The following is a 55,818-nucleotide window of genomic DNA, read 5'->3' on the forward strand; positions in this document are numbered from 1 at the left end:
CGCCGGCCGAACGCCTCCATGTCGTTGGTGCCGCGGGCCTCGGCGAACGCGGCCAGGAACAGGATCGCCAGCGTCGTGACCTTGATGCCGCCCGCGGTCGAGGCCGAGCCTCCGCCGATGAACATCAGCATGTCGGTGACGAGCAGGCTGGAGCCGTTCAGATCGGGGATGGTGATCGTCGAGAAGCCGCCCGACCGGGTCATCGTCGAGAGGAAGAACGACTGGAAGACCGTGTCGCCCGCGTCGAGCACCCCGAAGGTCTTCGGATTGTCGAACTCGAGCACGATGTAGAGCGCCGCCCCGGCGACCAGCAGGATCACCGAGGTGACGAGCGTGAGCTTGACGTGCACCGACCACTTGCGCGGGCGGCGCCAGCCCCGCGAGAAGGCGTAGATGACGGGGAAGCCGATCGAGCCGAGGAAGACGCCGATCATGAGGATCCCGAGGAACCAGTAGTCGTCCTCGAAGGGGGTGAGGCCCGCGGCGTTCGGCGCGAAGCCGGTGTTCGTGAACGCCATCGCCGAGTAGTAGAAGGAGTGCCACACCGCCTCGCCGATCGGGATGCCGTCGATCAGCATCCGCGGGAACAGCAGGAGCGCGACGACGACCTCGATCACGGCGGCGCTGACGGCCACGGTCGTGAGCAGCCCGCCGATCTCGCCGAGCCGCACGGCCTGGCCCTCGGCGACGGGGCCGGAGTGGATCCGCAGCGGATTGGAGTCGCTCGCGACCATGAGCTTCGCGCGGAGGCCCAGCCGGCGCGACACCGCGAGCCCCATGATCGAGGCGAGGGTCAGCACGCCGAGAGCGCCGATGTTCACGCCGATGAAGATGATCGAGTGCCCGAACGCCGACCAGTGGGTGGCCATGTCGACGGTCGCGAGACCGGTGACGCAGATCACCGACATCGCGGTGAAGAAGGCGTCGTGCAGAGGAGTGACGGTGCCGGTCGTGCTCGACACGGGCAGCGAGAACAGCAGCGTGAAGACGAGGATGAGCGCCGAGAAGATCAGGATCGCGAAGCGCGAGGGCGAGCGGCCGGCGAAGTCGTCGATCAGGTCGCGCGCCCGCTCGAAGCCCGACCAGGGCGAGACGGGCGAGACGCCCACGGGGCTGCGGAACTGCTGCCGAACCACCACGGCGATCCTCCACTCGATCGCCGCCATGCTACCGGGCGCGCCCGGTCGCGCCGGGCATGCGCGGCTCGGCATACGCGCAGGCGCCGCCCTGGTCGGCGGGGAGCGGCGCTGGCTACCCTGGGCGCATGGCTGACATCTTCGCGGTGATCGCGGACGGCACGCGCCGCGACATCCTCTCGATCCTGCTGGAGCAGCGGGCGGAGGGGGCGGCCGCCGGCGGAGGCATCAGTGTCTCGCGGATCGTCGCGCGGCTCGAGCTCAGCCAGCCGACGGTCTCCAAGCACCTCAAGGTCCTCCGTGAGGCGGGGCTGGTGAGCGTCCGCGAGAGCGGTCAGCACCGCTACTACGCCCTGCAGTACGCGCCGCTCGAAGAGGTGGAGGACTGGCTCCTCCCGTTCCTCGCCGCCGACGACGAGGAGCCCGGACTGCTCGACGCGCCGACCGCCGCGAGGGCCGAGTCGCTCGGGCGGGCGCTCGCCGACCGGACGCACCAGGTCAGCACGGTGGTGCAGGACATCCAGCGCGGCGTCAGTGAGGGGGCCACGAAGGTGGCGGAGGCGCTGCGCATCCGCAAGTGAGGGAGCGTCCGCCCCGGTGCCCCGCGTCGTGTAAGCTCGCGGGAGCCAGTTTTTCGTAAGCGGCCGTCCGTCGGGCGGTCGGCCCCCTGAACGTTGTGAGGTCTTCGTGGGTTCTGTCATCAAGAAGCGTCGCAAGCGTATGGCGAAGAAGAAGCACCGCAAGCTGCTTCGCAAGACTCGTCACCAGCGTCGCAACAAGAAGTAGGCACGCGCCTCTTCCCACTCGAGCGTCCGCCCCGTCACGGGGTAGGGCGCTCGTCTGCGTTAAGGCCTCCGATCCGCGCGGGGGATCCGAACGTGCGCCCCGCGCCCGCCTCCGGCCGCCTCGGCGCTCCCTCTACACTGGCCCGATGGCGGACGTGCAGCTGACTCTCGTGGGGAAGCCGGGCTGCCATCTCTGCGACGACGCCCGCACCGTGATCGACGGGGTCCTCGCCGGCCTCGAGGGCGAACCGGCGGCGCCGGTGGTCGTGCTGTCGGAGCTGTCGATCCTCGACGACCCCGAGCTGCACGAGCAGTACGTCGAGGAGATCCCCGTCCTCCTGATCGACGGGCGCGTCCACACCTACTGGCGGGTCGACCCGGACCGCCTCCGCCGAGCCCTCCTGGAGCACGCATGACCATCCGGCACGTCGTCGCCTGGAAGCTGAACGCCGTCGATCCGGTGCAGCGCTCCGAGCACACCGAGCAGATCTCGGACGCCCTGCGCAGCCTCCTGCCGATCATCCCCGAGATCGAGTCGATGACCATCGGCAAGAACGCGATGTTCCCGAAGGACAACTTCGACATGGTGCTGGTCGCCGACTACGCGGACGCCGACGCGCTGAACGCCTACGTCGAGCACCCCGATCACCGGAGGGTCGCCGGCTTCATCCGGCCGCTCGTGCGCGAGCGCGCCTGCGTCGACTTCGAGGTCTGAGTTCTCGGCACGGCCTCCGGCCGTCGCGCACTCCGGTACGGGGTGCGGCCGTCACGTGCGTGCTGCGGTGCTCGGCCGTGATCCGAATGTTGTAGAGCCCCCTCGCATGGGGGACTGGATTTCCTTCGACCTCTGGTTGAACCCGCATAGTCTCTTCAGGGGGAGGACCGCTCCCCGTCTCCGGGGTGCACGCCGCACCCCGACGGGGGAGGAACATCCATGTCACGTCAGCGTCGCCGTACCGGGGCCTCCGCCGTCGCCCTCGCGGTCCTCGTCGCCACTCTCGCGCTGCCCGCCGCGGCGCAGGCCACCGAGATCGTGCCGACCGACCCGGCGACGTCCGTCGTGACCGAGCCCGAGGTGCCCTCGATCCCGGAGGCGCCGGCCGAGCCGGAGGTGCCGCCGCTCCCCGAGGTGCCCGCCGAGCCGACGACCGAGCCCGTGCCGGAGGTGCCCGGGGTTCCCGAGGCACCGGCGCCCGAGCCGGAGCCCGAGGTGCCCGGCGTTCCCGAGGTGCCCTCGCAGCCCGAGCAGCCCAGCGAGCCGAGCGAGCCCCAGCAGCCGTCCCAGCCTCAGCAGCCGTCCCAGCCGCAGCAGCCCTCCCAGCCGCAGCAGCCGAGTCAGCCTCAGCAGCCCGTGCAGACGGCTCGGCCCTCCAGCGGGACGGGCGGCGGCACCACGGGCGGCAACGGCGGATCGACCGGCGGCACCTCGACCACCGAGGCGGGCTCCGCACCGCCCCGCGCCTCGGCCCCCGGGCGCACCCTCCTCTCGACCTCCTCCGCCGACCCGGCCGCGGCCCCCGCGCCGGCTGCCGAGGGGCAGCCCGCCGCCGAGGCGAGCACCCCCGCCGTCTCCGTCTACCTGACGCGCGACGCCGGCGTCGACCCCGGCGCGCTCACCGTCGACCTCGCGCGCTTCTACGGGGTGGGCGTCGCCTACGCCGGCTTCCAGCGCGAGGAGGTCGCCACCGCCGTACTCCGCGCCCCCGCCGGCACCGAGACGGCGCTCACCGTCGCCCGCGAGGACGGCGCGGCCTTCAGCACCGGCTCGGCCACCGTGCCGACGGCGGCGCTCGCCGCGATCGGCAGCTACACGGTGACGACGACGGGCGACCGCGGCTCGAGCGCGACGACCACGTTCGCGCTGGTGTCCTCCTCCGGCCCCGGCGTGCTCGTCGAGCCGCGCCAGCTCAGCGGTGAGCAGGCGGAGGCCCCCCGCGGCGCCGTCTGGGGCTTCGGCCCGGTCGAGAGCGTCACCGTCGCCGCCTTCACCACGGCGGGCAAGCGGGCCGACCTCACCGCCGGCGACCTCGCGGTGCGGGTGGACGCCCTCGGCTGGTCCGACCTCGCGCTCGGCGACTCCGTCGTGGAGGACCCCACCGCCGAGCTCTACTGCATCGTCGCGGTCGGCTCGGTCTCGGGCCGCACGGCCGCCGTGACCGTCGCGTACCCCGAGGGGTCCTCGGCGGCGGAGGTCCCGGAGGCGTCGCAGGTCTGCGGCATCGCCATCACCGCTGCCAAGACCGGCCTGACGTCGGTGCCCAGCACGGAGGGGACCGGCGGCCTCTCGGCGGGCGTCGGCCTCACCATCGGTGCGGGAGTGCTCGTCGCCGCCCTCGTCGCCGGCCTCGTGACCGCCGTCGTGCTGCGCCGACGCCGCGAGAACGACGACCTCCTCATCGGCGGCCCGCTGCCGCACCCGACGGAGGAGTAGGGCGCCACCGCCCTCGCCTGAGGGCCGCGCCGCAGTCCTCGACTCCTGACGGTGGTGACCCGCCGTCAGGGCAGCGCCGTGAAGCGCAGCAGCAGGGTGCGGGCCTCGGGGCGCAGCTGGAAGTCGGGCCAGACGTCGGGCCCGCAGGCGCGCGAGCCGAGGCCGTGCTGGGCCGCGTCGATCGTGAGGACCGAGCGGGACGACTCCGGGAGCTCGTGCGGATGCGCGGCGGCGGTCAGCTCGTGTGCGGTGTGCCGGGCGAGCGTGAAGCCGGGGAGCCGGCCGTGCAGGTCGGCGGCGGCCTCGATCCGCAGGCGCGGCGAGCCCGCCTCGTGCAGGACCAGCTCGCGCAGCGCGCTCCGGTGCCCGTTCTCCTGCGGGCGCGCATAGGTCGTCGCCAGCTCGTCGATGCCGGACGAGAACCGGCCGACCCGCGCGGCGCGGAGGCTGTCGGGGTAGGACTCGCGGGGCCCTGTGCCGAACCACTCCGCGGCGTCGACGGACGCCGGGAGGTCCAGGCGGATCCCGAGGCGGGGCCAGACCGACCCCCAGCCGCGCGTGGGTGCGAGATCGACGCGCAGCACGACCGCGTCGCCGTCGGTGCTCCAGCGCTCCTCGACGAGCAGCGCCGCATCGAGGTCGGCGGCCGACCAGCGCGTGCGGCGGCGGACACCGTCGGAGGTGTCGAGCTCCTCGACGCGGCCGACCAGCCGGTCCAGGCCCGCGCGCCGCCACTGGTCGGCGGACGAGGGCGCGACGGTGCCGCGTCCGTCGCCGGCCCACGGGTCCTCGTCGACGTAGCCCGGGAATCCGGAGCCCTCGTCGTTGTCGGTCGGTGCGCGCCACAGCTCGGCGCGCGGTCCGTCGACCGCGAGACCGGCGAGCGACGCGAGCCGCCCGTGCCGGAACACAGCGGGGCCGAGCGCGCCGGAGTCGCCGAGCGCACCTCCGCGCCGCGACCGCGCCCACGCGGGGGTCACCGCGGGAGCGGAGATCCGGCGCTGGCCGGTGGAGAGCACGTGGCCCTCCTCGGCCCAGGCGGTCGGAGCCGCGAGCACGACGTCGACCGTGAGCCACACCTCGCCGTCGGACGGCGACTCGAACGGAGGCAGCGCGAGCCGAGCGGAGTCGCCCGGCGCGATCGCCGGGGCCTCGAGGGTCCCCTCCGCGCTCACGCGCCCGTCGAGCTCGACCCGCCAGGCGAAGCGCAGGTCGGCGGTGGAGGCGGTGTGCCGGCGGTTCTCGACGAGCACGGCGTCCTCGCCGACGCTGACGCGCACGGGCGAGACGATCTGCTTCCACTCGAAGAGCCCCGGGCTCGGCGTGCCGTCCGAGAGCACCATGCCGTCCATCACGAAGTTGCCGTCGTGCACGACCTCGCCGAAGTCGCCGCCGTACGCGTAGTACTCCACCCCGTCGGCGGTGCGGGCGCGCAGACCGTGGTCGCGCCACTCCCAGACGAAGCCGCCGTGCAGGCGCGGGTAGCGGTCGACGAGGTCCTCGTACTGGTCGATCGCCCCGGGCCCGTTGCCCATCGCGTGGACGTACTCGCAGAGCAGGAACGGCTTGGTGCGCTGGCGCGCCGACTCGCCGGCGGTGCAGCCGAGGAGGATCGAGCGCGAGTCGTCGCGTCCGATCCGCTCGGTCTCGGGGATCGAGGAGTACATCCGCGAGTACAGGTCGGTGTAGGCGCCGGTGTAGTCGCCCTCGTAGTGCACGGGGCGCTCGGGGTCGCGTCCGTGCACCCAGGCGGCCATCGCGGCGAGGTTGGCGCCGGTCCCGGCCTCGTTGCCGAGCGACCAGATCACGATGCTCGGGTGGTTCTTGTCGCGCTCGAGCGTGCGCTCGATCCGGTCGAGGTACGCCTCGCGCCAGGCGGGGTCGTCGCTCGGGTTGCCGGCCCAGCCGTAGCGCTCGAAGCCGTGGGTCTCGAGGTCGCACTCGAGGATCACCCAGAAGCCGAGCTCGTCGGCGAGGTCCAGCAGGCGCGGGTGCGGCGGGTAGTGGCTGGTGCGGATCGCGTTGACGTTGAAGCGCTTCATCATCGCGAGGTCGGCGCGGGCGAAGTCCTCGTCGAACGCGCGGCCGCGGTCGGGATGGGTCTCGTGCCGGTTCACGCCGTGGAGGACGACGCGCTCGCCGTTCACCAGGAAGCGGTCGCCGCGGATCTCGACCGTCCGGAAGCCCAGACGCAGCGACACCGTCTCGCCCGCGGAGGCGAGCTCGGCGTCGTACAGGCGCGGCACCTCCGCCGACCACGGCTCGACGGCGGGCACGTCGATCGGAGCGACCTCGTCGGCCGAGGCCCAGACGGCCTCGATGTCCAGCTCGGGGACGCGCAGCGTGACGGGGAACGCCTCCGCCTCGACCCTGACCTCGGTCTCGAGGCGACCCGCGCCGCCGGCGTAGGAGGCGCGGACCCAGGCGTCCTCGATCCCGCCGACGGGGCGCGCGAGCAGGTGCACCGAGCGGAAGATCCCCGGCAGCCACCACTGGTCCTGATCCTCGACGTAGCTCGACGCCGACCACTGGTGCACCCGCACGACCACGAGGTTCTCGCCCGGCCGCACCGCCGCGGTGACGTCGAACTCCTGCGCGAGGCGGCTGCCGGAGCCGATGCCGATCTCGACGCCGTTGACCCACACCCGGTAGCGCGACTCGACCCCGTCGAAGCGCAGCACGACGGCGGCCGCGTCGCTCCACGACTCCGGCACCTCGATCGTGCGCCGGTAGTCGCCGGTCGGGTTCTCGTCCGGCACGAAGGGCGGCTCCGTCGGGAAGGGGAACTGCACGTTCGTGTAGGCCGGCCGGCCGTAGCGGCCGTCGCCCTCGAGGACCCAGTGGGCGGGGACCCTCATCAGGTCCCAGCCGGAGTCGTCGAAGGACTCGCCCCCGACGTCGTCCACTCCCTCGCCGTCGGGCAGGACACCGAGGCCCCCGAGCGTCCCCGGAGCGGCGGGGAGCAGGCGGAAGCGCCACTCCCCGTCGAGCGAGAGCGCCGGGGCATCGCTGTGCAGCCACGAGCGGGCGGGCCGGCGGAGGCCGGAACCCGGACCGGTGTCGGTGAGGTAGTGGGCGGTCGTCGGGGGAGTCGTCACTTCACGGAGCCTTCCGTCAGGCCGCCGCGCCAGAAGCGCTGCAGCACGATCATGGCGATGGCGAGCGGGATGATCGACAGCAGCACGCCGCCGGTCGTCAGCTCGTAGAACTCGGGCAGGCGATCGACCTGACTGAGCCAGTTGTTGAGGCCGAGCGTGATGGGGAACAGGTTCGTGTCCGAGAGCATCACGAGCGGCAGGAAGTAGTTGTTCCAGATCCCGACGAGCTGGAAGAGGAACACGGTCACCAGTGCCGGGGTCAGGATGCGCAGCCCCAGCGTGTGGAAGATCCGCAGCTCGCCCGCACCGTCGATCCGCGCCGCCTCGATGATCGCCGTGTCGACCGTCGCCTGCGCGTAGATGCGGCAGAGGAAGAGGCCGAACGGCGAGACCAGCGAGGGGATCAGCACGCTCCAGTAGGTGTTCGCGATCCCCATCTGGCTGAAGAGGAGGAACAGGGGGAGCGCCGTCGCGGTGCCCGGGACCAGGACGCCCGCGAGGATCGTGCCGAAGACGAGCTTGCTCCCCTTGAACTCGTACTTCGCCAGCGCGTAGCCGCCCGCGGCCGCGAGGTACGTCGCGAGCAGCGCGCCGACTCCGGCGTAGAGCACCGAGTTGAGGAACCAGCGGACGAAGATCCCGCCGTCGTAGGTCAGCACCTGGCGGAGGTTGTCCCACAGCGCGAAGGTCGGCGCGAACCAGAAGCCGTAGGTGGCGAAGAGGTCCTCGGTGGTCTTGGTCGCCGCGACGACCACCCAGTAGACGGGGACGAGGAAGTAGACGGCGACGACGACGAGGATCGCGGTGACGATGATCGTCGAGGCCCGGTTGCGGCCGGCCGACCGGTCGGGGCCGCGGCCGGGCTTCACCGGGCGGTCGGCGGTGACCACTCCGGTCGTCGTCGTGGGCTGCTCGGTGCGCTCGACCGTGCTCATGAGGACTTCCTGTTCGAGATCGAGAGGAACGTGAACGAGAGGATGAACGCGACCAGCGCGATCAGGACGGCCTGGGCGGCGGCGACGTTGTAGTCGTTGTAGGCGAAGGCGGTCGTGTAGGCGCTGAGGTTCGGCGTGTACTGGCTGTCGATCGCGGGAGCGACGGTCTTGAGCACCTGCGCCTCGGCGAACAGCTGCAGCGTCCCGATGATCGAGAAGATCGTCGTCAGCACCAGGGCGGGCCGGATGAGCGGCAGCTGGATGCTGCGCGCGACGCGCCAGGTGGAGGCTCCGTCGACCTTCGCGGCCTCGTAGAGCTCGACCGGGATCGCCTTCAGCTGAGCGACGATGATCAGCATGTTGTAGCCGGTGTAGCTCCAGAGCGAGATGTTCGCGATCGACCAGAGCACCGAGTTCGCGCCGAGGAAGTCGGGCTCGAGGCCGACCACGTTCGCGGCGTCGATGATCGGGCTGAGCCCGGGGACGTAGAGGAACGACCAGAGGATCGTGGCGATCACTCCGGGGACCCCGTAGGGCAGGAAGTAGGCCGCGCGGAAGAAGCCGGGCATCCGGGCCGACGCCGATTCGAGCATCAGCGCGAGCACCGTGCAGAGCGCGATCATCACCGGCACCTGGACGATGCCGAAGAGGAACATCCGCCCGATGGAGGCGATGAAGTTGCCGTCGGCGAGGGCCTGCGCGTAGTTGTCGAAGCCCGCGAACCCGCTCGTGACTCCGGCCTCGCCGAAGAGGCCCGAGCGGGTCACCTTCGTGAAGCTGGAGCCGATGGCGACGACGATCGGGATGATGAAGGTGAGGACGAACAGCGCCAGGAAGGGCGCCAGGAGGATCCACGGGGCGCGGCCGACGGCGCGACTGCGCTTCGTCGGTCCGCCCGAGGTGGCCGCGACGGCGGCGGCGGCGGGGGACGTCGTGGTCGTCATGCCGATGCCTTCCTGATGCTGAGGCCCTTGTTCTCGAAGACCGTGATGATCTGGTCCTCGGCCTGGGCGACGGCGTCGACGAGCGAGAGCCCCGACGCCTTCTTGCGGAAGCCGTCGCTGAGGATGTTGAACGACTGCTGCGTCACCGGCCACCACGACCAGTCGGGGTTCTGCTCCTCGGAGGCCGGTACGAGGACGTCCTCGTAGTAGTTCTCGCCGCTGAAGAACTCGCTCGGCTGCTGCCGGGTGGTGCCGATCTCGCCGACGGCGGGCGACCAGCCGATACCGCTGTTGGCGATCATCGCGTCGATCCCCTCCTGGGAGGTGGTCATCCAGACCGCGAACTCGAGGGCCTCCTGCGGGTGCTGGCTGCTCGCGAAGACCGCCGCCGTCGAGCCGCCGAGGAAGCTCGAGCCGTAGCCCGTGTCCCCCCAGGTGGGCATCGGCGCCACCCGCCACTTGCCGCTCCCTCCGCTCACGCCCTGGATGAGGGCGTCGCCCCAGCTGCCCGTGGTGCAGGAGGCGATGCCCCCGCTGGCGGCCGCCGCGAACCACGCGGGGGAGTAGGCGCCGTAGCCGGTCTGCACGAGGTCCTGGTCGATGGCGATGTCGAAGAACTGCGCGACCCGCGTCGTCGCGTCGTCGGTCATGTCGATGACCCAGCCGTCCTCCTCCGCCCGCAGCCACTGCGCACCGGCCTGCGTCGCGAAGGCGGCGAAGACGGAGGCGTCGGCGAGCGGGAAGCAGTCGATGTAGGAGTCGACGCCGCGCAGCTCGGTCGCGACCGCGGCCCACTCGTCCCAGGTCGCGGGGGCCGCCGCGCCGACCCTGTCGAGGATCTCGGGCTGGTAGAAGAACGCCATGGGGCCGCTGTCCTGCGGGATCCCGTAGACGCCTCCGGTGTAGCTGACCTGTCCCCAGAGGGTGGGGTCGTAGCGGTCGGCGTACTGCTCGGCGCCGTAGCGGTTGAGGTCGACGAGCCCGTTGACGAGCATGAACTCGGGGAGCGAGCGCATCTCGACCTGGCCGATGTCGGGCCCGCCGCCGGCCGCGAGAGCCGAGTAGAGCTTCTGGTAGCCGCCCGCGTTGCCGCCGGGGATCCAGACCGCGTCGACCTGCACGTTCGGGTTCGAGGCGTTCCAGACGTCGCAGACCTTCTGCAGGTCCTTGAGCCAGGCCCAGTACTGGAGGCGGATCGGCCCGGTGGCCGCCGGGATGGCCGCGCCGCTGTTGACCGAGACGGTGCCGGGGGTGGCGCAGGCGGTGAGCCCGCCGAGTGCCGCGGTGCCGAGTCCGGCGGCGATGAGCTGTCTGCGTGTGAACGGTGTCACTGTCCCTCACTTCATCGTGGTGGAAGTCCGGGCCTCGTTGCCGCGGATGCTCGGGACGCTATCACAATGTCGAGTAGGTGCTCGAAATTCGATCCGCATCCCCTCGTTCCCGGGGGCCGAGCGCGCGCTACGCTGAGCGATCCGACCAGGCACGAGGAGCAGTGATGACGGAGGCGGTCCCCACCCGCAGTGCGCGCCGCGGCCCCTACGCCAAGTCGGCCGAGCGCCGGCGCAGCATCATCGAGGCGGCGCACGCGGTCTTCGCGGCGCGCGGCTACGCCCGCGGCTCGCTGCAGGACGTCGCCGACCGCGTCGGGCTCAGCCAGACCAGCCTGCTGCACTACTTCCCGACCAAGAACGAGCTGCTGCTCGCCGTGCTGCAGCACCGCGACCTGATCACGGGCGACGGCTCGTCGCCGCCGGATCCCGAGGAGGGTCTCGTCGCCGGCATCCTGCGCCAGACCCGCTACAACGAGACGGCGCCCGGGGTCATCGAGCTGTACGCCGTGCTGTGCGGCGAGTCGACGACCGACGAGCATCCGGGGCGCGACTTCTTCGCCCAGCGCTTCCTGCGCCTGCGCAGCGAGTACACCGGCGAGCTCCGGCTGCTTCGCGACGCCGGCCGGCTCCGCGAGGGCGCGGACCCCGAGCGGGTCGCGGCGTCGATCATCGCGCTGTGGGACGGCATCCAGCTGCAGTGGCTGCTCGACCACGACGCGGTCGACATGGTGGCGTGCCTGGCCGACTACCTCGACCTGGTGATCCTGCCCGCGCCCTAGGCTCGGCGCATGACCACCACCCTGCAGGACTCCAGCTGGATCTGGCTCGCACTCGCGATCGTCACCGCCGGCCTCGCCGAGCAGAAGGGCCGCTCGCGCTGGCGCTGGTTCGTCATCGCGCTGTTCCTGGGCCCGCTCGCGACCGCGCTCGTCGTGATGTGGCCGAGACCGCAGGCCGGAGTGGTGACCGACATCCGCTGGAACTTCGCCGTCGGCGCGGGGCTCGCCGCGCTGGCGCTGGTGCTCTTCGCCGCGGCGTCGGGCCTCTGGCTCCTCCTGATCCCGGCCGTCGTCCTCGCATCCGTCACCGGCGTACTGACGTGGTTGAGCCGGCGGGTGCCGTTCGAGAGCCTCCCGCGCTGACGCGAGGGAACCCCGGACCGTCGAGGGAGCCGCCAGGTGCTGGCGGTCTCGATGGTCCGGGGTTCCCTCGGTGCGGCGGCTAGGGCAGGAGGCGCGTCGGACCGCGGAACAGGTAGGTGACCTCGCGGAGGTTGGCCTGCTGCAGCATCAGCATGACGACGCGGGACAGGCCCATGCCGAAGCCTCCGTGCGGCGGGACGCCGTAGCGGAAGAAGTCGAGGTAGAAGCCGAGCTCCTCGGGGTCGAGGCCCTTGTCGCGCGCCTGCTCGGTGAGCACGTCGATGCGGTGCTCGCGCTGGGCGCCGGTCGAGATCTCGACTCCGTTGTAGATGAGGTCGTAGCTGTTGGTGATCGTCCCGTCGCCCTCGCGGCGCATGTGGTAGAACGGCCGGATGCTGGAGGCGTAGTCGGTCAGGAACACGAAGTCGTGGCCGAACTCCTCCTTCACGTACGCCGCGATGCGGCGCTCGCCCTCGGGGTCCATGTCGTCGTCGGCGCGGGGCACCTCGTAGCCGCGCTCCGCGACGATGCGCTTGGCCTCGGCCAGCGGGATGCGCGGGAACGGCGTGGTCGGCACGGTGAGGTCGATGTCGAAGAGCGCCTTCACCTCGGCGCCGTGCTTGGCGACCACGGCGGTGAGACCGGCGACCATCAGCTGCTCGTGCAGCTCCATGACGTCCTCGTGGGAGTCGATCCACGAGACCTCGGAGTCGACGCTGGTGAACTCGGTCGCGTGCCGCGAGGTGAAGCTCGGGTCGGCGCGGAAGGCCGGCCCGACCTCGAAGACCTTGCCGAAGCCGGCGGGCTGGGCCATCTGCTTGAAGAACTGGGGGCTCTGCGCGAGGTAGGCCTTGGTCTCGAAGTACTCGACCTCGAAGAGCTCGGCGCGCGACTCCGAGGCGCTCGCCATCAGCTTCGGGGTGTGGATCTCGATGAAGTCGTTCTCGATCCAGTAGGTGCGCAGGGCGTGCTCGAACGTGGTCTGCACGCGGGCGATCAGGTTCTGCTCGGGGCGGCGCAGGTCGAGGAAGCGCCAGTCCATGCGCTTGTCGATGCCGGAGTCGGCGGCGATGGGCGCCTCCGGGATCGACTCGGACACGATCCCGAGCGTCTCGAGCTTGACCTCGATGCCGCCGAGCTTCACGCGCTCGTCGTGCTTGAGCGCGCCGGTCACGGTGATGAAGGAGCCCTGCGCGAGACCGGAGATCGCCTCGGTGATCGCGAGCTTCGCGGCGGAGGCCTCGTCGCCCTCGACGGCCTCGCGGACCGCGGGGTTCACGAGCTGCACGGCGCCCGACTCGTCGCGGAGGACGACGAACTGCACCTTCTTCTGATCGCGCACCGTCTCGACCCAGCCGGAGACGCGCACCGGCCCGTCTTCGAGGGCGGCGAGCTTCTTGACGGTGGTTCGGGGGAGGCGGGTCGCGTCGGTCACGGTAGGGGAGTCTACTCGCGAGGGGTCGGCGGGCGTTCGGCTCGAATGAGGAGGACTCGACCGTCTCCGAGCCGGAACCGTGTTCCGTCGCTTCCGGGCCGTGGCTTCTGCGCTTGGCTCAGCAGGAAGTCGAGGCAGGGTCGAGACCCTCTACTCGATCTGTCTTGCCGCTCGTGTTCGGCAGTGGTGTCCTGCAGCGCAGACTCTCCCTCTTCGCAGGATCGGTGACTGTCGCCGAGGTCGTCGGCGTAGATGCGGGGATGTGCCGTCCAAGCGGCTGAGACTGCCGGTTCCCGGGTGATGAAAGAACTGGTCTGCTTCGAGGGCGCCTCAGGGTAGGAGAAGCGCTGATGCGTCCCGGAGTGGCGGAGAGGCGACCGAGTCGACGATCGATACTCGGTTCGGACTCGCGAGACGGGAGAACGCGTATCGGCTTGCCGTGCCTCGGTAGGACTATGTCATCCGCTTAGCGACATGACATAGCGCTCCTGCGCCGATAGCCTTCGGGGCAAGGTCGGGCATAGGGTCACGGCGAGGTTGGAGACCGTGTAGTGCCTACAAGATATGCTCCGGTGCCGAGCCGTTATGCCGCACGACCTCCAGTGCGGTCAGCGGCAGCACGATCCCTTGCCCTGTCAGTGGCTATTGCTCTTCTCGTGCTCATCGGTGTGAGCAGCTTTCCCCTCTCTGCGAGCGCCGCCGACGGAAACATCCGTACGCCATTCGAATCGGGCGGACCGGTCTACGTCTATCAAGGCTATTCCTCCGGCAGCCACACCGGCACTTCTCAGTTCGGCCTCGATCTCACCAGTGATTCGAGCTCGACCTCGACCTCGGGTCGGACAGTGGTGGCTCCCGAGGGTGGGACCATCGCCTATTGGCAGGCGGCCTATGGAAACCTCTGCGTGAACGTCGCCGGCGGGCGCAGCTATACGCTGACGCATATCAACGCGTCGGTCACCCGCGGCGCAATCACCGCCGGCCAATCAGTAGGAACTGTCGGCGCTGCAGGAACAGTGAACAACAACAACGTCGCTCACCTGCACTTCGAGTACTGGTCTGCACCTGGTTGCTATGACAACGGCAGCCCACTGACCTTCGAGACGGCGAACGGCCTGAGGATCTGCGGCGCTCAGAACATGCCGGCCTCAGGGCCGGTCAGCAACGGCACCTGGGGCCGCACCGCTTTCACGGCCAATGACTGCAGTGACCCCGGCAGTGCACAGCCCTTCGGGTCCCTGGACAGCGTGCAATCAGTGCACGGCGGGGTGGTGGTGACGGGTTGGGCGATCGACCCCGATACGAACGATCCGATCGATGTGCATGTCTATGCGAACGGTGCGTACCAGAGCTCGGCCCGCGCGGATCTGGACCGCCCCGATGTCGATGCCGCGCACCACCGCGGACCTCGGCACGGCTACTCCGTCTTCATCGGCGGTGATGCAGCCGCGAGTGGACCGATCACGGTGTACGGAATCAACGCCGGCGGTGGCAACAACCCGGCTCTCGGCACCCTCAGTGCTCCCGCATCGGCGACACCCTTCGGCTCGCTGGATTCAGTGACCGGTGTCGACGGCACCGTCAGGCTCACCGGCTGGGCGCTCGACCCCGACACCCAGGAGCCCATCGACGTCCACATCTATCGTGGCTCGACCGGGCTCGAAGCGGTGCACGCGGACCTCACTCGCGACGACGTCGGTGCGGCCCACGGCGACGGGCCGAATCATGGATTCGACATCACAGTGCCTCAGGGGAGCGGAGGGGACACGTACATCGTGTACGCGATCACCTTCGGAGCAGGCCCCAACCCGGAGATCGGACGTTCAACCGCGCCTCCGAGCCTTGTCCGGGCTCCGAGACTCAGCGGCGAAGCGATCGCCGGTTCCACTCTTTCGGTGGACGGCGGCGAATGGGATGTCGCGGACCTCACCCTGACTTACACCTGGTTCCGAGACTCGACCCCTATTCCCGGTGCTACCGCAGCCGAGTACGCAGTCACATCGAGCGATGTCGGCGCGACCCTCCATGCAGTCGTCTCGGCGAAGCGGGCCGGATACGCCGACGCTTCCGCACGAACGAGCGCTACTGATCCTGTGGTCTCGACGGGGACCTCCCTGAGCGTCACGCGGATCGCTGGTGTAGACCGCCAGGACACTGCTGCGAGAATCTCCCGCGCGACGTTCCCGACCAACGTGCCCGTTGTCTACATCGCCACCGGCGGGAACTTCCCCGATGCGCTGAGCGCGGCCCCGGCCGCCGCGAAGCAGGACGGTCCGTTGCTCCTCGTCGACCGCGACTCCATGAGCCGGGCAGTGAAGGACGAGCTCACTCGTCTCAAGCCCGGGAAGATCGTCGTCGTCGGCTCCGGCCTGAGTGTCAGTGACACGCTCCTCTCGGAGCTGCGGGACTACGCAGGTTCAGGTGGCATCGAGCGCATCGGCGGAGTCGATCGGTATGACACCGCGGACAAGATCGTCACCTACGCGTTCTCCTCCGGTTCGAGTCGGGCGTGGGTCGCGACCGGGGAGAAGTTTCCTGATGCGCTGAGCGCGAGTGCTGCCGCGGGCTCTGTCGATGCGCCTGTGCTGCTCGTCAACGGTGGACTCTCTGCCGTGACCACTCAGACGCGCCAGCTGGTGACCGAACTCGGTGTGACCTCCCTCACGATTGCGGGAAGCGCCCTCTCTATCAGTGAAGGCATCAAGGAGTCTCTGCCGGCGGCGTCCACGCGTATCGGCGGCACCGACCGCTATGACACGTCCGAGAAGCTCAACAAGGCGGCCTTCACCGCAGCTGACACGGTCTACTTCGCTACCGGGGAGAACTTCCCCGACGCGCTCGCCGGCGCTACCGCCGCCGGCTACACCGGCAGCCCCCTCTTCGCCGTCCACCCCGACTGCGTCCCGCAGGAGGTCCTCGACGACATCACCGACCTCGGTGCTTCGGAAGTCATCCTTCTCGGTGGCTCGGGAACCCTTTCCGACAACGTCGCACGACTCGTCGCCTGCTAGCCATCGCGAGGCCTTCGCGCCGCGTGCCTGAGGCGCGCCTCAGGCTGGGGCAGTCCCTCCGTCGAGCCGGACGAACGTCCGCATCGAACCGGTGCCCTGCCTGCTTCGTCCACGCTCCCCGACATGTCCACTCGATGTCGCCCGGAGCGGCCGGGCACACTGGAGTCCGATGCCGCCGAGAGGGGCGACACGCAGCTCGACCAGAGGAGCCGCCATGAGCACCGCACTGATCACAGGGGCGTCGTCGGGCATCGGCGCCGCGTTCGCGCGCGCCTTCGCCCGGCGGGGCTGGAGCCTCATGCTGGTCGCCCGCGACGAGCGGCGGCTGGAGGAGGCGGCGCGCACCTTCGAGGAGCTCGGCGCTCCGCACGTCGAGGTCCTCGCCGCTGATCTCAGCGATCGCGCGCAGGTCGAGCGAGTGCGGGAGCGGGTGGCGGACCACGCCCGTCCGATCCGGGCCCTCGTCAACAACGCGGGGTTCGGCATCGACGGCAGCTTCTCCGAGCCCGACATCGCGGCGCAGGACGAGGCGTTCGAGGTGATGGTCCGCTCGGTCGCAGTGCTGTCGGGGGCGGCGGCGGAGGCGATGACCGCCCGCGGTCGGGGCGCGATCCTCACGGTCTCGAGCGTGGCCGGGTTCGTCCACCTCGGCCCCTACTCCGCGGTGAAGGCCTGGGCGACGGCGTTCACGCAGTCGCTCGCCGTCGAGCTGCGCGGCACCGGTGTCCGGGCGGCGGCGCTCTGCCCGGGCTGGGTGCGCACCGAGTTCCACGAGCGCGCGGCGATGGACACCACCTCCATCCCGGAGGCCCTGTGGCTCGACGCCGACAAGGTGGTCGAGGAGTTCCTCCGCGATGTCGCCCGCGGTGGCGTGGTGTCGGTGCCGTCGTGGCGGTTCGGGGTGCCGGTCGCCCTCGCGCGGCACCTGCCCGACAGCCTCGTCCGCCGCATCTCGGCGGCGGTCCTCGCGCGCCGCTGAACCTGCCGTCGAGCGCGCCGCGACCCTGAGTGCGGGTCCGGCCCAGGCGGCCCTTTCCCGGCGTTCGTCCACGCCGCGTTCCGTACACTTGACGCTCGTGGTTGCCGATCAGATCCATCTCGTGCGGCACGGCGAGGTGTTCAACCCCGACCGGGTCCTCTACGGGCGACTCCCGAACTTCCGGCTCTCCGAGCTCGGTCACCGGATGGCGCGCGCCGCCGCGGACGACCTGCTCGAGCGGCGCCGACACGTGACCGCCCTGATCGCCTCGCCCCTCCAGCGCACGCGCGAGTCGGCGCAGCCGATCTCGCAGGCGTTCGAGCTCGAGGTGGGCATCGACGAGCGGATCATCGAGCCCAGCAACCGCTTCGAGGGCAAGCGCATGGAGGCGCGCAGCTCGGCGCTGCGGAACCCGCGCAGCTGGCCGTGGCTCCGCAATCCCTTCGAGCCCAGCTGGGGCGAGCCGTACCTCTCGATCTCGGCCCGCATGTACGCGGCGATGGAGTCGGCGTGGAAGTCGACGGCCGAGGGCGACGTCGCCCTGGTCAGCCACCAGCTCCCGATCTGGACCGCCCACCGCGCCGTCGCCGGCGAGCGGCTCTTCCACGACCCGCGCAAGCGCCGGTGCGCCCTGTCGAGCATCACCACGTTCGAGCGCCGCGGCGACCGCTTCGTCGAGGTCGGCTACTCCGACCCTGCGGCCGGTCTCCAGGGCCTCGCGACCGACGTCGGAGCCGTCTGATGGCCCGGATCCGCGCGGCGGCGGTGCTGGCGCTCGCCGCAGCGCTGGTGCTGTCCGGCTGCACCGAGGACGAGCTGGCGACCCAGTACCGCAACGGCGACAACAAGGGCTACATCTCGGGCGACGGCACCGTCACCGAGATCGCCTCCGACACCCGTGATGACCCGATCGTCTTCTCCGGCACCGACGAGAACGGCGAGAGCATCGACTCCGCCGATCTGGTCGGCCGTGTCGTGGTCGTCAACTTCTGGTACGCCAGCTGCGCCCCGTGCCGCGCCGAGGCGGCCGACCTCGAGTCGGTGAACACCGAGTTCGCGGGCCAGGACGTCTCGTTCGTCGGCGTCAACGTGCGCGACCAGGCACCGACCGCCGCCGCGTTCGCGGAGACCTACGGCCTCACGTACCCCTCGATCGTCGACGTCGACGGATCGACCCAGCTCGCCTTCTCGGGCAAGGTCCCGCCGAACGCGGTGCCGACCACGCTCGTCCTCGACAAGGAGGGGCGAGTCGCCTCGCGCATCCTCGGCCAGCTGCAGGAGGCGTCGATCCTCTCGACCCTCGTGAGCGACACGCTCGCGGAACCGGAGTAGCCGCGTGGGCGACATCGTCATCAGCGGACAGCTGCTCCTCGCGGTGCCGATCGCGCTCCTCGCCGGCCTGGTGTCGTTCGCGTCGCCGTGCGTGCTGCCGCTCGTGCCCGGCTACCTCGCCTACGTCGGCGGGTTCACCGACGCCGACGAGCGCGCGGCGCGGGGCCGCCGCCGCGTGGTGCTCGGCGTCCTCCTCTTCATCCTGGGCTTCTCGCTGGTGTTCGTGCTCTACGGCACGGCGGCCGGCTCGATCGGCTTCTGGATGCAGCGCTACAGCGACGTCATCACGCGCGTGCTCGGCGTGGTCGTCATCGCGATGGGGCTCGTCTTCATCGGCCAGTTCTCGTTCCTGCAGCGGACGCTCCGCCCGAGCATCCGCCCCGCGACCGGCCTCGTCGGCGCTCCGCTGCTCGGCATCGTCTTCGGCATCGGCTGGACGCCCTGCCTCGGCCCGACGCTCAGCTCGATCCTCGCCCTGGGGCTCGGGGCGGGCTCGCCGTGGCGGGGCGCGCTCCTCGCGCTGATGTACTGCCTCGGCCTCGGTCTGCCCTTCCTCCTCGTGGCGTTCGGGTTCAGCTGGGTCACGACCGCCCTCGCCGTCGTGAAGCGCCACATCCGCGCGATCAACATCGCCGGCGGCGTCGCCCTCGTCCTGATCGGAGTGCTCATGGTGACCGGGATCTGGAACACCCTCGTCTACGGAACCCTCGCAGGAGTGATCAATGGCTTCCAGCCCGCGATCTGAGCCCGATTCGCGATCAGAGCCCGATTCGCGATCAGGGCCCCGCGCGCCGCTCGACGGCGACGAGGCGCAGAAGCGCGCCGACGCGACCTTCCGCCCGGCCGACCACTTCGACTCCGACGCCGACACGATCACGCAGCCCCGGCTCGGCTTCACCGGCTGGCTGCGCTGGATGTGGCGGCAGCTGACGAGCATGCGCACGGCGCTGTTCCTCCTGCTGCTGCTGGCGATCGCGGCGGTGCCCGGCTCGCTCGTGCCACAGCGCTCCTCCGACCCCAACGGCGTCACCCAGTACTTCGTCGACAACCCCGATCTGGCGCCTCTCCTCGACAAGGTGCAGGCCTTCGACACCTACACCTCGGCCTGGTTCTCGAGCATCTACCTGCTGCTGTTCATCTCGCTGATCGGCTGCATCATCCCGCGCACGAAGCACCACTTCGAGGCGATGCGCTCGCGGCCGCCGCGCACCCCCGCGCGCCTCCAGCGCCTCGCCGGGTACACCGTGCGCGAGGTCGAGGGTGCGAGCGAGGCCGAGGCGATCGACTCCGCGCATGCGGTGCTGCGTCGCGCGGGCTACCGCGTCGAGCGCTACGACGACCCGCGCGGCCGGTGGACGAGCGTCTCGGCCGAGCGCGGCTACCTCCGCGAGACCGGCAACCTCGTCTTCCACTCGGCGCTGGTCGGGATCCTCGTGGCCGTCGGAGTCGGCGGCGGATTCGGGTACAGCGGTCAGCGCGTCCTCGTCGAGGGCGGGCAGGGCTTCGCCAACAACCTCGCGGCCTACGACTCCTTCAACCCCGGCCGCTTCTTCGACAGCAGCCAGCTCGACCCGTACCAGCTGACGCTCGACAGCCTCGACGTGCAGTACGAGGAGCAGAACCAGCAGGCGCTGGGGCAGCCCGTCGACTTCACGGCCAACGTGACGACCACCCAGCGCGGGGGCGGCACCGAGGACCGCACGATCAAGGTCAACGAGCCGCTCTCGATCGGCGGCACCAACGTCTACCTGCTCGGCAACGGCTACGCGCCCACGATCACGGTGCGCGACCCGTCGGGGACGGCGATCTTCACCGACGCGGTGCCGTTCCTCCCGCAGGACGCGAACCTCACCTCGGTCGGCGTCGTGAAGGTGCCCGACGGGCTCGCCGAGCAGATCGGCATGACCGGGTTCTTCTACCCGACGCAGGACGAGCTCGCCTCGGGCGCCTCGACCTCGATCTTCCCCGACCTGCAGTACCCCGTGCTCTCGCTGAACGTCTTCTCGGGCGACCTCGGCCTCGACACCGGCGTGCCCACCTCCGTCTACGTGCTGAACGTCGACTCGCTGACGCGGCTCACGGGCGGGGAGACGGGGGTCGCCTCGATCACCCTCAAGCCGGGGCAGACGGCCGACCTGCCGAACGGGCTCGGGACGGTGACGTTCGAGAACGTCGGAGCCGACCCCTCCGTCGTGGGCACCGACAGCGTCAAGCGCTTCGCGTCCTTCGACATCCACCACGACGCCACGCAGAGCTGGGTGCTGCTGTTCGCGATCCTGGTGCTCGCGGGGCTGCTGACCTCGCTGTTCGTGCCGCGCCGACGGGTGTGGGTGAAGGCGACGACCGGTGCCGACGGAGGCCTGACGCTCGAGTACGCGGGCCTCGCCCGCGGCGAGGACCCGCAACTGGTCCGCGCGGTGCGCGACGTGGCCGACCGCCACGCGCCGCTCGACGCGTCCTGACCGGCGCGCAGAGGAGGAAGGACGCCCTAACCTGTGCGTTCGCGCAGGGGCGGTGGCGGCCCGCAGCGATTACCCTGAGGAGGTGATCGAGACCCTTTCGCAGTACTCCGTGCTGTGCCTCTACTCCGCCATGGGCATCTATGCGCTGGCGTTCATCTTCTTCGCGGTCGACCTGGCCCGCCGAGCCTCGATCGCCGACGGCGAGTCGATCGAGGTCGTGCAGGAGGCGGAGCGCGTCGCGTCCGCGGCCGCCGCCGACCGCGCGGCGAGCGGCAGGGCGACGGTGGCCGGCGGCTCCGGTCGCCCCACGGCGACGCTCTCGCGCCTGGGCAGCCGGGTCGAGGACGAGGTCTACAACGCCCCGGCGCGCTCGAAGGCGATGCGCATCGGCTTCTCGCTCACCCTGCTCGCCTTCGTGCTGCACCTCGGCGCCACCGTGCTCCGCGGCGTCGCGGCCGGCCGCGTGCCGTGGGCCAACATGTACGAGTTCTCGATCACGGGCACCCTGATCATCATCGGCGTGTTCCTCGCCGTGCAGCTGCGCTGGGACCTCCGCTTCCTCGGCGCGTTCATCACCGGGCTCGTGCTGGTGCTGCTCGGCGTCGCGACGGTCAACTACTACGTGGCAGTCGTGCCCCTGCCGCCCGCACTCCAGTCGTACTGGCTCGTGATCCACGTGCTCGTCGCGATCCTCGGCACGGCGTTCTTCGCCCTCGGCTTCGCTCTGTCCGTCACCCAGCTCCTCCAGTCGCGGAGGGAGGCGGAGGGCGAGTCGCCGCGCTCGGTCCTGCGGTTCCTCCGCACCCTCCCGAGCGCGCTGACGCTCGAGAACCTCGCCTACCGCGTCACGATCATCGGCTTCATCCTCTGGACCTTCACCCTCATCGCGGGCGCCGTCTGGGCCGAGAAGGCCTGGGGCCGCTACTGGGGCTGGGACACCAAGGAGGTCTGGACCTTCATCATCTGGACCATCTACGCCGGCTACATCCACGCCCGCGCGACCCGCGGCTGGCGCGGCACCCCCTCGGCCTGGCTCGCGATCATCGGCTTCGCGGCGGTCATGTTCAACTTCGGCGTCGTGAACGTCTTCTTCAAGGGGCTCCACGCCTACTCCGGCCTCGACACCGGCATGTGATCGGCGGGCGCCGACGACGCCATTCGCGGCGTTGTCGTCGGGGCACGTAGCTCCGCTACGAACCCCTCCTCCGCCTTGCGACTGACGCCGTCGGCACCCGCCGATCCAGGGGGTGCGGCTCGGAGAGTGCGCCGATCCAGGGGGTGCGGCTATGGAGAGTGCGCCCGCCCGTGATCGATCCGGCGCGAACGGCTCGTCCGAGTCGCTTCAGGGAGCCGTTCGTGACGGATCGACTGCTGTGCGGACGATCCTGTTGGCGGTGGTGGGTCTCGATACGACCCTGCAGGGCTACTCATCGCTGCTTGCTGATCGAGTAGCCCGCGGAGCGGGCGTATCGAGATCCACCCGATCCGGGGCTACTCGGCCGGCGCGGCGGCGCCGCCCGTGATGACGTCGATCAGGTGCGGGGCGAAGGGGGCGTCGAGGGCGAGCACGTAGCGGGTGCGCGAGCCCTCGGGGTGCACGTCGCGGTAGATGCCGCGCAGGTCGGGCAGGGTCTGGCCGCGGCCGGGGCCCGAGGTCGCGTCGACCGCGACCGGCACGCGCGGTGCGGAGGCGAGGCCCAGCGCCTCGACGGCGATCGCGGCGGCCATCGGGTCGTGCAGGGCCGCGGTGCGCACGCCGAAGTGGCCGACGTAGAAGTCGAAGTAGAAGTCGAGTGCGCGCCCGATCGTCTCGGCCAGCGGATCGGCCGAGCCGAGCAGCACCGCGCGGTGCTCCTCCGTCATCAGGTGCCGCATGGTGACATCGAGCGGAACGAGTGTCAGATCCCAGTCGGCGGCGACGACCTCGGCGGCCGCGGCGGGGTCGTGGAAGATGTTGGCCTCCGCCACCGCGCTGATGTTGCCCGGCACGAGCGCCGCGCCGCCCATCACCGTGACGGAGTGCAGCAGCGACGGCAGCTCGGGGTGCTTGCGCAGCGCGAGGGCGATGTTCGTGAGCGGGCCGATCGCCACGAGGCGCAGCTCGCCGGCGTGCTCGCGGGCGAGACGGAGGAGGAGGTCGGCCGGGTCCTCGTCGACCGGCTCGGCGCCGGAGGGCAGGTCGACGTCTCCGATGCCGTTGTCGCCGTGCACGTAGGGGGCGCCGCCGGCGTACGCCTCCTCGAGGAAGTCGTGGGCGCCGATCGCGACGGGGATGTCGGTGCGGCCGGCGAGCGCGAGCAGGCCGAGGCTGTTCGCCGCGGCCTGGCGGGCGTCGGTGTTGCCGCTCACGGTGCTGATGCCGACGAGGTCGGCGAGCGGGGAGCGCAGCAGGTAGGCGAGGGCGAGCGAGTCGTCGATGCCGGTGTCGCAATCGAGGAAGACGGGAACGGCGGGCACGGGTCTCCGATCAGAGGGGGAGGAGGGGTGCGGCGGGCGACGGCGGCCGAGCGCCTCCATTCTGGCCCTTCTGCACCACTCGGTTCACCACGCCGCCGGTACCCTGGCTGTGCGCGGTCGTCCGTCCGCCGACAGCTGAGGAGGACCGGTGCCGCGCCCCTCGCTCGTCTCGACCGTCGCCGACGCCCTGCTCGACGACATCGTCGCGGGTCGCATCCCGGTCGGCTCCGAGCTGCCGAGCGAGGCCGAGCTGGCCCTCGCGCACGATGTGAGCCGCGCGACGATGCGCGAGGCGCTGGGGCGGCTCCAGGGGCTCAACGTGATCGACGCGCGGCGCGGCAAGCGCGGCGCCGTGAACCCGGTCGAGCGCTGGAGCGATCTCGAGCCGATCCTCCGGGCGACGTCCTCCGGGGTCGACTCGGAGGCGGCGTCGCTGCACCTGATCGAGGTGCGCGAGATGATCGAGACCGGCGCCGCGGCCCTCGCCGCCACCCGGCGCTCCGAGGCCGATCTCGAGCGGATGGCGGCGGAGCTCGACCGGATGCGCACCGCCCACGACGAGGGCGACCTCGCCGGCTTCGTGGCCGCCGACATCGCCTTCCACGACGTGATCCTCGCCGCGACCGGCAACGTCTTCGTCGCGGCCGTCTTCGCTCCGCTCGCCAAGGTGATGCGCTCCAAGCGCGAGCAGACCTCGGCGCTGGTGCAGATCCAGGAGAACGCGCTGATCAAGCACCGCGCGGTGCTCGACGCGATCCGCTCGGGAGACGCGGAGGCGTCGCGCGCCGCGATGGCGGATCACATCGCGCAGACGGCCGAGGACCTCCGCCGCTACGTCCTGCCGCCGCGCGAGTAGCGGCTAGGAGACGTTCGCCCGCGCGTAGCCGAGCGCCGTCACCACGTGCGGCGCCCAGAGCTCGATCGCGGCCCGGTCGTCGTCGAGGCGCGGCACCGTGACCCACTCCTTGAGCGTCCGAGCTCCCATCACCACGGGCTCGGCACGACCCTCGGCGATCAGGTCGAGCGTGTCCTGGCGCGTCAGCTTCACGATGAGCTGCGCGTCGTGGCTGAGGAAGCAGGCGATCCGCCCGCGGAAGCGGATCGCGGGGGAGCCGAACATCGTGGCGATGTCGACGTCGTCGATGCGGCAGTGCTCGATCAGATCCTCGAGCAGGAGGCGGCGGGCCTCGATCGGGACGGTCATGCCGGGGATGCTACTCGCACCTTGACGCGGCCGTTCCGACTTGTATGATATCTGACACCAAGGACGAAGGAGTACCGGTGATCTCGGAAGCCACACTGCTCGCGCAGCACCCCGGCGAGGTGTCCGTCGAGGCGGAGGCCGTTGCGCGGACCCGCACCGAGCGGACCCCGATCCTGATCGTGCTCGACGACGACCCGACGGGCACGCAGTCGGTCGCCGACCTCCCCGTGCTGACGGCCTGGAGCGAGGACGACCTCCGCTGGGCCCTGCAGACCGGCGCCCCCGCCGTCTACGTGCTCACGAACACCCGGAGTCTCGCGCCCGGGACCGCGGCGGCGCTCACTCGCGAGATCGTCGCCGGCACGCTCGCCGCCTCCCGCGCACTCGAGGTCCCGGTCGCCTTCGTCAGCCGCAGCGACTCCACCCTCCGCGGGCACTTCCCGCTCGAGACCGACGAGATCGCGGCGGCCGTCGGCAGTGTCGACGCCGTGATCCTCGTCCCCGCGTTCCCCGACGCCGGCCGCGTCACGATCGGCGGCGTGCACTACATGCGCGGCGCCGAGGGGCTCCAGCCCGTCGCCGAGACCGAGTTCGCGCGCGACTCCACCTTCGGCTACGCCCACTCCGACCTCCGCGAGTGGGTCGAGGAGAAGACGGCCGGTCAGTGGCCGGCCGAGCGGGTCGTCTCCCTCGACCTCGGCACGATCCGGGCGGGCGCCGAAGCGATCGCCGCCGTGCTCGCACCGCTGACCGGCGGAGTGCCCGTGGTGGTCGACGCCGTCACCGAGAACGATCTGCGCCTCCTGGCCCTGGGCCTCGCGGCGGCGGAGGAGGCCGGTGCGCGCCTGCTCTACCGGGTCGGCCCGCCGTTCGTGCGCGCCCGCATCGGGCAGGAGGTGCACGCGCCGCTCACCGCCGCCGAGATCTTCCCCGAGGAGGCGCCCGCCGACACCGCGCGCGGCGGTCTCGTGGTCGTCGGCTCGCACGTCGGACTCACCTCGCGCCAGCTCGCACGCCTCGCGGCGACCGGCACGCTGAGCGCCGTGCTCGAGATCGACGTCGACGCGGCCGTCGATCCGTCGCGCGCCCCGGCGCACCTGGCGTCGCTCGTCGAGGAGGCGGCCCGGGCCCTGGGCGAGGGCGACGTCGCCGTGCACACCAGCCGCTCGCTGCGCCGCACCGACGACCCGCAGGAGAGCCTCGACATCTCACGGCGTGTCTCGGCGGCCGTCGTCGAGGTGGTGCAGGGCGTGCTCGCCCGGCTGCGCCCGCGCTTCGTGATCGCCAAGGGCGGCATCACCTCGAGCGACGTCGCCTCGAAGGGCCTCTCCGTGCGCCGCGCGATCGTCCGCGGCCCGATGCTGCCCGGCATCGTCTCGCTGTGGGAGCCCGTCGACGGCCCCGCCGCGGGCATCCCCTACATCGTGTTCGCCGGCAATGTCGGCGACGACGACTCGCTGGCGCAGGTCGCCGCGATCCTCCGCGCCCCGTCCCTCTGACCCCTCTGGAGACCCTCGTGCCCGCCTACACCGTCGCCGTCCTCGGACTCGGCGCCATGGGACTCCCCATGGCCACCCGTCTCGCCGGCTCCCTCACCGTCCACGGCTTCGACATCGCCGAGCCGCGCCTCGAGCTGGCCCACGAGGCCGGCATCCGGCCGTTCGGCTCCGCCCGGGAGGCGGTGGCGGGGGCGGACGCGACGCTCCTCGCCGTGCGCAACAGCGCGCAGCTGCGCGAAGTGCTCTTCGGTGGCGCGGGGGCCGAGGGGATCGCCACGGCGCTCGTCCCCGGCTCCGTCGTCATCATGACCAGCACCGTCGGCATCACGGACGTCGTCGACGTGGCGGCCGCGCTCGCCGAGCACGGCGTCGAGCTGGTCGACGCCCCGCTCAGCGGCGGGCCCGTCCGCGCGGGCGAGGGCGATCTGCTGATCGTCGTCGGCGCGACCCCGGCCGCGCGCGAGAAGGCGCAGCCGGTGCTCGACCTCCTGGCGTCGACGCTGAGCGTCATCGGCGATCGCCCGGGCGACGGTCAGGCCTTCAAGACCGTCAACCAGCTGCTCTGCGGCGTGCACATCGCGGCCGGCGCCGAGGCCCTGGCGCTCGCCGCGACGCTGGGCCTCGACCCCGCGGCGACGCTCGAGACGCTGTCGGCCGGCGCGGCGGGCTCGTTCATGCTCGCGAACCGAGGCCCGCGGATGCTGCAGGCCGGCGACGAGGGCGGGGCGGAGGTGCTCAGCCGCCTCGACATCTTCGTCAAGGACCTCGGGATCGTGACGACCGCCGCGCGTGCGGCCGGTCTCGCGACTCCGGTCGCCGCCGCCGCCGAGCAGCTCTTCCTGCTCGGCGCCGCGCACGGACTGGCCGCCGCCGACGACTCCGCCGTCATCTCGGTGATCGCGCCCGCCGACTGAGTCAGAGCAGGGCGTAGGAGGCGGTCAGGCGCTCCCGCCACCACGCGAGGCGCTCCGGAGCCACCGCGTGGCGCACGAGCAGCTCCTCCGAGACCTCGACCCGCTCGACGGCGATCGAGCCGTCGACCGGGCGGAGGGGGCGCTCGGTGACGTCGGCGGCGAGGAGCGAGGCGGTGCCGAGTCCGCAGTCGTAGGGCAGCTCGGGCAGCGCCGCCGCGAGGGCCGCCCCCATCGCGAGGCCGACCGAGCCGTCGAGAGCGCTGGAGACGACCGCGGGCAGCCCCGCCTCCGCCGTGATCGCGAGCGCTCGCCGCACGCCGCCGAGCGGCTGGGCCTTGACCACGAGCAGGTCGGCCGCGCCGGCCCGGGCGACGGCGAGCGGATCGGCGGCCTTGCGCACGCTCTCGTCGGCCGCGATCGGGATGCCCATGTACTTCACGCGGTAGCGGAGCTCGGCCAGCTCGTCGACGCTCGCGCACGGCTGCTCGAGGTACTCGAGGTCGACTCCGGCCATCGCGTGCACGGCGTGCTCGGCCTCGTCCACGTTCCAGGCGCCGTTCGCGTCGATGCGGATCCGGCCCTCCGGCCCGAGTACGCGGCGGACCTCCTCGACCCGGGCGACGTCGTCGGCGAGGGTCTGGCCGCGCTCGGCGACCTTCACCTTGGCGGTGCGGCAGCCGTGGTAGCTCGCGAGGATCGCGGCGACCTCGGAGGCGTCGACCGCGGGCACCGTGGCGTTGACGGGGATGCGGTCGCGCAGGGCGGCGGGCTGCTCGCTCCAGCCGTAGTCGAGCGCCGCGCGGAGCCAGGCGGCCGACTCCTCGGCGCCGTACTCGAGGAACGGCGAGAACTCGGTCCAGCCCTCCGGCCCGCGCACGAGCGCGATCTCGCGGTGGTCGACGCCGCGGAAGCGCGTGCGCAGCGGCAGCGACACGACGCGCAGGCCCGCGTCGACCTCGTCGAGGGTGGGGAGGGGGGAGCGGGGCACGTCGTCGTCCATGCGGCCATTGTCCTCCCGGGTCCGGATGCGCAGAACCGCGGTCGCACCGCCGTGCGAGACTGGCGGCGCTGCCGCTCGACCCCGGAGGAACGCGATGACCCAGGCCCCGACGAGTCCGCCGCCCGCTCCGGGACGCCGCCCGCTCGGCACCGCGGGCTGGGTCGCCCTCGCCTCGAGCGCCGTGCTCGGCGTGCTCTACACCGGGACCCTCGGGACCCTGCTCGCGCTGAGCGTCACGGCGGCGGTCGACGTGGCCGGCGACGCCCTGCCCACCGACGTGCCCGGCTTCTCGGACGACCCCGGCGAGGGCGGCGACCCGACCGATCCGTTCTACGACTACCCCGGCTACCAGGACGGCGATGCGGCCCTCGTCCTCGACCAGCCCTCGGCGGAGGCGGCGGTCTCCGTCTCGGCCGCCGCGGTCTCCGCCGTCGAGGAGGCCGCGATCGGCGGCTGGGTGTCGGCCGACGACGAGTACTACGAGCGCGCCGACAACGCGTACGGCGGCCCGTCGCTGCTGTACGACTACATCTCGGCCACCGACTACGCCGACGCCGACCTCAGCACCGAGGCCGACAAGCAGGCGGTCGTCGACCTCTTCACCGCCGCCGTCGCGCCCCTCGGCTTCGACTCCGTCGACATCGCCGACACCCCGTCCGAGTGGGCGGAGGTGGGCTACCGTCTCGACGGCGACCTCACGGACGAGGACGCCTCCGCCGCGCTCTGGATCGTGACGGCCTACTCCAGTACCGAGGCCGTCCCCTCGATCGAGCTCGGCCTGGTCGACCTCGACGCCGACTCGAGCGGCGAGGTCGAGGCGATGCTCGACGGAGTCGGCATCACCCCGTCCGACAACGGCGCCTTCCTCGCGGGCTACGCGAACGGCCTGCTCGAGGAGGGCGACCGCGCCGAGTTCACCGAGCGCATGGCCGACTTCGGCGGCGTCGCCGCGACCTGACGCGCCGGTACCGGCATCCGCCGACCGCCGCAAGCCCGAGCCCGCCGACCGGTCGCCGCCTACCGTGAGGGAATGGCCGAGCATCGAGCGACACGACCCCTGCGCGACTACGCGGCGATCGGCGACGGGAGGACCGTGGCCCTGATCGCCCGGGACGGCAGCGTCGACTGGATGCCCGTGCCCGATCTCGGCTCGGTTCCCGCGTTCGCCGCGCTCATCGACGGGCGCTCCGGCGGCTGCATCGAGCTGGCCCCGGTCGAGCCGGCCGAGGTGTCGCGCGAGTACCTCCGCGACACCAATGTGCTGCAGACGACCTTCACGACCGAGTCCGGCTCGGTCACCGTCACCGACGCGCTCGTCACCGGGATCGCCGGCCGCCTCCCGTGGGCCGAGCTGGCGCGCCGCGTCGACGGCGTCTCGGGCGAGGTCCGGATGCGCTGGGCCGTGCGCCCGGGGACAGGTCTCGGCACCATGTCGCCGTGGATCCAGAACGCCGACGGCCGCTCGCTGATCCGCGTCGGCGACATCACGATCGGCGTGACCGGAGACGGCCACGGGCCGGACAACCACGACGCCCCCTCCGGGGCCGGCGACGAGCTCACCGGATCGTTCACGGTCTCGGCGGGGAAGAGCCGCCACGTGCTCGTGGTGTCGGCCACCCACGACGAACCGCTGCACTTCCCCGACGCCACGAACGTCGACCGCGGCATCGACCGCACCATCCGCAGCTGGCAGGACTGGTCGGAGGAGTTCTCGTACGACGGCCCCTGGTCCGACGCGGTCCAGCGCAGCGCCCTCGCGCTCAAGCTGCTGATCTACTCGCCCACCGGGGCGATCGCGGCGGCCGCGACCACCTCGCTCCCGGAGTCGCCCAACGGCGGCAAGAACTGGGACTACCGCTTCGCCTGGGTGCGCGACGCGGCGTACACCGCCCACGCGCTGGTCCGCTTCGGCCTGCGGGAGGAGACCCACGCCGCTCTCTCGTGGCTCCTGCGCACGATCAAGGAGCACGGGCCCGACCTGCACATCTTCTACGGGCTCGACGGCTCGCTGCCGACCGGCCTCACGGAGTACGACGTGCCGGGCTGGGGCGGCATCGGGCCGGTGGTCGCGGGCAACGGCGCCCAGGACCAGCTGCAGCTCGGCGTCTTCGGCGATCTCTTCGACATCTGCCGCATCTACGTCGACGAGGGCAACGTCCTCGACATCCAGACCGGGCAGCTGCTCTCCCGCGTCGCCGACACGACCTGCGACCTCTGGCGCAACCGCGACGCGGGCATGTGGGAGCTCGAGGAGGAGCAGCACTACACCTCCTCGAAGATGGGCTGCTGGCAGGCGCTCGATGCCGCCGTGCACCTCGCCGAGCTGGGCCAGGTGCCGGGCAGCGCCGACCGCTGGCGCTTCGAGCGCGACCGCCTCCGCGACTGGATCGAGGAGAACTGCTGGTCCGAGGACCTCGGCGCCTACGTGATGTACCCGGGGACCGAGGAGCTCGACGCCTCCGTCCTGCTGCACGCTCCGAGCGGCTACGAGCGCGGCGAGCGGATGATCTCGACGATCGACGCCCTGGTCGGCGAGCTCTGCCGCGGGTCGCTGATGTTCCGCTACTCCGGGATGGAGGGCGAGGAGCACCCGTTCGTCGCCTGCTCCTTCTGGCTGGCCTCCGCTCTGGCGTGCGTGGGCCGGCACGACGAGGCGATCGAGCTGATGGACGAGCTGATCGCGACCATCCCGAACGACGTGGGCATCATGTCCGAGATGGTCGCCGTGGACGACCTCGCGTTCTGGGGGAACCTGCCGCAGGGCCTCAGCCACCTCGCCCTGATCAACGCCGCGATCACGATCGAGGAGCTCGCTCCCGAGAAGATCGGCGAGCGCTAGACCCGGCGCGGGCGCGGCGCAACCCGCTTGAGCCGTGCGGCGGGGGAGCGTAGACCAGGAGTATCGCCTCAGCACGCACCCGGCGACGCCGTGCCGCTCAGCCCCCGCACCACTCGCGTCCGGGAGGCGCCCAGCAGCACCGGTCACACTCGGAGTCGGAGATCCGCACTCCGGCACTGCAAGAGAAAGGATCGGTCCATGACCACCACCCTCGAACGCCACACCGAAGCCCCCGCCGGCTCCGGCGCCAAGACCAGCCGCCGCCAGAACGCCGAGAAGGGCTTCAAGGCCTCCAAGGAGCTGCTCGACAGCCTCCAGATCGTCCTCGTCGACCTGATCGAGCTGCACGTCCAGGGCAAGCAGGCCCACTGGAACGTCGTCGGCAAGAACTTCCGCGACCTCCACCTCCAGCTCGACGAGATCATCGAGGCCGCCCGCGAGTTCAGCGACGACGTCGCCGAGCGGATGCGCGCCCTGCACGGCATCCCGGACGGACGCAGCGACACCGTCGCCGCGACCACGACGCTGCCCGAGTACCCGCACGGCGAGATCGACACCGCCGAGACGGTCGACCTCGTGACCATCCGCCTCGAGAACACCGCGGCGACCATGCGCGAGGTGCACGACACCGTCGACGAGGAGGACCCGACCAGCGCGGACCTGCTCCACGCGATCATCCAGAGCCTCGAGCAGTACGCCTGGATGGTGTCGGCCGAGAACCGCCGCACCTCCACCGCGAAGTAACGACCCGCGACCACTCGAGAGGGATCCCGCCCTGTGCGGGGTCCCTCTCCGCGTTCCCGGGGAGTGTCGGACTCGCGGCGGCCTGCAGGCGTCCGCAGAGTCCTCCCCGCCCCCGACAGTAGGGTCGAGGCCATGAGCACGCAGGTTTCCGAGCTGTTCGACGCGCGCCGCTGGGCGCCGGTCGCCGGCTTCGACGGTCTCGAGGACATCACCTACCACCACGACCCCAGCGGCCGCATCGCCCGGGTCGCGTTCGACCGCCCGGAGGTGCGCAACGCGTTCCGCCCGCGCACGGTCGACGAGCTCTTCCGCGCCCTCGAGGACGCGCGCACGAACCCGCGGATCGGCGTCGTGATCCTCACCGGCAACGGCCCCAGCCCGCGCGACGGCGGCTGGGCGTTCTGCTCCGGGGGCGACCAGCGCATCCGGGGCCGCGACGGCTACCGCTACTCCGACGGCGAGACGGCCGAGGGCATCGACGCCGCGCGCAACGGCCGCCTGCACATCCTCGAGGTCCAGCGGCTCATCCGCTTCATGCCCAAGGTCGTCATCGCCGCCGTGCCCGGCTGGGCGGCCGGAGGCGGTCACTCGCTGCACGTGGTCTGCGACCTGACGATCGCCTCGGCCGAGCACGGGCGCTTCAAGCAGACCGACGCCGACGTGGGCTCGTTCGACGCGGGCTACGGATCGGCGTACTTCGCCCGTCAGATCGGGCAGAAGAACGCCCGCGAGGTGTTCTTCCTCGCCCGCGAGTACTCGGCGCAGCGCGCCTACGAGATGGGCGCCGTCAACGCGGTCGTCCCGCACGCCGAGCTCGAGCCGACGGCGATCGAGTGGGCCGAGACGATCCTCACCAAGTCGCCGACGGCGATCCGGATGCTGAAGTACGCCTTCAACGCGGTCGACGACGGCCTGGTCGGCCAGCAGCTCTTCGCCGGCGAGACCACGCGCCTCGCCTACGGCACCGACGAGGCCGTGGAGGGGCGCGACTCCTTCCTCGAGAAGCGCGAGCCCGACTGGTCGCCGTTCCCGTGGCAGTTCTGACCGGCGGGGCGCAGCGGTGACCCGCCCGCTGATCGAGGTCGACCCCGCTCCGGAGGCGGTCCTCATCGCCCTGCGCGCGGCGCTGGACGGGAGCGGACCGGCCGTGCGCATCGCCGCTCCCGGCGCACCGCCCGCGGAAAGCGGCACGGTCCCGCAGCGGGTCGCCGTCGTCGTCGAGACCTCCGGATCCTCCGGCCCGCCCAAGCGCGTCGCGCTCTCGACCTCGGCGCTGCTCACCAGCGCCTCCGCGGCGCTCGCCGAGCTGGGCGGACCCGGCCGCTGGCTCCTCTGCCTCCCGACGCACTACGTCGCCGGGGTGCAGGTGCTGGTGCGCTCGCTCACCGCCGACGCCGACCCGGTGCTGCTGCCGGCGGGCACCTTCGACGCCGCCGCGTTCTTCGACGCCGCCCGCACGATGCCCGCGGGGGAGCGCCGCTACTCCTCGCTCGTCCCCGTGCAGCTCGCCCGGCTGCTCGACCGGGCCGAGCAGGACGCGGACGACGCCGCGACCCTCCGCTCGTTCGACGCCCTGCTGATCGGCGGGCAGTCGACGCCGCAGGCACTCCGCGAGCGGGCGGCGGCGCTCGGTGCGCGCATCCGGCTCACCTACGGCTCGAGCGAGACCGCCGGCGGCTGCGTCTACGACGGCGTCCCGCTCCAGGGCGTGCAGGTGCGCGTCGACGACGGCCAGGTGCTCCTCGGCGGTCCGACTCTCGCCGTGGGCTACCTCGACTCCGACGGCGCTCTCGACGACGAGCGCAGCGCCCTCGCCTTCGTGACGGACGGCGGCCGGCGCTGGTATCGCACCGGCGACTCCGGAGTGCTCGTCGACGGCCGGCTGAGCGTCACCGGCCGCCTCGACCGCGTCCTCGTCTCGGGCGGCGAGAAGGTCTCGCTCGACGCCCTCGAGGCCGTGCTGCGCGAGGGGGGCCTCGCCGACGCGGTCGCCGTCCGCCGACCGGACGAGCGCTGGGGCGAGGTGCCGGTCGTGGTGACCGCGGAGGCGCCTCCCGCGCTCGCCGATCTGCGCGCGGCCGTCGTCGAGCGGCTCGGGCGGGCCGCGGCACCCGCGGCGATCGTCTCCGTGCCCGCGATCCCCCTGCTCGCGTCGGGCAAGCCCGACTGGCGGGCGCTCGAGCAGGCGGTCCTGGATTCCTGAGACACCTCGGCGTTCCTGAGACCGCTCGGCGTCCCTGAGACCGCTCGGCGTTCCTGGGACCGCCCGGCGTTCCTGAGACCGCTCGGCGTTCCTGAGACCGCTCGGTCCGCGCACGCCGCGGCCCCAGGCGCGGGAGAGGCCACTCGGTAGGATTCCCTCCGTGTCGAGTACGAGTCGCAAGAAGAAGCCGCGCAGCGGCCGCCCCGGCGGCAACCCCCGCAAGGTCGAGGTGAAGCCCGCCGGCGTGCGCGAATGGATCGGCGGAGCCCGGCTCAGGACCCTGCCGCTGGCGATCGCCCCCGTGCTGATCGGCACCGGAGCGACTCAGGTGACCGACGAGGGCTGGCACTGGGTGCGCGCCCTGCTCTGCCTCGCTGTCGCGCTCGCCCTGCAGATCGGCGTCAACTACGCCAACGACTACTCCGACGGCGTGCGCGGCACCGACGCGAACCGCGTCGGCCCGTCGCGGCTCACCGGCTCGGGCGCCGCGAGGCCCCGGACCGTGCTCACCGTGGCCCTGGTCTTCTTCGGCCTCGCCGGTCTGGCGGGGCTCGCGCTGACGATCCTCTCCGGATTCTGGTGGCTGCTGATCGTCGGCGCCGCCGCCATCGCCGCCGCCTGGTTCTACACGGGCGGTCGCCGGCCCTACGGCTACCTCGGCCTCGGCGAGGTCTTCGTGTTCGTGTTCTTCGGGCTGGTCGCCACGGTCGGCACGACGTTCGTGCAGATCGGCCGCACCAACCAGGAGTCGTGGCTCGGCGCGGTCGCCGCCGGCCTCTTCGCCTGCGCGGTCCTGATGGTCAACAACATCCGCGACATCCCGACCGACCGCCTGTCGGGCAAGCGGACGCTCGCCGTCCTCACCGGCCCGACCGTCTCGCGCGCGATCTACAGCGCATTCGTGCTGGTGCCGTTCGCGATCGCGGTCATCCTCGCGCTGTTCTACCCGCTCGCCTGGCTGACGCTCTTCGTCCTGCTGGCGATCCTCCCGGCGATCCTGATCACGCTGACGGCGCGCACGGCGAAGGAGCTGATCCTCGCCCTGCAGCTGACGAGCCTCGGCGGCCTCGCCTACGCCGCGATCCTGGGCGCGGCGCTGGCCTTCTGACGCCGGCCCTGCTGGTCGGGCCGCCGCCGCAGTGGTCGCCCGGTCAGCGCTCGTCGCGGGCGGCGTCGAGCGCGGCGTCCTCGATGTCGTCGTCGGTGGCCTTGCGCGGGACGTCCTTGCGGCGCTCGTAGATCGCCTCCGCGATGCGCTCGCGGGGCTTGCGCAGCACGATGTACGAGAGCGACATGCTCGCGACGGCCGCGACGATGCCCGCGGTGACGGCTGCGGTGAGCTCGGAGTCGAGGAACGTGCGGGACGGCAGGTACACCAGCACGAAGACGGCGGCGAACATCGCCAGACGCAGGAGCGAGTAGACGACGACCGCGCGGCTCAGTTTCACCGGATCAGTGTACGTCGGCCCCTGCACGCGGTCCCGAGTGCACCCCGGGAGCTCCCTGTCCAGCGCCCGTGCGCCCCGTTCTCGGGAGTGCGCCGGACGTACACTGAGTCCATGATCCGCCTCGTCATCGGCCTGCTCGTGGCCCTCGCCGTCTTCACGGTCTACTCCGTGATCGACGTCGCTCTGAGCAACCGGCGCGCGGTGCGGGCGATCCCGAAGTGGTCGTGGCTGATCGTGGTCCTCCTCCTGCCGCTGATCGGCGCCGGACTGTGGTTCTGGATCGGCCGTCCGCGCAAGCAGCACCCCGAGACCCGCCGCTTCACGGCCCCCGACGACGACCCCGACTTCCTCGGCACGCTCCGCCAGGAGCGCGACCCCGAGAAGGAGCGCGAGCAGGCCGAGCGCATCGCCCAGCTCGAGCGCGATCTCGCCGACCTCGACGAGCCGGGGGAGACCGACGGCTCCGGTCGCCGGGATGCCTGAGAGCCCCACGGTCGCCCCCTCCACCCGCTTCGCGGTCGACCTCCTCACCCGCTTCGTCGCGCTCGGAGTCACCGACGTCGTCGTCGCTCCCGGGTCGCGCTCGCAGGCGCTCGCCCTCGTCGCGGCCGAGCTCGAGACGCGCGGGAGCATCCGCCTGCACGTGCGGGTCGACGAGCGCTCGGCCGGGTTCCTCGCACTCGGGCTCGCGCTCGAGTCGGGCCGGCCGGCCGTCGTCGTGACCACCTCGGGCACGGCCACGGCCAACCTGCACCCCGCCGTCCTCGAGGCCGATGCCTCGGACGTGCCGCTGATCGTGCTGACCGCCGATCGGCCGGACGAGCTGCGCGGCATCCGCTCGAACCAGACCACCGATCAGCGCGAGCTGTTCGGGCGCGCCGTCCGCCTCTTCGAGGACGTCCCGGCGCCCGACCCCGACTCCCGCCCCGGCACCGCCTCCGCGCTGGCCGAGCGCGCCGTCGCCGCCGCGCTCCGACCCGGCGGGCCCGTGCACCTCAACCTCGCGTTCCGCGATCCGCTCTCGTCGCGACTCCCCGAGTTCGACGACCCGGAGCGTGGCGCGCTCGAGCCGTCCCCGGCGGAGCCGGAGTCGGCGACCGTCTGCGCGGGCCCCGACGAGCCGCTGACCGTCGTCATCGCCGGCGACAAGGCCGGGGCCGAGGCCGAGGCGATCGCCCGCGCGGGCGACTGGCCGCTGCTCGCCGAGGTCTCCTCCGGCGCCCGCTTCGGCCCGCAGCTCGTGGTCGCGTGGCGGCGGCTGCTCGCCGAGCCCGAGTTCGGCGGGCGGATCCGGCGCGCGATCGTCCTCGGTCATCCCACGCTCTCCCGCGAGGTGCCCGAGCTGCTGCGCCGCGACGACGTCGAGGTGATCGTGGTCGACCACGGCCGCCGCGAGTTCTACAACCCCGGCCGTCGCGCCCGCCGCGTCGGCGCCGTCGAGGTGTCCCGGGGCCCCGCATCGCCGCGCCCGGAGCGGGCGGAGCGCGCCTGGGCCGGGTCGTGGGTGTTCGCGAGCCGCGCCCTGCTCGAGGCGACCGATCCCGATGCGATCGACGAGGTCCCCGACGGCGGGACGATGTCGGTCGAGGACCGCCGCGGCTACGCCCGCAACGCGCTCGCCGCGGTGCGCGCACCCCTCACCCGAGAGTTCGTCGTCTCGGCGGTCTGGCGGGTCACCTGGCCGCACGACCGGCTGCTGTTCGGCGCCTCGCGCCTCATCCGCGTGGCCGACGCGACCCTCCCCGGCAAGAAGCTGACGGTGCACGCGAACCGCGGCCTCGCGGGCATCGACGGCACGGTCTCGACCGCGGTCGGCATCGCGACGGTGTCCCAGGCGACCGAGCGAGGCTCCGGAGGCGTGACCCGCGTGATCCTGGGCGACCTGACCCTGCTCCACGAGGCGGGCGGCCTGCTGCTCGCGCCCGGCGAGCGGCGCCCCCGCGTGCAGCTCGTCGTCGTGAACGACGGCGGCGGCACCATCTTCGACGGCCTCGAGGTCGCATCCAGCTCGGCGCCCGACGCCTTCGACCGCGTGCAGTTCACCCCGCAGTCCGTCGATCTCGAGTCGCTCGCGCGCGCCTACGGCTGGAGCCACCGGCGCGTCGAGACCCGCGGCGAGCTCGAGCAGGCGCTCACGTCTCCGGGAGACGGCCCCGGCATCGTCGAGATCCCGCTGAGCCGCTGACGGACCGCCCGAGGGCGACGGCGGGTCCCGACACGCCCCTGCGGGGCTGCTCGACCAGCGAGGTGGCGCTCAGGCGCCGGCGGCACCGCCCAGGGCGTCCAGCACCGGGCGGAACTTCATCCGCGTCTCGGCGAGCTCGGAGGCGGGGTCGCTGTCGGCGACGATGCCCGCTCCCGCCCACGCCGTCACCGCGCCGTCGCCGGTGATCTCGGCGCTGCGCAGGCCCACGGCCCACTCGCCGTCGCCGTTGCCGTCGATCCAGCCCACCGGACCGGCGTAGCGGCCGCGGTCGAAGGGCTCCAGCTCCTCGAGCAGCGCGAGCGCCCGGTCGGTGGGGGTGCCCGCGACGGCGGCGGTGGGGTGCAGAGCGTCGACGAGGTCGAGTGCGGTGGAGGAGTCGTCGAGGGTCCCGCGGACGTCGGTCGCGAGGTGCCAGACGTTGGGCAGCTCCAGCGTGAACGGCTCGTCGCTCACCGTCAGCGAGCGCGTGTGCGGCCGGAGCTCCCGGAGCAGGCTGGCGATGGCGAAGGCGTGCTCGGAGCGGTCCTTCGCGCTGTCGAGGAGCGCCTGCGCGATGCGCGCGTCCTCCGAGGGGTCCGCTCCCCGAGCGCTGGTACCCGCGAGCACGCGCGCGGTGATCGCGCCGTGGTCGACGCCGACGAGCGTCTCGGGGCTCGCGCCGACGAAGCCGTCGACCGCGAAGGTCCAGCAGTCGGCGTAGCGCTCCGCGAAGCCGCCGAGGAGGCGGCGGAGATCGGCGCCTTGGGGGAGCCGGCCCACGAGATCACGGGCGAGGACCACCTTCTCGAGCGACCCCGAGCGGATGGTGCTCACGGCCGACGCCACGGCGGCCCGGTAGGCGTCCGGGGTCATGGCACCCGGTTCGAGGCTCGCGCGGTACTCCTCGCCGAGCGCAGTCGCGGCGGGCGCCTCCGCGCGGGCGCCGCCTCCGCTCGTCGAGACCGTAGTGACCCAGGAGCGCCCGCCCCGGGTGCCGACGATCGTGCGCGGCACGATCAGCACGCTGCGCGCCGACGACCGGCTCGAGAACGCGAAGGCGCCGAAGGCGACGAGTCCGGTGCCGGGCAGCTCGAGCGGGTCGTCGATCACCGCGGAGGCGGACAGCGCGCGCCACGCGTCGGCCGCGTCGCGCAGGCGGTCGGGCCCCGAGAACTCGAGGCGCAGGGCCTCGCCGACGCCCGCGAGACCGGCCCCGCCGCGCTGCCAGAGCAGCGGTCGCCGCGGATCGACCCGGGAGACGAGCTCCACCGGGGAGTCCAGGGGCGTCGTGTCCACGTGGAGAGGAGGAGCCCCGGTGCCGATGAGCATCACTCCCTCAGGGTACGCCCGCGCCAGAAGTCGAGTCGTCCCACGCCCGGTCGCCTCGCGCTCGGGACGCCCGGTTAGCCTGATGCGGTCCGGGGCCGTCGGGCTAGGCGGAGCAGGACGGTCCCGGCACCTCCCGCTCCTGTGCCTTCCTCTCCCGTGCCTTCCTCTCCGGTGCCTCCCGCTCCCGTGCCTCCCTCTCTCTGCACAGGCGTGCGACCGGGGCGGATGCACAGCCGCCCCGCCGCCCGCCGCCCTAGACTCGATGATCGTGACTAAGGCAGACCTCACCAAGCGACCCGACGAGGTCGCAGCCATGTTCGACACGGTGGCGCCCGCTTACGACCTGACGAACACCGTGCTCTCGGTCGGCAACGACCACCTCTGGCGCATCGCCACCACGCGCGCCGTGAACCCGGCCGCCGGCGAGCGCATCCTCGACGTCGCCGCGGGCACGGGCACGTCGAGCGCCTCGCTCGCGCGCTCCGGTGCGAGCGTCGTCGCCGCCGACTTCTCGCGCGGGATGATCTCGGTCGGCCGCCGCCGTCACGCCGACGACGAGCGCATCGAGTTCGTGCACGCCGACGCGATGGACCTGCCGTTCGAGGACGACTCGTTCGACGCCGTCACCATCTCGTTCGGCCTCCGCAACGTCGCCGAGCCCACGACGGCGATCGCCGAGTTCTTCCGCGTCGTCAAGCCGGGCGGACGCGTCGTGATCTGCGAGTTCTCGACCCCGCCCGCGAAGCCCCTCGCCGCGGCCTACGACCTCTACCTCTCGAAGGTGATGCCGGCCGTCGTGCGGCTCGCCTCCTCCAACGACCCGGCCTACGACTACCTGGGCGAGTCGATCAGGGCCTGGCCCGACCAGAAGGTCGTCGCCTCCTGGCTCCGCGACGCCGGCTTCGAGCGCGTCGCGTACCGCAACCTCACCGCGGGGATCGTCGCCCTGCACCGCGGCGTCAAGCCGATCACCTCCGGCCGATGAACGCCGGGGGCCCCTCGGGGCGAGACGTTAGGGTTTCAGTGTGAACGCCAGTGCGCCCGTCGCCCGCCGCAGCCCGTCGCTGACGGCGCAGCTCGGCCTCTCCGAGCGCATCTTCTCCTCCGCCTCCGACCGCGCGCTCGCTCGCTCGATCGACGACGGGCTGGAGCGGGTCGAGGCCGGGATGGTCCACCAGCTCTCGTTCGCCGACGCGGTCGCCGACGTCTCGACGCGCTACCTCCTCGAAGCCGGCGGCAAGCGCGTGCGGCCGATGCTGACGCTGCTCACCGCGCAGCTGGGCCGGGGCAACACCCCCGAGGTCCTCAGCGCGGCGCAGGCGATCGAGATCACCCACCTCGGCTCCCTCTACCACGACGACGTGATGGACGAGGCCGAGAAGCGGCGCGGCGTGCCCTCGGCGCAGACCGTCTGGGGCAACAACGTCGCGATCCTCACGGGCGACCTGCTCTTCGCGCGCGCCAACCAGCTGATGACCGAGCTGGGGGAGCGGGCGATCCGCCTGCAGACCGACACGTTCGAGCGCCTCGTCCTCGGGCAGCTGCACGAGACCGTCGGCCCGAGCGCCGACGAGGATCCGGTCGAGCACTACCTCGGCGTGCTCGCCGACAAGACCGGCTCGCTGATCGCGGCCGCCGCCCGGACCGGCGTCGTCTTCTCGGAGGCGCCCGCGCCGTTCGAGGAGGCCGTCCGCGTCTTCGGCGAGAAGATCGGCGTCGCCTTCCAGATCGTCGACGACGTCATCGACCTCTCGCCGCAGCCGGAGGAGACCGGCAAGAACCCGGGCACCGACATCCGCGCCGGAGTGTCGACGCTGCCGATCCTGCGACTGCGCGAGCGCGCGTCCTCCGATCGGGCCGCCGCCGCCCTGCTCGCGCGGATCGAGAGCTACGTGAGCCGCACGCACGACGCGATCGCGCACACCGACGAGCAGAGCGCGGACATCACCGACGCCATCGCCCAGCTCCGCGATCACGACGTGACCGCCCAGACGCTCGCCGAGGCCCACCGCTGGGCCGACGAGGCCGTCGCCGCACTCGCTCCGCTGCCCGACGGCTCGGTCCGCAAGGCGCTCACGCGCTTCGCCGACACGGTCGTCGACCGCAACGGCTGACCCCGATCGTCGCGGCGCGCTCCAGCGCCGCAGTAATGAGACCGGAGGCGCCCGCGAGCGCCCCGGCAGGAGGAACGCAATGACCAAGCTCAGGCTGGCCATCGTCGGCGCGGGTCCCGCGGGCATCTACGCCGCCGACCTCATGATCAAGGCCGAGAAGAAGTTCGACGTCTCGATCGACCTGTTCGAGCAGCTCCCGGCGCCGTACGGGCTCGTGCGCTACGGAGTCGCCCCCGACCACCCGCGGATCAAGGGCATCATCACGGCCCTCCGCGAAGTGCTCGACCGCGGCGACATCCGGATCTTCGGCAACGTGCACTTCGGCACCGACATCACGCTCGAGGACCTCAAGCGGCACTACAACGCCGTGATCTTCTCGACCGGGGCGATCCGCGACGCGCCTCTCGAGATCCCGGGCGTCGAGCTCGAGGGCTCGTACGGCGCCGCCGACTTCGTCAGCTGGTTCGACGGCCACCCCGACGTGCCGCGCACCTGGCCGCTGGAGGCCGCCTCCGTCGCCGTGATCGGCAACGGGAACGTCGCGCTCGACGTGTCGCGGATGCTCGCGAAGCACGCCGACGACCTCCTGCCCACCGAGGTGCCGCCGAACGTGTACGAGGGCCTCAAGGTCTCGCCCGTCACCGATGTGCACGTCTTCGGACGCCGCGGACCCGCGCAGGTGAAGTTCACGCCGCTCGAGCTGCGCGAGCTCGGCGAGCTGCGCGACGTCGACATGATCGTCGCGGACGAGGACTTCGTGATGGACCCCGCCTCGCAGGCGGCCATCGAGACCAACAAGCAGGTCATGGTCATCAACCGGGTGCTCAACCAGTGGCGCACCCGCGAGGTCGGCGCCGCGTCGCGCCGCCTGCACCTGCACTTCTGGGCCAAGCCGCTCGAGTTCGTCGACGACGGCGAGGGGCGCGTGGCGGCGATCCGCTACGAGCGCACCGAGCCCGACGGCGAGGGCGGCGTGCGCGGCACGGGCGAGATCCGCGAGGTGCCGGTGCAGGCGGTCTACCGCGCCGTCGGCTACTTCGGCTCGCCGCTGGACGGCCTGCCGTTCGACGAGCGCCGCGGGGTGATCCCGAACCGCGAGGGCCAGGTCCTGGACGACGAGGACCAGCAGGTCCACGGCGTCTACGCGACGGGCTGGATCAAGCGCGGACCGGTCGGCCTGATCGGCCACACGAAGTCCGACGCGATGGAGACCGTGGCGCACGTGCTCAACGACCAGGCCTCCTGGTGGACGCCGGCGCACCCCGAGGAGTCGGCGATCGTCGCCCTCCTCGAGGAGCGCGAGATCGCCTACACCGACCTCGACGGCTGGCACCGCCTCGACGAGCACGAGATGGCGCTCGGTGCTCCCGAAGGCCGCGTGCGCGTCAAGGTCGTACCCCGCGAGGACATGATCGCGATCTCGCGGTCCGAGACCGTCCCGAGCTGACGCTGCCCGACCAGGGCCCTCCGGAGAGATCCGGGGGCCCTCCGTCGTTGCGCCGATGTCGGAGGGCTCCCGTACCATTCGGGCAACCACGAGGACGGGGACGACATGAGCACTCACGGTCCGCACGACGTCATCCGGGTGCGGGGCGCCCGGCAGAACAACCTGCGCGGAGTCGACGTCGACATCCCCAAGCGCCGCATCACGGTCTTCACCGGGGTCTCGGGCTCGGGCAAGTCGTCACTGGTCTTCGGCACGATCGCGGCCGAGTCGCAGCGGCTGATCAACGAGACCTACTCCGCGTTCCTCCAGCAGTTCATGGGCTCGCCGGCCCGCCCCGACGTCGAATCGCTCGACGGGCTGTCGGCGACGATCGTGGTCGATCAGGAGCGGATGGGCGCGAACGCCCGCTCGACGGTCGGCACCGCGACCGACGCGTACACGATGCTGCGCATCCTCTTCAGCCGGATCGGCGACCCGCACGTGGGCACCAGCGGCGCGTTCTCGTTCAACCTGCCCGAGGGGATGTGCCCGCGCTGCGAGGGCACGGGGCGCGTCTCCGACATCGATCTCGACGCCCTGTTCGACCGCTCGAAGTCGCTCGACGGCGGGGCGCTCGACGCGATCCCCAACTTCGTCGTCGGCGGCTGGTACTGGAAGAGCCTCGCCGAATCGGGGCTGTACCCCGCCGACGTGCCGATCGCCGACTTCACGCCCGAGCAGCTCGAGGACTTCCTCTACCGGCCGGCCACCAAGATGGCGATCGCGGGGATGAACCTCACCTACGAGGGCCTCGTGGTCAAGGTCACCCGGCTCTACCTGGCGAAGGAGGCGGCGCAGGCGCACATCCGCGCGTTCGCCGAGCGGGTCGCCACCTTCGCCGACTGCCCCGAGTGCGGGGGAGCGCGTCTGACGCGGGCCGCCCTCTCCTCCCTGATCGCCGGGCGGAACATCGCGGAGTGCTCGTCGATGCAGGCGACCGACCTCGCCGAGTGGCTCCGGACGGTCGACGACCCGTCGGTCGCTCCGATCGTCGACGCCCTGCTCGGCACGCTCGACTCGCTGGTGCAGGTCGGCCTCGGGTACCTCTCGCTCGACCGCGAGTCGGGCACGCTCTCGGGAGGCGAGGCGCAGCGGGTGAAGATGGTCCGGCACCTCGGCTCGAGCCTCACCGACATCACCTACGTCTTCGACGAGCCGACCGCGGGGCTGCACCCGCACGACGTGTCGCGGGTCGTCGAGCTGCTGCGCCGGCTCCGCGACAAGGGCAACACGGTGCTCGTCGTCGAGCACAAGCCCGAGATCATCCGGATGGCCGACCACGTCGTCGACCTGGGCCCCCGGGCCGGGGCGCACGGAGGCGAGATTCGCTTCGAGGGGTCCGTCGACGAGCTCCGCGGGTCGGACACCCTGACGGGGCGGCACCTCGAGCACCGGGTGCCGCTGAAGGCGACGGTCCGCTCCCCTCGCGGAGTCGCCGAGATCCGAGGTGCCGCGACCCACAACCTCCGCGGGGTCGACGTCGACGTGCCGCTCGGCGTGCTGGCCGTCGTGACGGGGGTCGCGGGGTCGGGCAAGTCGTCGCTCATCCACGGCTCGCTGGCGAAGCGCGAGGGCGTGATCGTCGCCGACCAGTCGCCCATCCGCGGCTCGCGGAGGAGCAATCCCGCCACGTACACGGGCGTGCTCGACGCCATCCGCTCCGCCTTCGCGAAGGCCAACGGGGTGAAGCCCGCGCTCTTCAGCGCCAACTCCGCCGGCGCCTGCCCGGTCTGCAAGGGCGCGGGGCTGATCTTCACCGAGCTCGGCCCCGCCGCGACGGTCTCGTCGGTCTGCGAGGAGTGCGAGGGCAAGCGCTTCACGGCCGAGGTGCTCGAGTACCGGCTCGACGGCAGGAACATCCACGAGGTGCTGTCGATGCCGATCCTCGAGGCGGCCGACTTCTTCGCCACGGGGCCGGCGCACACGATCCTCGCCCGCCTCGTCGACGTCGGGCTGGGGTACATCACCCTCGGGCAGCCGCTGAACACGCTCTCGGGCGGCGAGCGGCAGCGCCTCAAGCTCGCCATCAACATGGCGTCGAAGGGCTCGGTCTACATCCTCGACGAGCCGACGACCGGTCTGCACCTGGCCGACGTCGACAACCTGCTGGGCCTGCTCGACCGGCTGGTCGACTCCGGCAACTCGGTGATCGTGATCGAGCACCACCAGGCGCTGATGGCCCACGCCGACTGGATCATCGACGTCGGCCCCGGCGCGGGCCACGAGGGCGGCACGGTCGTCTTCGAGGGCACGCCGGCCGCACTCGTCGCCGACGCCGACACCCTCACGGCGAGGGCGCTGCGCGCGTACGCCGGCTGAGCCGGCGCCGAGGGAACCCGGCCGTCAGCGGGCGAACGGGCCCTTCAGGGCCGCCCACTGCAGCAGCATGATCGTCTTCGCGTCGACGATCTGCACGCCGATCTGGGCGAGCGCCTCGTCGAACGACAGCTCGACCAGCTCGGTGTCCTCGCCCTCGTGCTCGAGGCCCGCCCACGCGCCCTCGCCCGACCCCGCGCGGTAGCGGCCGGCGAAGAAGTGCAGCTTCTCGGTGATCGAGCCCGGGCTCATGTACGAGTCGAAGACGTGCTCGAGGCGGCCGACCTCGAGACCGGTCTCCTCCTCCGCCTCGCGGCGGGCGCCCTCCTCCGGGCCGTCCTCGTCGAGGAGCCCGGCCGGCACCTCGAGGAGCATGCCGTCGAGGTTGCCGTTGACGTAGGTCGGGTAGCGGAACTGGCGCACCAGGACGACGGTGCGCGCGTCGGGGTCGTAGAGCAGCACGGCAGCGCCGTTGCCGCGGTCGTAGGTCTCGCGGTGCTCGGTGGTCCAGCGGCCGTCGCGGTGCCGGTACTCGAACTCGGTGGTGCGGAGGATGTACCAGTGGCTCGAGAGCAGGGTCACCCGCTTCACCACCACGTCCGGGTTGCCGGTGAGGTCATACCCCTCGCGGTCGAGGCCGGTGCGGCCGCGGCGGTCAGGGGTGTCGAGTCCGGGGGCCGAGGTCGGCGCTGCGTGCGACATGCCTCAGCGGAAGTTGACGAACTGGAGGTCGAGGTCGAGATCGGCCCCGCGCAGCAGCGCCATCGTCGCCTGGAGGTCGTCGCGGCTCTTCGAGGAGACGCGGAGCTCGTCGCCCTGGATCTGCGACTTGACCGACTTGGGCGCCTCGTCGCGGATCAGCTTGTTGATCTTCTTGGCGTGCTCCTGATCGATGCCGTCCTTCAGGGTCGACTCGATCCGGTACTCCTTGCCCGAGGCGAAGGGCTCGCCCGAGTCGAGGCTCTTGAGGCTGATGCCGCGCTTGATGAGCTTGGTCTGGAACACGTCGAGGATGGCGTTCGCGCGCTCCTCGGTGTTCGCCTTGATCAGGATCTTCTCGCCGCTCCAGGCGATCGAGGCGCCGACGTTCTTGAAGTCGTAGCGCTGCTCGACCTCCTTGTGGGCCTGGTTGAGGGCGTTGTCCGCCTCCATCTTGTCGACCTTGCTGACGACGTCGAACGTTGAATCTGCCATGCCTCCGAGCTTAGCTTTCGGGCGCTGCGGGGCTGCTGCGCAGGCGCCCCTGCTACCACTGGAGGGTGCGCCGCCTCCCGCTCCTCGTCCTCGTGCCGCTCGTCGGCGCGCTGCTCGCGGGCTGCTCCCCGTCCTCCTCCACTGTCGAGTACGAGGACGGAGTGGCCACGGTGCCGCCGACGGTCAGCGCTCCCGAGGCCGCGGACCCGGCGCTGCTCGAGGACGCCGACGAGACGGCGGCGACGCCGGTGCGCCTCCTGACCAGCACCGGCTGGCTGTCGAGCACCGCGGAGGGCAGCGGCATCCCCGAGCGGGCGCTCACCGCCTACGCGGGCGCCGCGCTCCTCACCTCCTCCGTCGACCCCGGCTGCCGGCTCGACTGGGCGACGCTCGCGGGCATCGGCTACGTCGAGAGCCGCCACGGGACGATCTTCGGCGGCGTCCTGGGCGAGGACGGCCGGCCCTCCGAGCCGATCTACGGCCCGCGCCTGGACGGCACGCAGTTCGACCTGGTCGAGGACAACGACGGCGGCGCGCTCGACGGCGATCCGGAGGTCGACCGCGCGATGGGACCGCTGCAGATCATCCCGGCGACCTGGATGGCCTGGGCGTCGACGGGCTGGGACCCGCAGAACGTCGACCAGCAGGCCGTCACCGCGGCCCGCTACCTGTGCGAGGCGGGCGGCGACCTCTCGACCGCATCGGGCTGGCGTGCAGCGATCGCCGCCTACAACCCGGCGACCAGCTACGCGGGGAAGGTCGCCGAGGCGGCCTCGCGCTACGCGGCCGCCGTGGAGTGACCGGCCGCGCCCGATTTCCGATCCACCGGCCGCACGGGTATCCTTGTCCAGCGCCGACGGTCGAGAGCTTGCTCACGGCCGCGTGCGACGCGGCGAGTTACCCTAGCGGCCAAAGGGATCTGACTGTAAATCAGACGGCGTAGCCTTCGGGGGTTCGAATCCCTCACTCGCCACCGTGCTTATCAGAACCAGCAATGCTGGTGGAGTGTCGGTGCTGAAGCCACTCGTTCCTGGAACGGTGTGCTGGCAGCACCACGTGCATGGCGCAGAGCGTCGGAAGCCTCGCGATCGCCTCCTCGGAGGGGATCGGCGGGGCTTCTTCTGCGTCGACGTCAGCGGGTACGGGCGTGCTGTCACGGCCGTGCACGCCGCACAACTCGGGCTGGATGCCGCGGATCGACGAATTCTTCGCGATTCGGGTCGTCCAGCCTTCGTTGTGCGGGGGATCTGCGCGATACCGCCGCCGGGTGCGGGTCAGACGGAGGCCGGGGGATCCGCGGCGAGGAACTGCGCGAGCGACAGGGGCGCGCGGCCCGTCAGGCGCTCGACGTCTCCGCTCACGTGCGCCAGCTCGCCCGCTGCGACGGCGGTGTAGGTGCTGACCCAGGCGTCGAGCTGCCAGCGCGGCGCGTTCCAGCGGGCGCGGGACGCGTAGGCCTCGTCGAGGGTCTCGTCGACGAAGACGGCGGGGCGGCCCGCCGCGGTCAGGATCGCGGCGATCTCGGCGAAGGTGACCGCTTCAGGGCCGGTGAGCTCGTAGGTGGCGCCCCGGTGAGCGGTCGGATCACGGAGGATCGCGGCGGCCGTCCGTGCGACGTCCTCCCGGGCGACGACCGCCGCCCGACCTTCGCCGGCGGGCCCGCGGACGGCCCCGTCCTCGCCCAGCATCGAGGGCAGGAAGTCGAGGTAGAGGTTGTCGCGGAGGAAGGTCCAGGCCATGCCGGACGCGCGGAGCGCCTCCTCCGTCGCGGCGTGATCGCGGGCGAGGGTGAAGGTCGCGGTCGGGGAGGCGCCGGCGAACGAGGTGTAGACGAGGTGCTCGACGCCGGCGTCCGCGGCGGCCGCGACCAGGGCGAGGTGCTCCGCCAGGCGGTCCTCCTGCTCCGCGGCCGAGACCATCAGCAGCAGGCGCACGCCCTGGAGCGCGTCGCCGACGTCGGTGAAGGACGCGCGCACGGTCTCGGCGCCCGGGAGGGACGGTGCGCGCGACGGGTCGCGGGCGAGGAGGCGGAGGGGGAGGCCCTCCTCGGCGAGGAGACGGGCGACGCGGCCGCCGACGGCTCCCGTCGCTCCGGTGACGGCGATCGGCTGCGGAGTGCTCATCCGTCCATGATGCTCCGCGCGCCGGTCCCTAGGCTGGACGCATGAGCGCCAACTCCTCCCTCCTCGCCATCGCCCGCTCGATCGCCGTGGAGGCCGCGCACCTCGCCCGGCAGCGTCGGCAGGACGGAGTCGAGATCGCCGCGTCGAAGTCGTCTCCGGAGGACGTGGTCACCGCGGCCGACCGCGAGGTCGAGCAGCTGATCCGGCGGCGGCTCGCGGAGGCGCGGCCCGACGACGCGTTCCTCGGCGAGGAGTCGGGCGGCGGCGGCGGGACGAGCGGGCTCACCTGGGTCGTCGACCCGATCGACGGCACGGTGAACTACCTCTACGGCATCCCCTCGTACGCCGTGAGCATCGCGGTCGTCGAGGGCGAGCCGGACCCGGCGACCTGGACGGCTCTCGCCGGCGCCGTGGTCAACGGCGCCACCGGCGAGGTCTGGACGGCGGCCGAGGGAGAGGGCGCCGAGCGCGACGGGGCGGCCCTGCGCGCGGTGCCGCCCGCCTCCCTCTCGCTCGCGCTGGTGGGGACGGGGTTCGGCTACGACGCCGGCCGGCGGCAGCGGCAGGGCGCGGTGGTGCAGGAGCTGCTCGGCGAGGTGCGCGACATCCGGCGCATCGGATCGGCGGCGCTCGACCTCTGCGCGGTGGCGACGGGGCAGCTGAACGCGTACTACGAGCGTGGCCTCAACCCGTGGGATCTCGCGGCCGGGGCACTCATCGCCCAGGAGGCGGGAGTGCGCGTCGAGGGATTCGGCGGGCGCCCCGCGAGCTCGGACCTGCTGATCGCCGCGCCCGAGCCGCTGTTCGGCGAGCTCGAGGCGCTGCTGCGCCGGCTGCGCGCCGACGAGGTGTGATCCGGCGCAGGGGTCATGCGGACGCATGCATCTCCGCGCAACGGAGGCGGTGCTCGAGTGCTCCACCGGGCTCGGATCGAGCGTGACGGGAGCCGGCTCTGGCCGGAACGCGCCCCTGTGGGTATCCTTTATGAATTCGTGATAATCGCACAGGATGCGAGAGCGGATGCCCGAGAAGCGCTTCGACCCCTGACGCAGCACCTTCTCCCTCCCCGACCCCGACGGAAGATCCCGATTTCGTGAGCCCCGATTCGCCCTCCCCCGCTGCCTCCGCATCGACCCCCGGCGAATCGACCCCACCCCTCTCCCGTCGCGAGGCCCGCGAGCGCGAGCGCACTGCAGCGCTCGCCGCCGAGGTCACCGCCGAGGGGGTCACGGCCACCCCCGCCGAGCTGCGCGAGGCCGAGCGCCGCATCGCCGCCTCGAGGACGACTCCGCCCGCCCCCGTCGCCGCGCCCAGGGTCGCGCCGCTGCGCCCCGTCCGCGGAGGCAGGCGCCTCGGCGGTCTCGTCGCGCTCTCGTTCGCCGCGGCCATCGTCGCCGCGACCTCCGTGCCTGCGACGTCGCTCCTGACGGCCGAGGACGTGCAGGCGCAGGGGCTGGCGTCGGTCGCCTCTGACGAGGCGCGCGGCTCGCAGTCGTTCACGACCGGCGAGGTCAGCGCCGAGACGGTGGCGCGCGACGGGTTCGGCGTGCAGGAGCGGAAGACCCAGACGAACATCGCGGCGATCGGCCGCACGTCGGACACGGGCTTCACCAACGACCCCACCGCCTCGGTGCAGTGGCCCTTCGCGGTCGGCGTCCCCGTCGGCGACCGCTTCGGCTACCGCAACTGCGCCGGCTGCTCCGTGAACCACGGCGGCACCGACTTCAACCCGGGCGACGGCTCGCCGATCCAGTCGATCGCCGACGGGGTCGTCCGGACGGTCGTCGACGGCGAGGGCTCGCTCGGCGTGCACGTGATCGTCGACCACGAGATCGACGGCCAGCTCGTCTCGAGCGTTTACGCGCACATGCAGCACGGCTCGGCCGCGGTCAGCGAGGGCGACCCGGTCAAGGTCGGTCAGCTGCTCGGGCTCGTCGGCACGACCGGCATGTCGACCGGCCCGCACCTGCACTTCGAGATCCGCCTCGACGGGACGACGAAGGTCGACTCGTACCTCTGGCTGAAGGCCAACGCGAACCGCTGATCGCCGCGCGCCTCAGTCGGCGTGCAGCCAGACCGTCGTGTCGCCCGGGAGCGTCGGCTCGTGCAGCTCCTCCGACGAGACGAGCACCGTTCCCACCGGGATCTCGACCGGGGCCGAGCCGGTGTTCGCGATGACGGTGACGCCGCCGTTGCGGAACGCGACGACCTCCTCCGGATAGCCCTCGAGCCACTCGACGGAGCCGGCGCCCAGCTTCTCGGAGCGGCGCAGCGCGAGCAGCGAGCGGTAGAGCTCGAGCGTCGAGCCCGCGACTCCGCGCTGGCTCTCGCGGGCGTAGGGCGCCCAGTCGAGAGGCTGCGGGAGCCAGGAGGCGCCGCCGTCGTTGAACCGGTAGGCGGGCGCGCCGGCCTCCCAGGGCAGGGGCACGCGGCAGCCGTCGCGGCCGTAGCGCTCGCCGCTCGTGCGGAACCAGGTCGGGTCCTGACGGGCGTCGTCGGGCAGGTCGATCGCCTCGGGGAGGCCGAGCTCCTCGCCCTGGTAGACGTAGGCCGAGCCGGGGAGCGCCAGCATCAGCGCCGACGCGGCCCTCGCGCGGCGCAGGCCCAGCACGGGGTCGGGCAGCCCGGGCGTGCGCGGGCCGATGCCGTAGCCCTGCGGATTGTCGGACGTCAGCGCCAGGCGGCTGGCGTGCCGGACGACGTCGTGGTTCGAGAGCACCCACGTCGACGGCGCGCCCACGCGGGCGAACGCCGTGAGGGAGGAGTCGACGATGTCGCGCAGGGCCGGCCCCTCCCACGGCGTCTCGAGGTAGGCGAAGTTGAAGGCCTGGTGCATCTCGTCCGGGCGGACCCAGCGCGCGAGCTTCGAGAGCGGCTGCACCCACGCCTCCGCGCAGAGCACGCGGTCGTCGGGGTACTCGGCGAGCAGCGCGTGCCAGTCGCGGTAGATCTCGTGCACGCCGTCCTGGGCCCAGTAGGGCGCGGTCTCCGGATCCTCGCCGTCGGCGGGGGCGACGCCTCCCATCGAGCCGCTGTCGGCGGGCGGGGTGTAGTCGGGCAGGCCGTCGGCCTTGATCATGCCGTGCGCCACGTCGACCCGGAAGCCGTCGACGCCGCGGTCGAGCCAGAAGCGCAGGACCTCGCGGAAGCGCTCGCGCACCCACTCGTTCGTCCAGTCGAAGTCGGGCTGCGAGGTGTCGAAGAGGTGCAGGTACCACTGGCCCGCCGTGCCGTCGGCCTCGGTGACGCGCGTCCAGGCGGGACCGCCGAAGACCGACTCCCAGTTGTTCGGGGGCAGCTCGCCCGCGGCGCCGCGGCCGTCGCGGAACAGGTAGCGCGCCCGCTCGGCACTGCCCGCGGGGGCCGCGAGCGCCTCCTGGAACCAGCGGTGCGCGCTCGAGGAGTGGTTGGGGACGAGGTCGACGATGATGCGGATGCCGAGCGCGTGCGCTCGCGCGAGCATCTCATCGAAGTCGGAGAGCGTGCCGAAGAGCGGATCGACGTCGCAGTAGTCGGCGACGTCGTAGCCCGCGTCCTTCTGCGGGGAGGTCATGAAGGGCGAGAGCCAGATCGCGTCGACGCCGAGCTCGGCGAGGCTCTCGAGGCGCGAGGTGATGCCAGGCAGGTCGCCGATGCCGTCGCCGTTCGCGTCCGCGAACGAGCGCGGGTAGATCTGGTAGATGACCGCGGTGCGCCACCACTCCGAGCCGGGACGGCTCGTGCGGGCGGGGGAGTTCTCGGGCGCGCCGGAGAGAGCGGAGTCCAGGGTCATGGCGACAAGGATATCCGCAGCCCGTCGCGGCTCCTCCGCCCGCTCGGCTGCCCTAGGGTCGACGGGTGAGCGACGAGACCCCCGAGCAGGCCCGAGCCCGACGCCGGAGGGCGCTGCTCTGGGTCGTGCCGCTGCTCGCGCTGCTGATCGGCGGACTGCTGGCGGTGACCCTCGCGATCGGAGGCTTCGCCGCGCGCTCCATGACCGGCGCCCAGCCGGTCACCCCGGTGCAGACGATCCGGACGGCCTAGGCCGTCGCGGCGGGCCCGTGCTCGTCCTCGGGCTGCGGCGCCGTCGAGCGCTCCGCCGCCTCCTCGGAGGCGTGCGCCGTCTCCGGCCCCGTCTTCGCCTGCTCGTCGGCCCGGCTGACCGCGTCGGCCAGCTCGTCGGCGACGAGGAACCCCATCGAGACCGCCTCGGCCCGGTAGGCCGCGCGGCCGACCATGTGCGCCGAGACGGGGACGGTCAGCAGCTGGAAGCCGATGACCAGCACCACGGTGCCGGCGGCGGCGAAGCCCGGGTTGCGGATGGCGACGGCCAGCATCACGCAGATGAGTCCGAGCACCTGCGGCTTGGTGCCGGCGTGCATGCGCGAGAGCAGGTCGTCGAAGCGGAGGAGGCCGATCGCGGCGACCAGCGACAGCACGGCGCCCGCGGTGACGAGCACGGCGGTGACGATGTCCCAGAACGCGTCCAGAGTGGAACTGTCGAGACCCATGTCAGTCCTCCTCGCGGTTGGCCATGAACTTCGCGACGCTGATCGATCCGAAGACCGCGAACAGCGCGAGGCCGAGGGCGACGGGCAGCGTCGTCGCGTGCTGGTTGACCGCCATCTCGGCGCCCAGCCCGCAGATGATGGTCGCGACGAGCACATCGGCGGCGACCACGCGGTCGAGGATCGAGGGTCCGCGGAGGATGCGGACGAGGGAGAGCAGGGTCGCCGCTCCGAAGAGGGGGACGAGGATCCAGGCGAGCCAGTCGATCATCGCAGCGCCCCCGCTCCCTCGTCGAGCGGCCGGTTCACGCGCGCCACGTCCTCGCGCGAGCCGATGGCGCGGACGATGCGCGCCTCGGTCTGCAGCACCGTGCGCCGCACCTCCTCGATGCGGTGGCCCTCGTCGTGGGTCACGCCGAGCACGTGCAGGTAGAGCACGTTCTGCTGCGGGTCGACGTCGATCACGAGCGAGCCGGGGACGAGCGAGACGGCCTCCGTGGTCCAGACCAGCATGCCCTCGGAGCGGCTGCGCAGGTGCACGGCGACGATCGCGTTGTGCACGGGCACCGGCAGCGTGAGGATCTGCCACGACACCTTCACCGAGGCGATCGCGATGTCGGCGGCCAGGCGCAGGAGGAAGACCAGCAGGCACCAGGGGTTCACCCGGTTCGAGAACTCGACCGGGGGCAGGTAGAAGACCCGCGTGATCAGCAGCGCGACGAGGAAGCCCGAGACGATCGAGAGCACGGAGACGTCGTCCCAGAGCAGCACCCAGATGCCGACGAGGGTGACGAACATCGCGAAGCGGTTCCAGAAGTCGACGCGGCGGCGCGGGCTCATCGCGGCCCCTCCTCACCGAAGGACGAGTCGCGGTAGACGGTCGCGATGTAGGTCGACGGGTCGGCGATCGCCTCGGCGGCGTGCTCGCTCGCGTCGTAGAGCGGGCCGGCGCCGATCGTCAGCACCACGCTGACGAGCACCATCCCGGCGGTCGCGAGCACCATCATCGGCGGCGAGTGGCGGGTGCGGACCGTCCCGGTGTCGTGCGGGTCCTCCTGCAGCTGGTCGATCAGGGGCGACTCGTAGCCGGGCACCTCCTCCTGGCGGCGCCAGAACGCCATGTTCCAGACGCGGGCGACGGCGTAGAGGGTGAGCAGCGAAGTGATCGCTCCCGCTCCGATGACGGCCCAGATCAGCCAGTTCGGCTGCTCGACGGCCGACTCCGTGCCGGCGACGAAGAGGCCGACCTTGCCGAGGAACCCGGTGAACGGAGGGATGCCGCCGAGGTTCATCGCGGGGATGAAGTAGAGCAGCGCGAGCAGCGGCGAGGCCTTGAGCAGCCCGCCGAGCCGGAGGATCGAGGTCGTCCCTCCGACGCGCTCGATCAGCCCGGTGGCGAGGAACAGGGTGGTCTGCACGGTGATGTGGTGGATCACGTAGAAGATCGTCGCGGCGTAGCCCGCCTGCGTGCCGATCGCGATGCCGAACACCATGTACCCGATGTGCGAGACGAGCGTGAACGACAGCATCCGCTTGATGTCGGCCTGCGCGACCGCGCCGAGGATGCCGACGATCAGCGTGAGCAGGGCGACCACCAGCAGGACCTCGCTGAGCGCGCCTCCGGGGAACAGCAGCGTCTCGGTGCGGATCAGCGCGTAGACGCCGACCTTCGTGAGCAGGCCCGCGAACACCGCGGTGACGGGGGCGGGGGCGGTCGGGTACGAGTCCGGCAGCCAGAACGACAGCGGGAAGACCGCCGCCTTGATCCCGAAGCCCAGCAGCAGCATCACGTGCAGCACCAGCTGCACATCGGCGGGCAGCTCGGCGATCCGGATCGAGAGCTGCGCCATGTTGACGGTGCCGGTCGCGCCGTAGAGCAGGCCGATCGCCGAGAGGAAGAAGACGCTCGAGACCAGGCTGACGACCACGTAGGTCGTGCCCGCCCGGATGCGCGGGGCGGTGCCGCCGAGGGTGATCAGCACGTAGCTGGCCGCGAGCAGGATCTCGAAGCCGACGTAGAGGTTGAAGAGGTCGCCCGCGACGAAGGCGTTGAGGATGCCCGCCGAGAGGATCAGGTAGGTCGGGTGGAAGATCGTGACCGGCGTCTCGCGGTTGCCGTCGACGAGGCCCTGGCCGACCGAGAAGAGCAGGACGCCGAGCAGCGTGATCGACGTGATGACGAGCATCAGCGCGGCGAGCGGATCGACGACGAGCACGATGCCCCACGGCGGCTCCCAGCCGCCCACGTAGACGGCGTCGCCGCCTCCGTCACCCGACAGCACGATCACGAGCATCACGGAGGAGATCACGAGGACCGCCGAGAGCGTGACGATGTTGACGAGGATCTGCGCGCGGCGGTGGCGGCCGAGGATCAGCGCGACGGCGGCTCCCAGCAGGGGGAGGGTGACGACGAGGGGGATCAGCGCGGTCATCGGTCCTCCTTCCTGTCATCGGTCATGGCGCTCTCGCCGTGCTTGGCCGCGGTGCCCTCGTCGCTCGACTCGAGCAGCACGTCGAGCGCCCGGTCGTCGGCCGTGGTCTGGGCCGAGATGCCGGCCGCGTCGGCGCGGACCGAGGTATCGGTCTCGTCGTCCTCGACCTGGTCGGCGTTGGCGAGGCGCCAGCGCCGGTAGATCATCGCGAGGAGGAAGGCCGAGACGCCGAACGTGATCACGATCGCCGTCAGGATGAGCGCCTGGGGGAGCGGGTCGGCCATCTCGTCGGCGATCTGCTCGTACGAGCGGCCGTCGTCGGTGACGAACGGGGCGACTCCGGCCCGGCCCGCCATCAGCAGGATCAGGATGTTGGTCGCGTTGCCGATCAGGAGGAAGCCGATCAGGATGCGGGTCAGGCTGCGCTCGAGCATCTGGTAGACGCCCGCGGCGTACAGCACCGCCATCACGACGACGAGGACGAGGGTGATGCTCATGCGTCGTCCCCCCGCCCGGGACCGCCGACGACCGTGGAGCCGGTGGGCAGCTTCGTCTCGAGACCGTCGACGGTGCCGGCGCCCGGCCCGGGGGTGCTGTCGGTCGAGTGGGTGACGCCGTCGCCGGAGGAGTCGCCGCGCTCGGCCTCCTCGCCGTGGCGGTCGACCTCGCCGCCGAGGCTGCGGAGGATGTCGAGGGCGAGGCCGATCACGATGAGGTAGACCCCGATGTCGAAGAGGGTGGAGGTGCCCAGGTGCAGCTCGCCGAGGATCGGCACCTCGAGGTCGAGCCAGCTCGACTCGAGCACCTGGAGCCCGAAGACGAG

Annotated in this window: 54 protein-coding genes and 1 tRNA gene (2 of these 55 only partly in view); 34 read left to right on the plus strand and 21 right to left on the minus strand. The window is 71.9% G+C overall.

The window, feature by feature from the left end:
- Positions 1-1,058, minus strand: the 5' portion of a protein-coding gene (locus GSU68_RS03885; protein ID WP_244259451.1) for a potassium transporter TrkG. Its footprint begins 316 nt before the window's first position; only the first 1,058 of its 1,374 coding nucleotides appear in the window; the start codon lies at positions 1,056-1,058; its stop codon lies beyond the left edge, outside the window.
- A 206-nt stretch (positions 1,059-1,264) separates the two neighbouring features.
- On the opposite strand from GSU68_RS03885, the gene GSU68_RS03890 reads away from it, so the two are divergent.
- From GSU68_RS03890 to GSU68_RS03910, 5 genes are all read left to right on the plus strand, one after another.
- Positions 1,265-1,717 (plus strand): metalloregulator ArsR/SmtB family transcription factor, encoded by a 453-nt coding sequence (locus GSU68_RS03890; protein ID WP_159905789.1) that lies wholly within the window; start codon positions 1,265-1,267, stop codon positions 1,715-1,717.
- A 106-nt stretch (positions 1,718-1,823) separates the two neighbouring features.
- Positions 1,824-1,922 carry an AURKAIP1/COX24 domain-containing protein gene (locus GSU68_RS03895; RefSeq protein ID WP_003792170.1) on the plus strand — a complete coding sequence of 33 codons (99 nt, stop codon included), beginning with the start codon at positions 1,824-1,826 and terminating at the stop codon, positions 1,920-1,922.
- A gap of 145 nt (positions 1,923-2,067) precedes the next feature.
- Positions 2,068-2,337: a glutaredoxin family protein gene (locus GSU68_RS03900; protein WP_159905790.1), complete on the plus strand. Its 270-nt coding sequence runs from the start codon at positions 2,068-2,070 to the stop codon at positions 2,335-2,337.
- A complete protein-coding gene (locus GSU68_RS03905; protein WP_159905791.1) occupies positions 2,334-2,636 on the plus strand; it encodes a Dabb family protein in 303 nt (100 codons plus the stop codon). The genes GSU68_RS03900 and GSU68_RS03905 overlap by 4 nt, the downstream gene beginning before the upstream one ends.
- Before the next feature lie 219 nt (positions 2,637-2,855).
- A complete protein-coding gene (locus GSU68_RS03910; protein WP_159905792.1) occupies positions 2,856-4,352 on the plus strand; it encodes a hypothetical protein in 1,497 nt (498 codons plus the stop codon).
- Between the two features lie 65 nt (positions 4,353-4,417).
- Here the strand turns inward: GSU68_RS03910 and GSU68_RS03915 are convergent, their stop codons facing one another.
- The 4 genes from GSU68_RS03915 to GSU68_RS03930 are packed head-to-tail and all read right to left on the minus strand — an operon-like array spanning position 4,418 to position 10,660.
- A complete protein-coding gene (locus GSU68_RS03915) occupies positions 4,418-7,450 on the minus strand; it encodes a glycoside hydrolase family 2 TIM barrel-domain containing protein (protein ID WP_159905793.1) in 3,033 nt (1,010 codons plus the stop codon).
- Positions 7,447-8,385 carry a carbohydrate ABC transporter permease gene (locus tag GSU68_RS03920; protein ID WP_159905794.1) on the minus strand — a complete coding sequence of 313 codons (939 nt, stop codon included), beginning with the start codon at positions 8,383-8,385 and terminating at the stop codon, positions 7,447-7,449. Before GSU68_RS03920 ends, GSU68_RS03915 begins: the two co-directional genes overlap by 4 nt.
- Complete coding sequence (locus GSU68_RS03925; protein WP_159905795.1) at positions 8,382-9,329, minus strand: sugar ABC transporter permease; 948 nt, start codon at positions 9,327-9,329, stop codon at positions 8,382-8,384. The genes GSU68_RS03920 and GSU68_RS03925 overlap by 4 nt, the downstream gene beginning before the upstream one ends.
- Positions 9,326-10,660 (minus strand): extracellular solute-binding protein, encoded by a 1,335-nt coding sequence (locus GSU68_RS03930; RefSeq protein WP_159905796.1) that lies wholly within the window; start codon positions 10,658-10,660, stop codon positions 9,326-9,328. The genes GSU68_RS03925 and GSU68_RS03930 overlap by 4 nt, the downstream gene beginning before the upstream one ends.
- A gap of 164 nt (positions 10,661-10,824) precedes the next feature.
- Here GSU68_RS03930 and GSU68_RS03935 point away from each other — a divergent pair, with 164 nt between their 5' ends.
- Both GSU68_RS03935 and GSU68_RS03940 read left to right on the plus strand, forming a co-directional pair.
- Positions 10,825-11,439 (plus strand): TetR/AcrR family transcriptional regulator, encoded by a 615-nt coding sequence (locus tag GSU68_RS03935; RefSeq protein WP_159905797.1) that lies wholly within the window; start codon positions 10,825-10,827, stop codon positions 11,437-11,439.
- 9 nt (positions 11,440-11,448) lie between these two features.
- The gene (locus GSU68_RS03940; protein WP_159905798.1) at positions 11,449-11,802 is read left to right on the plus strand and encodes a hypothetical protein; all 354 of its coding nucleotides are present in this window, start codon (positions 11,449-11,451) and stop codon (positions 11,800-11,802) included.
- A gap of 79 nt (positions 11,803-11,881) precedes the next feature.
- Here the strand turns inward: GSU68_RS03940 and aspS are convergent, their stop codons facing one another.
- The gene (aspS, locus tag GSU68_RS03945; RefSeq protein WP_244259382.1) at positions 11,882-13,237 is read right to left on the minus strand and encodes an aspartate--tRNA(Asn) ligase; all 1,356 of its coding nucleotides are present in this window, start codon (positions 13,235-13,237) and stop codon (positions 11,882-11,884) included.
- Between the two features lie 656 nt (positions 13,238-13,893).
- Between aspS and GSU68_RS03950 the strand changes: the two genes are divergently transcribed.
- The 7 genes from GSU68_RS03950 (at position 13,894) to ccsB (ending at position 22,156) form a co-directional block, all read left to right on the plus strand.
- On the plus strand, positions 13,894-16,248 hold the full coding sequence (locus GSU68_RS03950; RefSeq protein WP_159905799.1) for a cell wall-binding repeat-containing protein: 2,355 nt from the start codon (positions 13,894-13,896) through the stop codon (positions 16,246-16,248).
- 214 nt (positions 16,249-16,462) lie between these two features.
- The gene (locus GSU68_RS03955) at positions 16,463-17,227 is read left to right on the plus strand and encodes an SDR family NAD(P)-dependent oxidoreductase (RefSeq protein ID WP_159905800.1); all 765 of its coding nucleotides are present in this window, start codon (positions 16,463-16,465) and stop codon (positions 17,225-17,227) included.
- Positions 17,228-17,324: 97 nt separating this feature from the next.
- On the plus strand, positions 17,325-17,969 hold the full coding sequence (locus GSU68_RS03960) for a histidine phosphatase family protein (RefSeq protein ID WP_159905801.1): 645 nt from the start codon (positions 17,325-17,327) through the stop codon (positions 17,967-17,969).
- The gene (locus tag GSU68_RS03965; RefSeq protein WP_159905802.1) at positions 17,969-18,559 is read left to right on the plus strand and encodes a TlpA disulfide reductase family protein; all 591 of its coding nucleotides are present in this window, start codon (positions 17,969-17,971) and stop codon (positions 18,557-18,559) included. The genes GSU68_RS03960 and GSU68_RS03965 overlap by 1 nt, the downstream gene beginning before the upstream one ends.
- Before the next feature lie 4 nt (positions 18,560-18,563).
- Positions 18,564-19,304, plus strand: a complete 741-nt coding sequence (locus tag GSU68_RS03970) for a cytochrome c biogenesis protein CcdA (RefSeq protein ID WP_159905803.1) — start codon at positions 18,564-18,566, stop codon at positions 19,302-19,304.
- Complete coding sequence (locus GSU68_RS03975; RefSeq protein ID WP_159905804.1) at positions 19,282-21,021, plus strand: cytochrome c biogenesis protein ResB; 1,740 nt, start codon at positions 19,282-19,284, stop codon at positions 21,019-21,021. The genes GSU68_RS03970 and GSU68_RS03975 overlap by 23 nt, the downstream gene beginning before the upstream one ends.
- 130 nt (positions 21,022-21,151) lie before the next feature.
- Entirely contained in the window at positions 21,152-22,156 is a 1,005-nt protein-coding gene (ccsB, locus tag GSU68_RS03980; RefSeq protein WP_159910114.1) for a c-type cytochrome biogenesis protein CcsB, read from the plus strand.
- Between the two features lie 356 nt (positions 22,157-22,512).
- Here ccsB and GSU68_RS03985 read toward each other — a convergent pair whose 3' ends face one another.
- Positions 22,513-23,478: a nucleoside hydrolase gene (locus tag GSU68_RS03985; RefSeq protein ID WP_244259383.1), complete on the minus strand. Its 966-nt coding sequence runs from the start codon at positions 23,476-23,478 to the stop codon at positions 22,513-22,515.
- 148 nt (positions 23,479-23,626) lie between these two features.
- On the opposite strand from GSU68_RS03985, the gene GSU68_RS03990 reads away from it, so the two are divergent.
- Positions 23,627-24,334, plus strand: coding sequence for a FadR/GntR family transcriptional regulator (locus GSU68_RS03990; protein ID WP_159905806.1), 708 nt, complete (start codon positions 23,627-23,629; stop codon positions 24,332-24,334).
- A 3-nt stretch (positions 24,335-24,337) separates the two neighbouring features.
- On the opposite strand, the gene GSU68_RS03995 is transcribed toward GSU68_RS03990, so the two are convergent.
- Positions 24,338-24,682 carry a hypothetical protein gene (locus tag GSU68_RS03995; RefSeq protein WP_159905807.1) on the minus strand — a complete coding sequence of 115 codons (345 nt, stop codon included), beginning with the start codon at positions 24,680-24,682 and terminating at the stop codon, positions 24,338-24,340.
- Between the two features lie 77 nt (positions 24,683-24,759).
- On the opposite strand from GSU68_RS03995, the gene GSU68_RS04000 reads away from it, so the two are divergent.
- Both GSU68_RS04000 and GSU68_RS04005 read left to right on the plus strand, forming a co-directional pair.
- Complete coding sequence (locus GSU68_RS04000; protein WP_208544644.1) at positions 24,760-26,181, plus strand: four-carbon acid sugar kinase family protein; 1,422 nt, start codon at positions 24,760-24,762, stop codon at positions 26,179-26,181.
- Between the two features lie 17 nt (positions 26,182-26,198).
- Entirely contained in the window at positions 26,199-27,095 is an 897-nt protein-coding gene (locus GSU68_RS04005; protein ID WP_279631053.1) for an NAD(P)-dependent oxidoreductase, read from the plus strand.
- A 1-nt stretch (position 27,096) separates the two neighbouring features.
- On the opposite strand, the gene GSU68_RS04010 is transcribed toward GSU68_RS04005, so the two are convergent.
- The gene (locus tag GSU68_RS04010; RefSeq protein WP_159905809.1) at positions 27,097-28,095 is read right to left on the minus strand and encodes an o-succinylbenzoate synthase; all 999 of its coding nucleotides are present in this window, start codon (positions 28,093-28,095) and stop codon (positions 27,097-27,099) included.
- 94 nt (positions 28,096-28,189) lie between these two features.
- Here GSU68_RS04010 and GSU68_RS04015 point away from each other — a divergent pair, with 94 nt between their 5' ends.
- The 6 genes from GSU68_RS04015 (at position 28,190) to GSU68_RS04040 (ending at position 34,989) form a co-directional block, all read left to right on the plus strand.
- Positions 28,190-29,053: a hypothetical protein gene (locus GSU68_RS04015; protein WP_159905810.1), complete on the plus strand. Its 864-nt coding sequence runs from the start codon at positions 28,190-28,192 to the stop codon at positions 29,051-29,053.
- A 72-nt stretch (positions 29,054-29,125) separates the two neighbouring features.
- The gene (locus GSU68_RS04020; RefSeq protein WP_159905811.1) at positions 29,126-30,934 is read left to right on the plus strand and encodes a glycoside hydrolase family 15 protein; all 1,809 of its coding nucleotides are present in this window, start codon (positions 29,126-29,128) and stop codon (positions 30,932-30,934) included.
- Positions 30,935-31,132: 198 nt separating this feature from the next.
- Positions 31,133-31,678 carry a DNA starvation/stationary phase protection protein gene (locus GSU68_RS04025; protein ID WP_159905812.1) on the plus strand — a complete coding sequence of 182 codons (546 nt, stop codon included), beginning with the start codon at positions 31,133-31,135 and terminating at the stop codon, positions 31,676-31,678.
- Between the two features lie 132 nt (positions 31,679-31,810).
- A complete protein-coding gene (locus GSU68_RS04030; RefSeq protein ID WP_159905813.1) occupies positions 31,811-32,722 on the plus strand; it encodes a 1,4-dihydroxy-2-naphthoyl-CoA synthase in 912 nt (303 codons plus the stop codon).
- Between the two features lie 16 nt (positions 32,723-32,738).
- Positions 32,739-33,881 (plus strand): AMP-binding protein, encoded by a 1,143-nt coding sequence (locus GSU68_RS04035; RefSeq protein WP_159905814.1) that lies wholly within the window; start codon positions 32,739-32,741, stop codon positions 33,879-33,881.
- A 229-nt stretch (positions 33,882-34,110) separates the two neighbouring features.
- Positions 34,111-34,989, plus strand: coding sequence for a 1,4-dihydroxy-2-naphthoate polyprenyltransferase (locus GSU68_RS04040; RefSeq protein WP_244259452.1), 879 nt, complete (start codon positions 34,111-34,113; stop codon positions 34,987-34,989).
- 43 nt (positions 34,990-35,032) lie between these two features.
- On the opposite strand, the gene GSU68_RS04045 is transcribed toward GSU68_RS04040, so the two are convergent.
- Complete coding sequence (locus tag GSU68_RS04045) at positions 35,033-35,329, minus strand: DUF4229 domain-containing protein (RefSeq protein WP_159905816.1); 297 nt, start codon at positions 35,327-35,329, stop codon at positions 35,033-35,035.
- 111 nt (positions 35,330-35,440) lie between these two features.
- Between GSU68_RS04045 and GSU68_RS04050 the strand changes: the two genes are divergently transcribed.
- Together GSU68_RS04050 and menD are read left to right on the plus strand one after the other, a co-directional pair.
- Positions 35,441-35,812 (plus strand): PLDc N-terminal domain-containing protein, encoded by a 372-nt coding sequence (locus tag GSU68_RS04050; protein ID WP_159905817.1) that lies wholly within the window; start codon positions 35,441-35,443, stop codon positions 35,810-35,812.
- The gene (menD, locus tag GSU68_RS04055; protein ID WP_159905818.1) at positions 35,805-37,514 is read left to right on the plus strand and encodes a 2-succinyl-5-enolpyruvyl-6-hydroxy-3-cyclohexene-1-carboxylic-acid synthase; all 1,710 of its coding nucleotides are present in this window, start codon (positions 35,805-35,807) and stop codon (positions 37,512-37,514) included. Before GSU68_RS04050 ends, menD begins: the two co-directional genes overlap by 8 nt.
- A 69-nt stretch (positions 37,515-37,583) precedes the next feature.
- Here the strand turns inward: menD and GSU68_RS04060 are convergent, their stop codons facing one another.
- Entirely contained in the window at positions 37,584-38,843 is a 1,260-nt protein-coding gene (locus GSU68_RS04060) for an isochorismate synthase (RefSeq protein WP_159910116.1), read from the minus strand.
- A 268-nt stretch (positions 38,844-39,111) separates the two neighbouring features.
- Here GSU68_RS04060 and GSU68_RS04065 point away from each other — a divergent pair, with 268 nt between their 5' ends.
- The 4 genes from GSU68_RS04065 (at position 39,112) to GSU68_RS04080 (ending at position 44,762) form a co-directional block, all read left to right on the plus strand.
- Positions 39,112-39,828, plus strand: a complete 717-nt coding sequence (locus tag GSU68_RS04065; RefSeq protein WP_244259384.1) for a demethylmenaquinone methyltransferase — start codon at positions 39,112-39,114, stop codon at positions 39,826-39,828.
- Between the two features lie 40 nt (positions 39,829-39,868).
- On the plus strand, positions 39,869-40,957 hold the full coding sequence (locus tag GSU68_RS04070) for a polyprenyl synthetase family protein (RefSeq protein WP_159905820.1): 1,089 nt from the start codon (positions 39,869-39,871) through the stop codon (positions 40,955-40,957).
- A 79-nt stretch (positions 40,958-41,036) separates the two neighbouring features.
- Positions 41,037-42,404: an FAD-dependent oxidoreductase gene (locus tag GSU68_RS04075; RefSeq protein ID WP_159905821.1), complete on the plus strand. Its 1,368-nt coding sequence runs from the start codon at positions 41,037-41,039 to the stop codon at positions 42,402-42,404.
- A gap of 105 nt (positions 42,405-42,509) precedes the next feature.
- A complete protein-coding gene (locus GSU68_RS04080; protein WP_159905822.1) occupies positions 42,510-44,762 on the plus strand; it encodes an excinuclease ABC subunit UvrA in 2,253 nt (750 codons plus the stop codon).
- Between the two features lie 24 nt (positions 44,763-44,786).
- Here the strand turns inward: GSU68_RS04080 and GSU68_RS04085 are convergent, their stop codons facing one another.
- Both GSU68_RS04085 and GSU68_RS04090 read right to left on the minus strand, forming a co-directional pair.
- A complete protein-coding gene (locus tag GSU68_RS04085) occupies positions 44,787-45,461 on the minus strand; it encodes an NUDIX domain-containing protein (protein WP_159905823.1) in 675 nt (224 codons plus the stop codon).
- 3 nt (positions 45,462-45,464) lie between these two features.
- The gene (locus GSU68_RS04090; protein ID WP_056041500.1) at positions 45,465-45,953 is read right to left on the minus strand and encodes a YajQ family cyclic di-GMP-binding protein; all 489 of its coding nucleotides are present in this window, start codon (positions 45,951-45,953) and stop codon (positions 45,465-45,467) included.
- Positions 45,954-46,018: 65 nt separating this feature from the next.
- Between GSU68_RS04090 and GSU68_RS04095 the strand changes: the two genes are divergently transcribed.
- Together GSU68_RS04095 and GSU68_RS04100 are read left to right on the plus strand one after the other, a co-directional pair.
- Complete coding sequence (locus GSU68_RS04095) at positions 46,019-46,753, plus strand: hypothetical protein (RefSeq protein WP_244259385.1); 735 nt, start codon at positions 46,019-46,021, stop codon at positions 46,751-46,753.
- 91 nt (positions 46,754-46,844) lie between these two features.
- Positions 46,845-46,926 (plus strand) — tRNA-Tyr (locus tag GSU68_RS04100).
- 301 nt (positions 46,927-47,227) lie between these two features.
- Here the strand turns inward: GSU68_RS04100 and GSU68_RS04105 are convergent.
- The gene (locus GSU68_RS04105) at positions 47,228-48,076 is read right to left on the minus strand and encodes an SDR family oxidoreductase (RefSeq protein WP_159905824.1); all 849 of its coding nucleotides are present in this window, start codon (positions 48,074-48,076) and stop codon (positions 47,228-47,230) included.
- Positions 48,077-48,117: 41 nt separating this feature from the next.
- On the opposite strand from GSU68_RS04105, the gene GSU68_RS04110 reads away from it, so the two are divergent.
- Together GSU68_RS04110 and GSU68_RS20035 are read left to right on the plus strand one after the other, a co-directional pair.
- Entirely contained in the window at positions 48,118-48,930 is an 813-nt protein-coding gene (locus GSU68_RS04110) for an inositol monophosphatase family protein (protein WP_159905825.1), read from the plus strand.
- Between the two features lie 239 nt (positions 48,931-49,169).
- Positions 49,170-50,120: a peptidoglycan DD-metalloendopeptidase family protein gene (locus GSU68_RS20035; protein ID WP_159905826.1), complete on the plus strand. Its 951-nt coding sequence runs from the start codon at positions 49,170-49,172 to the stop codon at positions 50,118-50,120.
- 12 nt (positions 50,121-50,132) lie between these two features.
- Here the strand turns inward: GSU68_RS20035 and GSU68_RS04120 are convergent, their stop codons facing one another.
- A complete protein-coding gene (locus GSU68_RS04120; RefSeq protein WP_159905827.1) occupies positions 50,133-51,848 on the minus strand; it encodes an alpha-amylase family glycosyl hydrolase in 1,716 nt (571 codons plus the stop codon).
- Between the two features lie 65 nt (positions 51,849-51,913).
- Between GSU68_RS04120 and GSU68_RS04125 the strand changes: the two genes are divergently transcribed.
- Entirely contained in the window at positions 51,914-52,099 is a 186-nt protein-coding gene (locus GSU68_RS04125) for a hypothetical protein (protein WP_159905828.1), read from the plus strand.
- Here the strand turns inward: GSU68_RS04125 and mnhG are convergent.
- The 6 genes in view from mnhG to GSU68_RS04155 are tightly spaced (at most 1 nt apart) and all read right to left on the minus strand, a layout consistent with a single transcriptional unit that may run on beyond the window.
- The gene (gene mnhG / locus GSU68_RS04130) at positions 52,096-52,566 is read right to left on the minus strand and encodes a monovalent cation/H(+) antiporter subunit G (RefSeq protein ID WP_159905829.1); all 471 of its coding nucleotides are present in this window, start codon (positions 52,564-52,566) and stop codon (positions 52,096-52,098) included. The two genes, GSU68_RS04125 and mnhG, sit on opposite strands and share 4 nt — an antisense overlap.
- 1 nt (position 52,567) lies before the next feature.
- Positions 52,568-52,834, minus strand: a complete 267-nt coding sequence (locus GSU68_RS04135; RefSeq protein WP_159905830.1) for a monovalent cation/H+ antiporter complex subunit F — start codon at positions 52,832-52,834, stop codon at positions 52,568-52,570.
- Positions 52,831-53,403 (minus strand): Na+/H+ antiporter subunit E, encoded by a 573-nt coding sequence (locus GSU68_RS04140; RefSeq protein WP_159905831.1) that lies wholly within the window; start codon positions 53,401-53,403, stop codon positions 52,831-52,833. Before GSU68_RS04140 ends, GSU68_RS04135 begins: the two co-directional genes overlap by 4 nt.
- The gene (locus GSU68_RS04145) at positions 53,400-54,995 is read right to left on the minus strand and encodes a Na+/H+ antiporter subunit D (RefSeq protein ID WP_159905832.1); all 1,596 of its coding nucleotides are present in this window, start codon (positions 54,993-54,995) and stop codon (positions 53,400-53,402) included. The genes GSU68_RS04140 and GSU68_RS04145 overlap by 4 nt, the downstream gene beginning before the upstream one ends.
- Positions 54,992-55,492 (minus strand): Na(+)/H(+) antiporter subunit C, encoded by a 501-nt coding sequence (locus tag GSU68_RS04150; protein ID WP_159905833.1) that lies wholly within the window; start codon positions 55,490-55,492, stop codon positions 54,992-54,994. Before GSU68_RS04150 ends, GSU68_RS04145 begins: the two co-directional genes overlap by 4 nt.
- A protein-coding gene (locus tag GSU68_RS04155) for a Na+/H+ antiporter subunit A (protein ID WP_159905834.1) crosses the window boundary here: on the minus strand, positions 55,489-55,818 show its final stretch. The gene runs 2,724 nt beyond the window's last position; only the last 330 of its 3,054 coding nucleotides appear in the window; its start codon lies beyond the right edge, outside the window; its stop codon occupies positions 55,489-55,491. Before GSU68_RS04155 ends, GSU68_RS04150 begins: the two co-directional genes overlap by 4 nt.

The sequence above is a fragment of the Rathayibacter sp. VKM Ac-2759 genome (genome assembly GCF_009834225.1).
Lineage (GTDB): Bacteria > Actinomycetota > Actinomycetes > Actinomycetales > Microbacteriaceae > Rathayibacter.

What these genes read in the sequence shown, in the direction of transcription:
- GSU68_RS03890 (WP_159905789.1), top strand. Translation starts at nt 1,265, where the DNA reads ATGGCTGACATCTTCGCGGTGATCGCGGACGGCACGCGCCGCGACATC.
- GSU68_RS03900 (WP_159905790.1), top strand. Translation starts at nt 2,068, where the DNA reads ATGGCGGACGTGCAGCTGACTCTCGTGGGGAAGCCGGGCTGCCATCTC.
- GSU68_RS03905 (WP_159905791.1), top strand. Translation starts at nt 2,334, where the DNA reads ATGACCATCCGGCACGTCGTCGCCTGGAAGCTGAACGCCGTCGATCCG.
- GSU68_RS03910 (WP_159905792.1), top strand. Translation starts at nt 2,856, where the DNA reads ATGTCACGTCAGCGTCGCCGTACCGGGGCCTCCGCCGTCGCCCTCGCG.
- GSU68_RS03920 (WP_159905794.1), bottom strand. Translation starts at nt 8,385, where the DNA reads ATGAGCACGGTCGAGCGCACCGAGCAGCCCACGACGACGACCGGAGTG.
- GSU68_RS03925 (WP_159905795.1), bottom strand. Translation starts at nt 9,329, where the DNA reads ATGACGACCACGACGTCCCCCGCCGCCGCCGCCGTCGCGGCCACCTCG.
- GSU68_RS03935 (WP_159905797.1), top strand. Translation starts at nt 10,825, where the DNA reads ATGACGGAGGCGGTCCCCACCCGCAGTGCGCGCCGCGGCCCCTACGCC.
- GSU68_RS03940 (WP_159905798.1), top strand. Translation starts at nt 11,449, where the DNA reads ATGACCACCACCCTGCAGGACTCCAGCTGGATCTGGCTCGCACTCGCG.
- GSU68_RS03955 (WP_159905800.1), top strand. Translation starts at nt 16,463, where the DNA reads ATGAGCACCGCACTGATCACAGGGGCGTCGTCGGGCATCGGCGCCGCG.
- GSU68_RS03965 (WP_159905802.1), top strand. Translation starts at nt 17,969, where the DNA reads ATGGCCCGGATCCGCGCGGCGGCGGTGCTGGCGCTCGCCGCAGCGCTG.
- GSU68_RS03975 (WP_159905804.1), top strand. Translation starts at nt 19,282, where the DNA reads ATGGCTTCCAGCCCGCGATCTGAGCCCGATTCGCGATCAGAGCCCGAT.
- ccsB (WP_159910114.1), top strand. Translation starts at nt 21,152, where the DNA reads ATGGGCATCTATGCGCTGGCGTTCATCTTCTTCGCGGTCGACCTGGCC.
- GSU68_RS03995 (WP_159905807.1), bottom strand. Translation starts at nt 24,682, where the DNA reads ATGACCGTCCCGATCGAGGCCCGCCGCCTCCTGCTCGAGGATCTGATC.
- GSU68_RS04010 (WP_159905809.1), bottom strand. Translation starts at nt 28,095, where the DNA reads ATGGACGACGACGTGCCCCGCTCCCCCCTCCCCACCCTCGACGAGGTC.
- GSU68_RS04015 (WP_159905810.1), top strand. Translation starts at nt 28,190, where the DNA reads ATGACCCAGGCCCCGACGAGTCCGCCGCCCGCTCCGGGACGCCGCCCG.
- GSU68_RS04020 (WP_159905811.1), top strand. Translation starts at nt 29,126, where the DNA reads ATGGCCGAGCATCGAGCGACACGACCCCTGCGCGACTACGCGGCGATC.
- GSU68_RS04025 (WP_159905812.1), top strand. Translation starts at nt 31,133, where the DNA reads ATGACCACCACCCTCGAACGCCACACCGAAGCCCCCGCCGGCTCCGGC.
- GSU68_RS04030 (WP_159905813.1), top strand. Translation starts at nt 31,811, where the DNA reads ATGAGCACGCAGGTTTCCGAGCTGTTCGACGCGCGCCGCTGGGCGCCG.
- GSU68_RS04050 (WP_159905817.1), top strand. Translation starts at nt 35,441, where the DNA reads ATGATCCGCCTCGTCATCGGCCTGCTCGTGGCCCTCGCCGTCTTCACG.
- menD (WP_159905818.1), top strand. Translation starts at nt 35,805, where the DNA reads ATGCCTGAGAGCCCCACGGTCGCCCCCTCCACCCGCTTCGCGGTCGAC.
- GSU68_RS04060 (WP_159910116.1), bottom strand. Translation starts at nt 38,843, where the DNA reads ATGCTCATCGGCACCGGGGCTCCTCCTCTCCACGTGGACACGACGCCC.
- GSU68_RS04075 (WP_159905821.1), top strand. Translation starts at nt 41,037, where the DNA reads ATGACCAAGCTCAGGCTGGCCATCGTCGGCGCGGGTCCCGCGGGCATC.
- GSU68_RS04080 (WP_159905822.1), top strand. Translation starts at nt 42,510, where the DNA reads ATGAGCACTCACGGTCCGCACGACGTCATCCGGGTGCGGGGCGCCCGG.
- GSU68_RS04085 (WP_159905823.1), bottom strand. Translation starts at nt 45,461, where the DNA reads ATGTCGCACGCAGCGCCGACCTCGGCCCCCGGACTCGACACCCCTGAC.
- GSU68_RS04090 (WP_056041500.1), bottom strand. Translation starts at nt 45,953, where the DNA reads ATGGCAGATTCAACGTTCGACGTCGTCAGCAAGGTCGACAAGATGGAG.
- GSU68_RS04105 (WP_159905824.1), bottom strand. Translation starts at nt 48,076, where the DNA reads ATGAGCACTCCGCAGCCGATCGCCGTCACCGGAGCGACGGGAGCCGTC.
- GSU68_RS04110 (WP_159905825.1), top strand. Translation starts at nt 48,118, where the DNA reads ATGAGCGCCAACTCCTCCCTCCTCGCCATCGCCCGCTCGATCGCCGTG.
- GSU68_RS04120 (WP_159905827.1), bottom strand. Translation starts at nt 51,848, where the DNA reads ATGACCCTGGACTCCGCTCTCTCCGGCGCGCCCGAGAACTCCCCCGCC.
- mnhG (WP_159905829.1), bottom strand. Translation starts at nt 52,566, where the DNA reads ATGGGTCTCGACAGTTCCACTCTGGACGCGTTCTGGGACATCGTCACC.
- GSU68_RS04135 (WP_159905830.1), bottom strand. Translation starts at nt 52,834, where the DNA reads ATGATCGACTGGCTCGCCTGGATCCTCGTCCCCCTCTTCGGAGCGGCG.
- GSU68_RS04140 (WP_159905831.1), bottom strand. Translation starts at nt 53,403, where the DNA reads ATGAGCCCGCGCCGCCGCGTCGACTTCTGGAACCGCTTCGCGATGTTC.
- GSU68_RS04145 (WP_159905832.1), bottom strand. Translation starts at nt 54,995, where the DNA reads ATGACCGCGCTGATCCCCCTCGTCGTCACCCTCCCCCTGCTGGGAGCC.
- GSU68_RS04150 (WP_159905833.1), bottom strand. Translation starts at nt 55,492, where the DNA reads ATGAGCATCACCCTCGTCCTCGTCGTCGTGATGGCGGTGCTGTACGCC.